This is a genomic window from Marinomonas pontica (genome assembly GCF_026191375.1).
In the GTDB taxonomy this organism is placed as follows: Bacteria; Pseudomonadota; Gammaproteobacteria; order Pseudomonadales; family Marinomonadaceae; genus Marinomonas; species Marinomonas pontica.
This window is the reverse complement of sequence record NZ_JAODTL010000009.1, coordinates 1-57671: the sequence shown is the minus strand read 5'-3', so window position 1 is coordinate 57671 and position 57671 is coordinate 1. Positions and strand designations below refer to the sequence as shown.

The window sequence follows — 57671 nt, the reverse complement described above, 5'->3', positions numbered from 1 at the left end:
CCGTCTAGTTGAATCAGGGAAAACTGATATAGCACCACTTCGTGAGGTTTCTTTATACTTACCATCAGATAAAAATCAACCTAGCAGCTCTCATTTGGTAGCTGAAGACAAAGAATGGAAAAAAGCACTAGAACGATACGAAATAATTAAACCCCTTTTATCCATTCGCCATAGAAGTGCAGAACAAGTACAGCAAGTAGCTGAAACGCACAGCAAAGGCATCGCAACAATCTATCGTTGGATTAAACAATTTGAAGAAACAGGCCTTGTTTCTTCTTTGCTTCGTCAGAAAAGGTCAGATAGTGGAGAGACAAAGCTAGACAAGGAGGTAGAAGAGTTAATCGAAGCATTCATTCAAAATGAATACCTGCAAGAAGAAAGAAAATCTATAACAAAGGTATTTAATTTAATTAAAGCCGAATGCAAAAATCTTGACCTTCCTGTGCCTCATCAAAATACCGTGTATTCAAGAATACAAAAAATAGAAGATAAAGAAGCTCTAAAAAGACGGCTAGGAGTGAAAGCATCTAAACAAAAATATACACCTACAACGGGTAGCTTTCCAGGAGCTGATTATCCGAATGCCGTTGTTCAAATTGACCATACCCCAGTCGATTTAATCATTGTTGACGAACTTCATCGATTGCCTATCGGTCGCCCATACCTAACTATAGCCATCGATGTCGCAACTAAAATGATCAGCGGTTTTAAGATGACTCTCGATCCTCCAGGATCATCTTCAGCAGGCTTATGCATAGGAAATGCGATACTTCCAAAAGACAATTGGCTTGCAAAACGAGACATTGAAGTTGAATGGCCTATCTATGGGAAAATGCAGAAAATACACGTAGATAACGCAAAAGAGTTCCGTGGAAATATGTTAAAGCGAGCCTGCCAGCAACACGGAATAATTTTAGAATTCAGACCTAAAGGACAGCCTAACTATGGCCCTCATGTTGAAAGAGCATTTCGTACATTTATGCAAGAAACGCATACCCTCCCTGGAACAACCTTTTCTAATGTAAAGGAAAAATTAAATTACAATTCTGAAGGTAAAGCGGTTATGACACTTTCAGAACTAGAACTTTGGTTTACTATATTCCTTGTTTACTGCTATCACCATAGACCACATAGGGGAATCAATAAAATCCCACCGATTAAGCTTTATATGGAGTGCATTTTTGGAGATAAGGACAAACCAGGAATTGGTTTACCGGCACCAATCGAGGATGAAGAGACATTACGGTTAGACTTTACACCTTACGTCGAAAGAACAATTCAACGGCAAGGCGTTGAAATTGATTATGTACATTACTATTCAGATGCACTAAGAAAATGGATTGGGGCTGTAGATGAAGTCAATCCTAAACAAACGCGAAAATTCATTTTTGCTAGAGACCCTAGGGATATTAGTACCATTTACTTTTTCGACCCAGATACAGAAAGATATATTCCAATTCCGTATTTAAATACTTCTCGTCCTTCTATTAGCTTATGGGAATTGAAAGCCGTTAAGAAAAGCTTAATAGAAGAAAATGATGCCTATGTTATCGATGAAGAAGTCATCTTTCGAGGCATTAACAGGATGAGAGAAATTGAAGCACAAGCCATTGAAAAAACTCGTCTGTCCAAGCAACAAAGAGCTACAGAAAAAAGAAAACGCCGCATGGCCGAAAGGCGTAATAATTGGGAAGTAGAGCATAAAGAAGTCACTCACCGAACCGAAGTCTTGCCTACTGAGGCTACATTTGAAGATGAATTTCTTGAAGATATACAGCCTTTCAATGATGTCGAGCTTTATTAACGGGAGTATGAAATGAATGAATTTCCGCACTTACATCCTAGCTGCGCTAAAAAAATGAACCTCTCAACGGATGAGCGGCTGATAGAAATTTCTACACCAAGGTGGATTGGTTACCCAAAGGCGCACCAAACCTTACAAAAATTTGAAGACCTGCTACGTCATCCTAAAGTAGCTAGGATGCCAAATTTAATGCTTGTGGGTAGAACGAATAATGGCAAGACCGATTTAATTCAAAAATTTTGCCAATCTCACTTACCTGACCCAAATGCGGATGGTGGAAAAATCATTGCTCCTGTTATGTATATTCAAGCACCGCCGTCCCCTAATGAAGCAGATCTGTATGCAACTATTTTATCCTCTCTATATGAACGAGTCCCTTCTGCCTCTACTTCAGCAAAGAGAACAAGGACAATCCAGATACTAAAAGATATTGGGGTGAAAGTACTTTGCATTGATGAATTACACAACTCTTTGGCTGGGTCGACGCTTAAGCGGCAACACTTTTTAAATGCAATAAAAAACTTAGGGAACGAATTACGAATATCTTTTATAGCATGTGGAACAGAAGATATACTAAGAGCAATAAGCATTGACCCGCAAATACAAAACCGCTTTCAACCTATACTTTTGCCAAAATGGAAATTTGATCAAGATTATAGGCAACTCTTAAGAACATTCGAGTCCATACTTCCTTTAAAAGAGCCTTCTGACTTACATTCAGGGTTACTGGGTCGTAAGATTTACGCCACTTCAGAGGGAACTATTGGTGAACTTTCTTTACTTTTAAATCAAGCTGCTACGTTTGCCTTAAAATCTGGAGAGGAAAAAATTACTAATGACATCATATCTAGTTGTGGTTATACGCCTCCAAGTGATCGATCAAGAGAGGCTAGTCGGAGCATCTAAGAATGCTTTTACCTATGCACCCTCAACCATTTGAAGATGAACTATTATCATCTTGGGTAACTCGCATAGCATTAGAAAATGGACTTTACACTCATGCGCTTTACAAAAGTTGTCTTGGGTTAGACTCTTCAATTTTCATTAGGGATATCGACAAATTTTTTGTACCAAGCTTAATTGATAGTCTAGAAGAAAAAACAGGACTAACTTCTGAAAAAATAAAAAAAATGATGCTAACAAGTTTTGAAGGTCGCATCACTGAGAGGGTAATTGTCAACAGCAATTCACGCTGGATATTACCTTTAGGTATCTACCATAGAACTAGAAGAAAAAAAGGGATCATGTACTGCCCACAATGCTTCGCAGAAAACCCTATTAATTACTATAAACGCATTTGGCGGCTGTCTTTTATTGTAATATGTGAGAAACATCACTGCTTACTAAGGGACAGTTGTCCTCACTGTAATAGTGTCATCGATTATCAACGTATGGGTATTGGAAAAGCAAAGTTCGAAACGCCTGCTAATGACCTTGGACTATGTAGCTCATGCACACTTCCACTATGGACTAATTGTAGCTTTACAACTCCTCCGGAATATACTGAATTAATTAGTGGGTATTTAGCATTTCTGAAAGCGTTTACTTTAAACCAGCCCTGTATACCACTTTTAAAACAACCAATGGAATTACAAGAGTTTAATGGGTTGTGGATTTTAATAAGCTCCATACTCAGAAAGCGTTACTTTAATAGTGGCGTTAAAGCTAACATTCTGAAATTTACTGGTATAGACATTAATTCGAGCTCCGGTTCACATGAAAGCTTTGACCAACGACCTATAGAAGAAAGGCTGAAAATTCTATTAGCTGCTTTTTGGGTTTTAGATAAGTGGCCCGATCGGCTTCTTCAGTTGGCTAGCGGTACTATCTATTCACAATCAACATTTCAAGATCTTTCAGAGCCTCCTCCATATTGGCTAAGCACGATCATCCATAGGCATCTCGATAAGTCAATATACACAGCAACAGATGATGAACTATCGAGTATCCAACATTATTTAAAGACACACTCTATCATCCCGACAACAAAGACCATTGCTCTTTTTGCTAATATGCATAAAGGGACTTGCCGGGATAGGTTGAAGTCACTCAAATAGCTAAGTTATTGCTTCAAAAGCTAAAAAAATCCAATTAAAGAAGTTCTTGTGTTGACAATTGAGCTGTATTTTCATACACATAGCTAATTGATAATAGCTTTAGTTGTGAGGAAGTTCTTTGTTTGAGTCAAAAAAGCTGAGAAATAAGGAAGGTATTTGGCGTGTCGATGGCATCAGTTCTATCAAGCTGAGTGAAAAATATATTCCACAAGTTTTTATTTCTATCTCTAAGATAAAAAGTGAAGGTGTACACTCCCCGCTGAAGCTTGGTCAACTTACTAGAGAACAAGCATGGATACTAGAGCCTCTGAATCGATTATCAGAGTTTCTAATTGGCTCTTGCTGGGAATATGGCAAAAGAATTAATCGGCCCTCCCCTTTTGAAACAAAATACACTATCGATACATCAAAAATCAGGATACTAAAACCCAATGAAGGGATAACTATTGATGGCACCTCATTTGACTCGATACTTCCTCCAATGGCTATTGATCTTAGATTCAAGAACATAAAGCGCATTGAAAACGAGTCATTTTATGCAATTGTTCCAGTCCTCGATGACCCTCTAACAGAGTTTTTAGTAGTCCCATGCAGTGAGCTATATCGCTTCTACATAGGTGTAAGTGACCGCTTTACAAATAAAGTATTAACAAATGATACTCAGAACTATTTTTCTTGGGAAGATCCATACATAAAAATAAAAAGACCGTTAAATAGACTTGAACAGTTCGTTGCATATCGCGGGAACTGGGATGAACAAGGAAAAGAGTGGTTGTCGATGCCATCCAATTATATCAAGTCTGTTCAAATCACTAATGCAACGGTGAAAGATGAAAAAAAGCTACAACCATTAGCACTGAAAGCCACCTTCCCATTTAAAGGTATATCTACCTTAACAATCGCGGGTAAGCGCTTTAAGTATGAAACAAATGATAAAGTCATATGGGCTATATTTGCTGCTAACATAATCCATTGCGATAAAAAAGTTGATTTTGAGACAAAAGTTCTTGCCGACCCGTATTCTAAAGATCCTCAAGCATGGACACCGGAAGCCGGAGATGCAAATGATTTAATTGAAAGCCCATTTGACGATGAATTTGATGTACCTGAAACAAATGAGCCGCCCAACACATTATCAGGTAATACTGTAATACTGAATTCAAGCAATCGATTTTCGGCCATGGCTAATATGAATTTTAAGCATTATCGTACTAATGAAACGAATGATCCTGTATATGTTGGAGATTCAATAACTGAATCTAATCTATACTCATACGAGGACATGGTTACTGATGATTCAGATGAACGTAAACTTCAAAAAAACGAATTTGACTCACATATAGACCATATAGATAGGAAACTATCAGATTTCATAAAAATGATTCCATATCTAAGAGCTAAAAATGTTGAAAGAAAATGGGAGATTGTAACTAGAGCAGCTGATTCTATTTTAGAACAACATGGTGAAATTGTTACTACTTTTCTTCATAACAGTAATAGAAGATATTCATGGCATTTAATGGACTATGGACGACTAAGACAAATAGCTTGGGTGGAGATTATTGTAAACCAAAATACTTTTATATATCTTGCTGAAATGGAGTTAAAAGGCTCTGAACCTGGGCGCAGCACACTCTGTATTTTTAAAAGCGATTTTCAGTACATGCCAGAACAAGACTTCAAAATATTTTTGGAAATAACAGCACGTCAAAATCGCTGGCCTAGAGCCAATCACAAATGGAAGAGCGCACAAGCCCAAAAAAAGGCTAAAAAGTATTTTGAAGATTACACACTCATAGCTATTAATCATCCCGAATACTTATCTACTTCAGATACTCTGTCAGAAACAGAGCTATCAAGATGGGCCCAGAATTTAACAAGTAATCTTAGATCAATATTGAGGCGGCACTGTGTAGGTTGAGTATAAGAATCCTTAAATCGATATAGAGTATTAGCATATCAGTCACTAACAGAAATACATATATCTTCTATTATTAACTTTCTTCACTGTAAAAGAACAAAGGGACTGGAGGCTGTTTTCGTACTAAAACTTCATCCTACCGATTTTTTTGGACTTGATCGCATGTTCCCTAATATCAGTATTCAGCCTGTACGAATACAACAGCGACAGGGTTTTGTTTGCTTACTAGCTGAGACATGTCATAATCTAGTGAACTCTGAATTCCAAAATTGACTGAAGATATTGCTACTTTTTTATCCATCTTTTGTGGAAGTTCATCTTTCAGAATTTCTTCAAGACGTTCAAACGGAATTTTACTTGCCAGATGTTCAGAGCTACTCATAAGCCAAGTTATCACTTCAACATGATCCTGATCTAACAAATGATAACTCTTATTTTTTTCATTAGGAAATTCATATAATAGCACTCTTTTCTCGACACTATTTACTGTAAATCGTTTTCTATTTGTCGAAACAGTTTCCGATTGAAGAGTAATCAAATCTACATAGAACATATTATTATGCCCAGTTTTAACTGCCGCTTCGATCCGTGACATATTATGAAACGAGCGCTCTCGAATTTGACGAACTACACTATCTCTAGCCTGAGAGATTGCAAAAAAACCTGTGGTATTAAAATGACGAATGAATTCATAAAAGGACTTTGCATGAATTTTTTTTCATCTATTGAAAGCCACCATCGATTCCCATTATCAATGTCTGTCGGTAGTGGGAGAAAGTATCCATTTCCAGTTGGTGACTTAATCAAAACAGCTTGAACAAATACCAAATTGGTGCCAGGTTCGATGATATTTCTACTTAAGTCACATTGTTGAGTACAATTAATGAGTACCTCCGCCCCTTCTATGAAACCAGATGATCCGCTCTGAATATAAGGCGGCTTCAATAGCACTAATCCGAAAGGTAGCGTGTGCACCACAACCTTGCCTATCTCACTTTTTTTATTTAGTAAAGAAGGGCTAAAATTTAATTCACCTACAGATTTACCTGTAAAATGTAATGCGGCTTCCATATCATGCATCGCAATTTCAGCTTCATTAGAGAAACCACAATACTTTTCCTGTTGAGAACTTAATTCGTTTTTAAGGTCATTTAGTGATTGACTTAACTCTTGATTACTTTCCAATTTGGAAAGCAGTATACTGTTACATACGGTTAGGAGGTGTTCAGAAAAAGAAACGTTTTCCCTATCAGCACATGCATACATTTGTTGTAGGTATGGGTAGTCAAGACTCCACAACGTGTGTAGTGCGCGATCTGCGGATTCTACAATTGCATTTTCAAAATGCAGAGTTAACTTAGCTAAAGCTTCACTTGCAGACTTACTTTTCTTCATTTGGCCAAAAGCCAGCCGAATTTTGGTTTCGGCACTTTTTGACATTAGTTCCACTGTCTTCGTCATTATACAAAAACTCAGCGAGCTTATCTTAGCTTCCTTGCGAAACATCCGCTTTCTATCTTCTAACTCATCCCTTGAGGAAATAAGAAAAATAGCTGGATTATTTCCCGCACGATGTACTTCTCCTAAATATTTAGCTAGCTTTGGAAAGTCACTATCAAGGTCATCTCCCATCATGATATCCATAATGACGACATCGTATTCAGCTAATTCACTTGGGTTTTCTGGCCTCGTAATTCTTTTTTCTAAAATAAATTCTGTTTCATCAGAAAAAACAGTAAGAAATGGATTTAATTGGACAGTTTTTTCCTTTATTTCAGCAATCAAAGCCAAGATTCCATTTCTATAATCTTCGTCAAAAAGATCTTGAAAATCTCCTCTATATAGAACTCTTTCTATAAAATCCTGAGAGTTGATAAAGGATAATAATTCATCCAAATCATCCGACTCGAAAATCCTACTTACCTTCATGAACTCTTTGGTTTTCTCAAACTCAGGTGAGGTATCATCATTTAGAACTTTTTTAATAGTGTTGTCTGATACACTCAAGGTAGGTGATTTTAGATCGTCATCTAAGATAACAACTTTTATTAGGTTGGCATCACTGCTCATTATTTACTCCACACTCACCGTGATCAATTTTTCTTGGGTAATTCAAGTACAAACGTCCTAAGCCTTCCATCGGCTTCAGGCATTGTATCCAAATAAATTGAGCATTGATGATAATCCGCAATCTCTCTACAAATAAACAAACCTAAACCTTTTCCTTTAGGCCTGCTTGTGAAATACGCCCTAAATATATCATCTTTATTTGATGGATCTATTCCTGGGCCATTATCTCTAACCGATAACGTATAGGATTGAGTGTCAATATTAATATATATTTTCCGTTTGTTCTCACCTCGAAAAAGGCCTTGCTGCAACCAATAAATAGAATTTGCCAGAAGGTTTTCCAGAACTAAAGCGGCTAAACCAAGCACCATTTCTACGTTAAAGGATCGAATAGTAAGTTGATCGTCTACTGTAAATAGTATCTCAGCATTGTGTCGAGAAAGCCTTCCTGAAAATCCGTCTATAACAGCTAGCACTGCTTTTGTTAGATCAAATAGTTCCTTTCTGTTTCTCCCTGATGGGCTAAGGGAGTCTACTGTTCTAATCCGTTTATTCGTTACCTTTATTTGCTCGCGAATAACTTTAATGAGATGTGATGAATCCTCATTCTGACCTTGCTTCTCCAATTTTAATAGACTAATCGTTGTTTGTTCTGTAAGTCTAGCAAGCTCATGTACTACTTTATCTACAACCATACCTAACCCAGCTAATTCTAGCACTTCTATCCTTTGCTCTTTAGATAACAGCATTGCATGTTCATACTTCCGGATATTCTCGTATTGAGATTTAAGTACATGTTCGATTTCTTTGACGACTAATTGCTGCTCCTTACCCACACTTTTCCTAAGACTTGTCGCACTTTCTCTAGCTCTTTTTAATCGAGCTTTGGCATCCTCTAAAGTTTCTTGCGCAGTAGCTTCAGATGATGCTTTCTTTACCTCATTATTTTTAAAGTATTCGATATGACTTTTAAGGTCTTTATTTACCAGTTCTGTCAGCATATCTTTTAGGAGATCAAGGTGATTACAGTTTATTAATTTTTCTCTATTTGCTGCATCAAGTAATAATGGGTTATTTTTTTGCGTGATAGAAAGTGCACCAACTGTCTGGTACCTATTGAAGGAAAAACCTTTAGATTTTAGAGAGCCAGTATCTACTTTTAGCCAATCATCCTCAAGACTCCCCGTCATTCCTATGCGAAAGTTATCCCGATATATAGCATACCCGCCACACCATAAATTCAATTCTTCCCTTATCTGTGAAGACGAATAGTCAATAGAAGCACCATTCAGGTCACTACGATTAAACCATAGAAGATCTAACTTGATTGAACCAAGTTCTGTAAGTGTCTTTTTAACTAAGGCTGAGTGGAAATTAGATTGATCATTATTTCCAAGCTCTCGAAGTAAGTCTTTTTCAGTCCAAAGTCTCATTTCAGGACTTGTTTTTCCTCTCCAAGTCAACTCTCTTCGCAAAGAAAGCTCCCCAGTCTTTTCCACTGTAAATTGAATCAAGGCAGAAAAGTTTGCAGCCTTTTTAAACCATGAGTAAATTCTTTCAATAGGCTGACGTGTTCCATTAAAATATACATCTATTGGAAATCTATTTCTTTCACTAAACGGATTTTGCAGTCGTCTCAGGTACTCATTGATAAAACTTGAAACTTTAGCCCTATTCCAATGAGCGTAGATACCTTTTACTAAAATACTTGTACCTTGTTCTTCAGCAATCTTACTTTGCCCCTTGGTCACTGGCACATCAACTTCATCTAGATATAAGTTAGGGTCATCAAACAAAGACCAATCAAAGTTTATTTCATGATTATATTTACTTTCTGCTTTACCTGATGACACCGATGCATATCTACCAAGCCTCATCATTGATAGTCTTCCAACTCCCTTTTCTCCTAAAAGCTCACTATCTGTGTCAGACTGTTTATCGATCCACTTACTAGGAGTACCTATAACTAGAAAAGAGTTTTGTAGCTGCTCCTCTCCCATCCCAACGCCATTATCAGAAATAGTTATGCTGCATAAGTCATTATACATTTCATCAACTAGACTACTTATTTTCTTTGGGTCAGAGAACTCTATTCGACTTACATAGTCAGATAAGAAAAGAGGAGGTGAATTTTCATCAATGCAATCTTCAATTACCTCCAAAATCTCACTTTTTGTTAATTGCTTTGTTGAAGAGATTAGCTTTGTAACTAAGTTAGTACGAGAAAGCTTAAATGGGTTATTTATATCGATCCTAACACGCTTAGAACCTGCATCTAGAGCATTTTTTATTAATTCATTCAATGCAATTTCATCGGAGGTTATCAATTCAGCCCCCAATTGCCTTAACGCCCTTGCAGCAATCCTAAACCCTCTTGGCTTAACCATTTTCACACCTTCCATTCTAAAAATCATAGTTACTATTTATGACAAATATCGCAAGCACCATTTCCTTCATCTGCAAGATAAAGCTCGTCGATATCTAACTCTAATCCTTGATGTAAAGGGTTAACAGGTCGGTTTTTCATCTCTCTCACCTTCCGAGCCTCAAAGTCCGACTTTATCTGAATGATTCTTAACGGTTGTTCAAGTTCCTCAAGCGACTCACCTTGACTCCAAAGAAATGGAGAGTCGTGCTCTATCGCATTTTTTTCATACCGCTTGGCTTCTTCAAATGCTTCAGGATGCCTTTCCTTTAAATTCACCCATTCGATTTTTTGTTGAAAAAAACAAAATGTGCAACCACTTCTTGACCGCCACTCATAATACTTAGGAATGCCTACTCCAGAGGACTCTAGCAAATCAAACACTGCTGCCTTGTTATAATTGTCATCTCGAAAAGGCATCTTTATCTTTAGATTGTCGTTATGAGAAGAATAGCCCTGCCTGTGCTCTTCATCAGCTCTTATCGCTACATAACTATACACTGTATGCCCGTCATCAAGCATTGTGTTAACCCATTTTTGAAAGGCAACAATTTGAGTTGCTTAGTACACCATCTAGTTTGTGCTGAAGGTAGGAAATTATTATATTGAGCTAGCCAAAAATCAAAGCCTCGATCCGCATTTAACCTAACAATTTTTTTCCCTAGAAAACCCTCAAGCTTTCTAAGGTAATCATATACTTCTGGTAGCTCTTTCCCTGTATCGGTGAAGAAATAATCAATATCTAGTTCTGGATAATGTAGTCTCATATAGATAGCTAGAGCTGCACTGTCCTTGCCTCCAGATATACCTAATACATGTTTCTCAGACATGATTTTTTTCCTTCTCGTAAAGCGTTTCAAGTACCCTTGCTAGAACAGCAAACTGAGAATCCTTTTCGATATTTGCTGAGCTCAATTGTTGAATAACACTCTCACAAATTGCATCAAGCTCATCTCGCTTATCTTCGCCAATATCGAATTTTTTGACGAAATCTTTTCCTGGTGCTGCATATACTATGGCAATAGCATCTCTGGACTGATCTCTGTTATTAACCGAAGCAACCACTTCTAATTCTCGGAACTTTTTCGATACTTCAGCTATATCCTTCCGGACAGACATTACATCCTGGTCACTCCACTCATTGAGCGACTTCTCTCGAAGTGAGAACAAAATATCAGAGGTAGCTTCGTTAGTTCCATCAAAGCTCTTCAATCTATTGATGAAAGCATTAACTTTAAGCTCACCTGATGTACCTGATATGTTTATTGCACGCTTATTTAACTGTTCATAATTGCCATCAGTAGCAGACAGCTGCTGAAGCAACAATTGCCTTAGCCCCTTTAGCTGTTTAGAGTGCGCTAGTTTCAGTTCCTGAATAGACTTGGCCAACTCTTCAGCAATAATACTTGAGTCTGTTGATTCAAAAATCACTTCCATATCATGGAATATAACTTTGTGTGGATCAGATGCCCTTAGTAAACAATCTCTAAGTTTTTCAGTGTTTTTAGAAAGAGTTCGAGTTTTTTTAACCCATTGAGGTAGATTGTACACAATTCTAACAAGACCACGAGCGGCACTCAGTGGTTCATCGAATACGGCATCTCCCAAGATAGTTTTTAGCACCTTGGCAATATCACTTAGTAGCTCAATACGCTCTTCTGTTAACTGAATACCTCTTAATTCGAATCTGCCAATATTTTGAAGCGACTCGTCGATGTCTAGCTCCGATGGTTCAGGGACATAGTAGGAATCTTTGTACAGTGCTAATTTACCTTTGCAAGACAGTATCAATGACCATAAAAGGATAGGCATTAAACCAGCTTTTATACCAAAGGGAGCATTTCCCCATACTCTATAAATATCAGCACAGCTCACATTATCATCGGAAGAAGACACCAAATCGTAAGCGGCCCGCCACGCTGATAGCATATTCCTATCAGCGTTGGTAGGTTCAACAAAATGCCATTCACCCGTTTCAGCATTTTCTTGGTGTAGCCCTGTCACCTTAAGACATGTCAGATATAAACCTTTTTCGGCAGGGAAGCCATCTATACCCAGCCCTTCACTTTTTTCGTGGTTTAACATCCGATAAAGCAAGTCACGTCGAGCTTTGACACTATTACTTGACAGATTTTCTCGATTGACAAGTTCACTCCAAATTTTTGGAGCTTTAGCAAATAATTCATCGGCTAAATCTGACGCAAGTTTGGATAAACTATGAGGCTGGGAACCAGAAGGTGATACTGAGCTATACCAAACCGCATTTTTCAAAGCGTTGGAGAGCTCACTATCTAATTTATGTTTAACTGCTGAGAGGCGAATAGATACTTCCTTCTTCGCTACAAGGTCACCTTCTAACTCAGGCCTATTCGCTACTTGTTTCAGAACTGTCAGTTCTTTTGCCAATTCAACAATGGAGCCCCTTCTATTTGGGACACCAATAGCAAACTTCGTACTATTGCTTTTTAAATTTTTTGAGGCAATTTTTTTCCAATCTATCTCAGCATCATCAGCAATTAAAAGAAATTGGCCAAACTCACCGCTATTTGAAGAAAACGTCTCGATATGTTTATTCAATGATTCTGCCGAAAGTACAGTGAACCCCATCCACCGCAATGTTCCAGTTAGATGCAAGTGTCGCTTAGCAACGACTGGGGAAAATTGGCGATGTCTGCAATTTTGTTGGGATCAAAGGATGTGATTTGAGCTTTAACTTCTGCCGCTGCCGCGTCAATATCAAAATCACTACCTTCAAAGACAGACCATGCATCATTAAATTTACGGAAGACCACGATCTTCCACTCAGACAGATCTTTAAGAATAGCGTTCAGTTCATTAGTGGACAGTTGAGAGTAAATTGTTCTCAAGAGTTCGTTGTCTGCAGCTAAACCGGAACCATTCTTAAACAAATCAATAATGGCAATATTTTTTACTACTGATGCATGAAGATAACTGCCTTTAGCTTCAGCACGCTCAACCGCTTCAGTTGCCACTGCCCAGCGATGACTATCGTTAGATACCGTGATTATCGGCTCTAAATTTGCCTTAAGGTAACTCCAGTAATTTTCTGGCGTGTAAAAAATATCGTGACCAAGTTCGGTCGAACGCAAGAATTCCTGAAAACCATGAGACTCCAGCGAGCCAAGAAAACCAAAAACACTGCGCTCATTCTGACCAAATTGACGTCTTGATATTGGCCCCAGTAGTAGCGCTGTAATAGGGTGAAGAGGCCAACAACTTCTAAGCTTTTCAGAAAGGTCAAGACTAACAGCAGGTCTTCTCTTGCCAAGACTGACACAAACCTGTCGATAAAGCGCGTCATCTGGAATGAACTTCTGAGGAACATAGATAGCTTTCCCTAGTAGTTCAACAACTTCATCAGTAGAGGCCACAAGAGGAATATCGGAAAAGCGCCCTTGAACTTTTGCCCACTCATTCTGAATTTGCTCAGAAAAGCGTTGAAATTTTGCGTATTGCCTAAAGGCTTGATGAAGTATGCCTATTAGCAAGAAATTGCTTGTGGTTCGTGAAGATAGCTCAGCTAATTCTTGAAAAAAATAGATATCATCACTGTCAAAAGATGACGCTTCCAGAAACTTGCCCATCTCGTCAATGACTAAGGCGACACCATCATATTTTTTTGATTGAGCCAACTCCCGCAAGTTATCCAAAACGTCCTGTGATGTCTCAGATTCCTTGCTAGTTTTTTCTTTAATAACTTTTGCAATAGCCTCAGATATAGAGAAATGACCACCAACGATTGGTAGAACCAACCACCCTTTGGACGTGACGGGAAAGGCATCTGAAAGGAATTCGACATTATTAAGTGACAACACTCGCCTAGCATCTTCTCGCAGCTTTTTATTGGTGCTGATTGCCGTAGCAAAAGCAAGCGCTAAACTAGATTTCCCGCTTCCATAAGGGCCTGTCCAAGTGAAGGCTCTCTGATTTGCCAAAGCTACCTGCTGAGCCATATTTGACAAAACCTTTCTGGCTGTCTCATGACATACATAACCATTAATAGCATCGGAGCTACCAAAGTCATCATTAAGTCTTATGGACCGCTGGTAATAAGGCGATATTTGAACAACCTCATCAAGCAAAACATGCCGTGAATTACTAGTCATATGCTTTCCTCAACATTTCAGCCATAAGATCATCAAAATCAAAATCCCCTTTGGACAACTGTTTAATACCCGCAGAATTTGACCAAGTGATACGTTGTCCGGTCAATTCGTCGATAGACATCATCCTCTCGGCAATTGAATCTTCATCTAATTTGAAGATTCGACCTGGAGAAGATTCACCAAAGGCTACTTCGTCTAGTGACAAAGTACTCGACATGGACTTTCGTGGCTTCCAATAATCCAACAAGGCATACGTAAAAGTAGCGTCATTTAACGATAGCTTAGGCCCTCTATTGAACACATAGTGTCCGTTTTCCACTGAACTCAGAAGGCCAAGTTCTCCAAATATCGGATCGGCATAATCTTCCTCGTACGCACCAATAGATTTAGGTAAATATCCACGTAGGCTAGCTTCAATATCTTTGACAAGTGAAGAGTCGGACACCTTTTTTTGCCGTCTATCACAAAGTTGCTTAAGCTGCACTTTGAGATCACTCTTAGTAAAGCTGGAATTATTTATCTTATTGAAAACCCAATAGATTGTTGTCGCTTTAGTTCCAAAAGTAGACAAAGCCCAATGGAGAAGCCACGTTGTGGAGGGGTGTTCAGAGTAGGGGTCTAGTCCATCATCAGCTAATATTTGCTTCGCGAAGTCACTAAGAGAAAAACAATTCGTTGTTTTTTCATACATTACTCCACAGGCCACAGCCCAATGCCTCATAGATAATAGCATGTTTTTACCCACGCCAAGCTCTGCAATTATTTCAGGCTCCGAGAAGCTTTTTTTAGGAATATCGCCATTAATATCTGCAATATCTACAATTTTTTTCAACCACATCTGCCTAAGAGGGAATGTTTCATGACCGCTGAAGGTGAGAGGGTAATCCTTTTCGTCTATCATAGTATTATTTCGCATCTTATTTCCCACTGGAGAAGCCCTCCAGAAAGAAATAATTCTACTGGAGAAAGTGTCCAGTTTAAAGTATATCTTACTGGATATCACCTCCAGCAAGCATTTTACTGTATAAAAACACATATAAATACTTATGCTATCTCTCAAATTAGCACTGTCAGATGCACCTATGATTATGATCTCCATAGTTATGGAGTAGAGAAAGCGTTTGGCTAGCAAGACAATAGAAGCAATCAAAACTTAATTTAGGACTTAGTGGAAACAATGGTTGAAGCCCCATCAACTAGCCAGAACTAACTTTAACATGCGTAAAACCCCGCCCAATACTTGAGCTAGGTTTCTGCTTTATCCTTTTCTTTAATAAAGAGACATGGCCATCCTAACGTTGCACCAAAATAGTTTTGACAGCATTTCTCTTAAACTGACTTAGTGCTGAAAGGCTATCTTGCAGCTGCTCTATCTGTTCAGCAACTTCGTGCTGCCTTTCTTTAGGTACTTCGGATATATCTTGAAATGAAATGCGCTCCAAATCTGAGAGCAATCGTTTGAGTTGTTCCATGTGTTCCTCCTTGAACAATTTGAAAGATCATATTAACTGTTTAAAATGCTATAGACTATAAATCCGCAACATGATTTCTATTCCCGTACCCAAACAGAGAAGATCTGAGAGCGGAGCTCAACCTCTTACTCTGAAACAGTTCATAATAGGCCATATCAACCCACTGTTATATAAACTAAAAATTTAGCACCCTATACTCTTTCTTCACATCAAACATCATGCTTAGGTTATGACCGCTTAAGCTGCTGATCTCAGAAAGAGTTACGATCCCTTTATCAAGATCATATGTTGCTAATGGCTCATTGGGGAAAATAAAAGAAATGGACTCCTTTCGTTCAGGATCATAGATAATTTTGTAGTAGTGACTAGGGACTGACACTCGATCTCGAATACGTTTGTTACCAAGAAAAATAGCACCAGTTATAATGAAGAGATTTTGTCTTTGCTCAGCCCATCCCCTAACATTGTCTTCTAGCCGCTTCCAACCAACTTGGTTTAGACCAGGATCTTGAGGGGAGGCATTGGAGTACAAAACACTTTCTGTTTCTGAGGTGCAGTTAAAGTCAATGGTTGCTCTAGGGGCCATATGCCCTCGATCATATCCAGAGTTTGTATAGTCATGATTGGTTGATTGATATTCCTCTGGAATATCTCGATCATTCCGAAAGTTTGGCTGAGAAGAACAGCTGGCTTCAACACTTTCTTTTGATACTGCATACTGAACCCACTCAGGTCCTCGATGTTCATAACTATAACCCAGAGCGTATCCTTGACGGCACAACAACTGATCAGCTGAAGACGGCACGCCAAAACTGGTATGACTTCCACACTGGAATGCCCAAGTATATGAAGGAAGTCCAATGATTACGATAAGCATAAATATCTTAAAAAGAAATTTCATCCTTTCAACTCCAATATCACGAAAGAGCTTGCTAGCCACTAGTTGTTTGTGCAAATAGCTAAAAATCATCAGAAAAAGTGACTCATCACTCTTCTAATAAACCAATTATATGCAATTATATTTTTTCTTATAATTTATATTTTTTCTTATAATTAACCACTCTCCGATAGAGGAATGACATAAAACAACACAGCCTCGCTTCTAAAAAGTCAATTTCATTCTACAACAACAGGACTCAGCGAGTTAGAAAACGCTGATAGAGTTCGTCTTCAGATGCTGCCCCCCAGACAGTTGTCTGGCTATACTGTATACCAGCAATTGATGGTACTTTAAGGTGATAGATGATGGCCTCAATAAAGTTTTCAAACATATTTGAAGTAGTGGCTTCGAGCGAGGAGGAAGTACTGAGCCTAAAGGCTCAAGCTGAATTAATTAGTGCGATTCGTGATATAGCAACTAGAAATGGTTAGTCACATATCGAGGTCTGTGCTGAGGGAAAACAGAATTATGATTAAGCAGGCGAAAACCAAGTAAATGAAAATCGACTAAGTGAAGCAGAACTACTTGAAAGGCTAGATTCCCATACTGCTCACGCAGATGAACTGTTTCTAAGTGTGGATGACGAGCTCGCTGAAGCTCTAATAGATCAACTCAATGAGTTAAAACTGCCTTTTATTGTTCGATCTAATAAAGTCTCGCACTAACATCTAAGAACTAAATATCAACTCTGCTTCAATTAATCCTAGCAACCATAGGTAAATGAAATGTTAGTTACAAACGAAATAACACAAATGGCCAAAGCTATAGTGACCCAGTTACCAATTCTGAATGGTATAGCGAGCTCTGATGAGCACCAACAAGCTCTGATACTTTTAGAAGAGTTGTTAGAGCATTATGACGAAAATCTGATCATTATCGAGGCTTTGAGCAATGTCATTGCACGATATGAGGATGAGTCAGCTGAGTTTGATGTTTTCAATAAACGACAGATAGCTATAAATTCAGAGATTGCAATGCTAAAAGTCTTGATAGATCAGAACCTAAACAATACAAATCAGATCTGAGCTCGTTACAAGCAAAAAATCCAACGTGTAATTATGTGCAGTTTATCTGATCGCAACACAGCTGATTTAAACAACAACCCCGTGGCTAATCTGCCCTAAAAGGTCTCTTACTCTATTTATTCCTTCTTTAGTAACCATAATCGACTCTGGTGACTTACCACCTAACGCAAGTGCAGATGCTTTAATCCATGATTTCCATTTGTCTTCGCCACCAAAAACTTCCAAACCCAACTGGTGAGCCCTTTCATTCAGCGCTATCATTTCAGATGCTTCAACAGCTGCTAAAATAGCGGCATAGGTGTCAGCGGGAACGCAGTAAAACACAGGGTTACCGTCCTTCATAACAGCAACTGGACTGCCTTTTGAATCACTCATCAGACGATCAAGACTGCTCTCAATATCATAAATATCAATGCATTTTTCATCATAATTTTTTCGTTTAGTACTCACATATCTCCTCCAACATGTCTGTTAAGTATCATTATGACTAACATGAAAAGCTTAATTAAGAATAAGTGATTTTTATATGAGCACCTTACTCCGGAAAAAATTTCTCACCTTGAGGAAATCATCAAGTGAAGGGTTCTCTAACATAAATTCTCTAGCTGATTTGCCATTAAATGTCGGATGATCTATTGGCCTTTTGAAAAAATCATACTTAAATCCAGTTGGTGCACTTAGGTGAATCATCTTGTATATACTCACTAGCATCGCCAGTGTATCAATAGTTTCTTGGTCTACTTGAAGGCTGTCATTAATCTGTGCGGTCTCTTTCCATTGATTCCAAGTTGAAACCGTAATACCACCTAGAAGAATACACATCTGTTCATCAGATAAGTCCCAACGCTCCTGTGGACATTGTTCATCTAGCCATAATACAACAGTTGCTATTATCTTGCCTGCTGGCACATTACTGGCATTTTCTTTAGTAGTTTTATCACTCATGGAACACCTCTCGATCAATCATTATAGGTTGAATTTTTTAACTAAAAGTCCATTTTTAATTTTTGCACTTTGAATCAAAAAACCTTTGGCAGTTCATCCCATCTGGGATGTGTAGGCTAGCGATAGGTGTTCTCGTTTCAATGACTATTAGGGTGACACGCCTTTCTTCATCAGCCGCACTCGTACTTACGAACTACGCCAGTGACCACACCGAAGATTTCCAATTCGGCCTCTTCCGTAATATGAATCGCTTTTTAGGCTTTGCTCTTCGGGCGAAGCAACACATTGAACTTCAGCTCCAACGCCTTCATCGTCATTTCTCCATGAATGCAGGCAATCACAATGTCACTATGACGCGCGGTTAACTAACAATCCACCACCAACACATCACCTAAATAAATGCCCACATCGATTATCAAATTACCCTGAGCACGCACATAAAAAGTAGCGCTCGGATGAGCCACACAGAACTCATTTAAGTATAACGACTTTTCAACAAAGTCCTGAGTTGGCGAAGGAAACCCTGCCGACTCAGACACAACAAGATAATTCACACGCATGATCAACACCAGAACACTGTATAAATACACAATATAATTTAAAGCAACTTGAATGGCCAAGCGAGTTTTTGTAAGAGGCAGGATTTCAGATTTTTCGACCAAAAATGAGGCGGGATTTCAGGACGGGACAGTGACAAAAAAGGCCAGTGATGACGAGTCAACTGGCCTTACCATTTTAGTAAATTCACTTAACTGCTCTATTTTCCTGAAGATTTACTTGGTTTTAAGTCTGGGGTATTACCAGGAGTTTTTTTATTATCCCGGCGACGCTGATCTGTTTTTCCTGTTGATTTTGCTTTGGGTTTAGGACCTGGTTTAAGAGCCATGATGATTTTTCCTTTTAAGATAATTGAGTGTTTGTAAGTAATTAGTACAAATTCACTTGCACTAATCACAGACAATACATGATCATTATGATGATGTAAATAGATCATTAAAATGCTATATTACCATCAATAAAATTATGCCAGGTGTGAATTATGAATCGATTAGATCAGTTACCTAAAAATGTATATGATCGATTGGAGTATTTAGAGTTTATGTTGAGGTTTCGAGGCTGGATCTCCAGATCTGACCTGACTGATCGTTTTGGGCTAGGTGAAGCTGCAGCTACGCGCGATATTCGTTTATATAAAGAGTTATCACCAGATAATTTAAAACTAAACCAAAGCTCGAAAAAGTATGAGATATTGGATGATAGTTTCCACCCTGTATTCGACCTTCCAATACAATCTGCGCTTTCAAAATTACGCAAACGCAATATTTGTGATGCGCTTGGCATAAGTGGTTCTAACGGCTCTTTCAGCCCTGTAAGATTAGTTCTTCCTGATGTGGATCTATTGGCGACAATTACTAGAGCCATTTCTGTGGGTGCCCAACTTAGGACTGTTTATCGCTCTGTAAAGAATGGGCAGTCAGTAAAAAACTTGGTTCCTCACGCATTATTTGATAACGGTATTCATTGGTACATGAGGGCTTTTGATCTCAATAAAAATAGTTTTAGATCCTATGCTTTAACACGAATCTGCAACGCTCATATTGATCGGCAAGTTAACGAGCACCCCGATTTAAAGCTAAAGGATTTTCAATGGAGTCGGATGGTTTCGGTAGAGTTGACACCACATCCTAATAGAAAGAATGTTCCTCACCCTGAAACTATAGAATATGATTTCGATATGAAGGATGGCGCACTCAAACTCATGGTAAGAGCTGCGGTAGTGGGCTATTGGCTACATTACTGGAATGTAGACTGCACGGAAGATCATAGCTTAAAGGGGTATAATTACCAGCTATGGTTACGTAATCATCAGACTTTGTATGATGTTGAGAGTCGCGGCATTGCACCTGGTCTATCAACTTACGATCAAGATTAGCATTTGAAATGGAATTTTTTCTAAATAAACGCCGGTGCATGCTACACATTAGGGAGGGCAACTTAATTTTAAGCAATATTGGGCTTAATATCTCATATTAAATGAATACCTCCGCCCCAAGTGGTGAGGTATCAATGCTGCATTCTATTAAAACCCATTATCAAATAATGATGTATAATTTCACTTACTGCTATTCCTTATCACTTAACAATGTTTCTTACACTCCCACCAACGCCGCAGCCGAACAAGAATGGTGCGGCGATCGAAAAGGTCGTTCAGACCAATGCCAATCCAAGCCCATTTTTCGTCCTGCGACCGATTGCACTGACGCCACCGCCAACGCTTCGGCTTCGGTCATCGCAGGCATGATACTGGGTAAACGTGACGCCAACATGGTTTTTCCCGTTCCAGCAGGCCCAATAAACAATAGATTATGCCCGCCCGCAGCGGCCACTTCTAAGGCTCGACGAGCTTGGTATTGGCCTTTCACATCGCGCATGTCTTTGTGGTCTAACGGCAAAGGTTCAATTGGCTTAGACACACACGCAGGCAGCGCGGCTTGCTTTAACAAATGCGCCGTTACTTGCGTCAAATGCTTAGCAAACACCGCATTGCCTTCCACTAATGCCGCTTCTTGTTGATTGTCTTCTGGAAGGATCAATTGCCTGTTCGCCTGTTGGCATGCAATGGCGGATGGCAGCAAACCCGGCACACCACGAATATCGCCCGACAACGCCAACTCGCCAATAAATTCAGTGTCGCGAAGGTGTAGATCACCCAGTTGTCCCGAGGCTACTAAGACACTAATGGCAATGGCCAAATCATAACGACCTCCCTCTTTGGGTAAATCGGCGGGTGCTAAATTGATAGTGACACGTCGGGTAGGAAATTCGAAATGACTGTTGATGATCGCGCTGCGCACACGATCTTTTGATTCTCGTACAGCGGCTTCTGGAAGTCCCACTATATTTAAAGAAGGCAGTCCGTTTGAAATGTGGGTTTCGACCGTCACTAACGGGGAAGACACACCCACACGGGCACGACTATAGATGGTAGCTAAACTCATGATCACTCCTTGACCTGATAATTTTTAGAGTGAAAAGCAATCCAACTCCTCACTTTTTTTCGTAACTGTATTTCATTCCATTGATAAGGTTACAAAAGACCCTAATGCATCAAATAAACCCAAACAAACTTCTGCTTTCGAAGTGGACATCCACATCTCCACAACAAAAAGAGAAGCATTTTATCGTCACCAAATTGATTCGAGACGAAGAAAACATCGTCGTCGAATGCATTCTTGAAGCCGTGATTAACAAACATCAATACCAATTGCCTTGGCAAGCACTAACATCGACCGAAAACTGGCTTCAAGGCTGGAAATAACCCCGCGTATGGCAGGCTTACATCAGTCGTTTTTTTCTAGCTCATTCAAGCGCGCTTCTAATACTGCCAACTTCTCGCGGTATTTCGCCAACATCGCCGCTTGCACTTCAAACTCTTCACGGGTGACCAAATCCATTTTACTCAGGGTGTTGCGCGCGACATCGTGCAGTTGCGCTTGGATTTCTTCTTTGGGAAGCTTTCCTAGTGTTTCTGCGGCTTGACCCAATCCGGTGCCCAGCTGCTTTATAAATTGATCAATCATGTCGTTCTCATTATTTGTGTTCACGTTGCTTAATAGTATAGAGACCTACAGAAGGGATAGACAAGTCATCTATTGACGATGCACCAAGATTCTAAGTCAGACAAAATACAAAACGCCTCTTTTTTGTGCGCCTATTTGCTCGCTTGCTCACACAATGAAAACAATTCCTCGAAATAACGCACCTTTTAGAGTCTCATGCTTCTGCTCATATTGTGATCAGAAGCAATAAGATAGGGATTTGACCCATAAGTAAGCGTTATCAATTGACCTCTTTTGCACCAAGTTAATGCAACCGTTTCGCGGGGCAGCCCAATATGCCGCACAATCCAAAGCCTTTCCCAACCCTTTTTAATTTCTAAAAGTCGACATATTCCTTACAAAGCCTTTGTTCTATGGGCATTTTCATATATGGCACGCATATTGAATAAAGCTTATTACCTGCGATACGACAATAAAACTGACTTTTAAAGGAGACAGTGGGTATGAAGCTTATTACTGCCATCATCAAGCCATTTAAACTCGATGATGTTCGAGAAGCACTTTCTGAAATCGGTGTTCAAGGTATCACCGTAACAGAAGTGAAAGGTTTCGGACGTCAAAAGGGCCACACAGAACTATACCGCGGCGCGGAATATGTCGTCGATTTTCTACCAAAAGTAAAAATCGAACTTGCCATTGCGGACGACATGACAGACCAAGTAGTGGAAGCCATTACAAGCGCAGCGAACACTGGCAAAATCGGCGACGGTAAGATCTTTATCGTTAACCTTGAACAAGCGGTTCGTATTCGTACCGGCGAGACTGGTGTAGAAGCAGTTTAATCTGCTCGAATCATACAAGCCTTTAGGGGGCGAAACATGCAAGATCAAATTTTTCACTTACAATATGCGATGGACACCTTTTACTTTTTGGTGTGTGGCGCGCTGGTTATGTGGATGGCAGCGGGATTTGCCATGTTGGAAGCAGGTCTAGTACGTGCGAAAAACACCACGGAAATTCTCACTAAGAACGTGGCCTTGTTTGCCATTTCTTGCATCATGTATTTGGTATGCGGCTACTCCATCATGTACGGTGGCGAGTGGTTCCTTACTGGTATCCAAGACGTTGATGTTGCTTCTACTCTAACCGACTTCTCTGGTCGTGACGGTGGCTTCGAAGGCGGCTCTATTTACTCTGGCGCGTCTGACTTCTTCTTCCAAGTTGTGTTCGTTGCAACAGCAATGTCTATCGTATCTGGTGCGGTTGCTGAGCGTATGAAACTTTGGTCTTTCCTTATCTTTGCGGTTGTGATGACAGCGTTCATCTACCCAATGGAAGGTAACTGGACTTGGGGCGGCGGTTCTGTATTCGGTATGTTTAGCCTTGGCGACCTTGGCTTCACTGACTTCGCAGGTTCCGGTATCGTTCACATGGCGGGTGCGTCTGCTGCACTAGCGGGTGTATTGGTACTTGGCGCTCGTAAAGGCAAATACGGTCCTAACGGCGAAGTTCGCGCTATTCCTGGTGCTAACCTACCTCTAGCAACGCTAGGTACATTCATCCTTTGGATGGGTTGGTTCGGTTTCAACGGTGGTTCTGTTCTTAAACTTGGCGATATCGCCAGCGCAAACTCTGTTGCTATGGTGTTCTTGAACACAAACGCAGCGGCAGCGGGTGGTGCAATTGGTGCGCTTATTCTAGCTCGTATCCTATTCGGTAAAGCCGATCTAACCATGCTTCTAAACGGCGCATTGGCTGGTTTGGTTGCCATCACAGCAGGTCCAGACACACCGTCTGCTCTAGGCGCGACTCTAATTGGTCTTGTTGGTGGTTTGATTGTTGTTGTGTCTATCCTGACACTAGACAAGCTTAAAATCGATGATCCAGTGGGTGCGATCTCTGTTCACGGTGTGGTGGGTCTTTGGGGCTTGCTAGCCGTGCCACTAACGAACGACGGCACTACGTTCGGCGGTCAAATCGCCGGTGCATTGACTATCTTTGTTTGGGTATTCGTAACGAGCTTGGTTGTTTGGTTAATCATCAAAGCCATCATGGGTGTACGAGTGTCTGAAGAAGAAGAATACGAAGGTGTTGACCTTTCTGAATGTGGTATGGAAGCGTACCCAGAGTTCAGCAAGAAGTAATACCTCCTCGTAATAGATCATTATTCTTACGATCAAAACCCTCGCCTCGGCGGGGGTTTTCTTTTTTAGAAACGCCACCAAATAAAGATTTAACCGTTCAATCTTCCTCCCATCACCTACTTCCTCATGGCGATACGCGTTATCATGAGCAATACATAAGACCGATTTACAGAGGCCAACATGCAGCACGAAGATTTACATTTAACCATTCGTAATCTCACCAACAATGATTACGAACAAGTCAAAATTCTGATGGATAAGGTGTATCACGATATTGGTGGTGCTTGGCCAGAACACACGATTCATCAATTAATTCGAGATTTTCCAGAAGGACAAATTTGTTTAGAAGACCACGGAAAAATCGTCGGCCTTGCCCTGTCCGTGCAAGTGAGTTACCAGCGTTTCAGTAACCCGCACACTTACGATGACTTGGTGGATCAAAAAGAAAACATTTTGAACGACGCTATGGGCGATGCAATGTACGGTTTGGATGCCTTAATTGCGCCAGAGTACCGCGGTTACCGCCTAGGCCGTCGTTTGTATGAAGCCCGCAAAGACCTATGCCGCCAGCACAACTTGCGCGCCATTTTAGCAGGGGGTCGTATTCCAAATTACCACGAACACGCCCATGAAATGAGTGCGGCTGAATACCTAGAAGCGGTTCGTGAACGCAAAATTTACGACCCTATTTTGACCTTCCAACTGTCCAACGACTTCCAAGTTACGCGTTTATTAAAACGCTACATGCCAGAAGACGAAAAGTCCCAAGGCTACGCAACGCTCTTGGAATGGAAAAACATCTTCTTCGAACCAGACACCAACGTAATCCGCTCGCGCAAGACGCAAGTACGCATTGGCGCGATCCAATGGCAAATGCGTGAAGTGGAAAGCGTCGATGAGCTATTAAAGCAAGTGGAATACTTCATTGATGCGGTATCCGACTATAAAAGTGACTTTGTCCTCTTCCCTGAGTTTTTCAATGCACCATTAATTGGACTGAGCCCAGATCAAGGCAATCAGACAGAAGCCATCCGTTTTTTGGCCAGCTTCACAGAACGCTTTATCAATGAAATGTCACAGTTCGCCGTCAGTTACAACATCAACGTGATTACTGGATCCATGCCTGTCATTGAAGACGAAATCGTTTACAACGTCAGTTACTTGTGTCGCCGCGATGGCACCGTGGAAGAACAAAAGAAAATCCACATCACGCCTCACGAACGTCGTGACTGGGTTATCCAAGGCGGCAACGACCTGCGCGTCTTCAACACGGATGCCGGTCGCGTGGGCATATTGATTTGTTACGATGTGGAATTCCCAGAGTTGGGACGTCTGCTTGCCGAGCAAGACATGGACATACTGTTTGTACCATTCTGGACAGACACCAAAAACGGTTACCTACGTGTGCGTCGTTGTGCCCAAGCCCGCGCCATTGAAAACGAATGTTATGTGGTTATTTGCGGCAGCTGTGGCAACCTGCCTCAGGTAGAAAACCTCGACATTCAATACGCGCAAAGCTCCGTTTTCTCCCCATCTGATTTTTCTTATCCACACGATGCCGTGATGGCAGAAACCACCCCAAACACCGAAATGATTATGTTCTCTGATTTGGATTTGGATAAGCTCAAACTAACGCGCAGTGAAGGCTCGGTAAACAACCTAAAAGACCGTCGTACCGACCTGTACTCAGTCAATTGGAAGAAACAGAACTAAGAGAAAGAGACCCTCATGGCCAAAGCTAAAACCGCGTTTGTATGCAATGAATGTGGCGCCGACTATGCCAAATGGCAAGGTCAATGCCAAGCCTGTAGCGCGTGGAACTCACTATCAGAAATACGCCTGACAGCAGGTAAAACGTCGGCTCGGGTGGCCGCAAGCCAAGACCCGCGTTACCAAGGTTACGCAGGTGCGGTCACAGGCATTCAGAATTTGTCTGATGTGGATTTGGGCGATGTGCCGCGTTTTAGCTCTGGCGCCAATGAGTTTGACCGGGTATTAGGCGGCGGCCTAGTACCTGGTGGTGTGGTACTCATCGGCGGACATCCGGGGGCAGGGAAAAGTACCTTGTTGCTGCAAACCATGTGTTGGTTAGCTCAGCAACAAAGCGCACTGTATGTGACGGGTGAAGAATCCCTGCAACAGGTCGCCATGCGGGCACAACGTCTTGGCCTACCAACGCAAAACCTAAAAATGCTCTCAGAGACCAACGTTGAAGCGATTCTAACCATTGCCCAACAGGTCAAACCCAAAGTGATGGTCATAGACTCCATTCAAGTTATGCATTTGGATGGCGTAGAATCCGCGCCCGGCAGCGTGTCACAAGTTCGAGAAAGTGCCGCCGTATTAACGCGCTTCGCCAAACAAACCCAAACCGCTGTTTTGCTGGTCGGCCATGTCACCAAAGACGGTTCTTTGGCAGGGCCTAAAGTACTGGAACACATGGTGGATTGTTCGGTATTGCTTGAAGGCTCGGAAGACTCGCGCTTTCGCACCCTTCGCGGCATGAAAAACCGGTTTGGTGCAGTGAATGAATTAGGCGTTTTCGCCATGCTCGAAAACGGCCTAAAGGAAGTTAAAAACCCAAGCTCTATTTTCTTGAACCGCAGCAATCACCCTGCTGCTGGCAGCCTTGTGATGGTGGTTTGGGAAGGGACGCGTCCATTGTTAGTGGAACTACAAGCACTGGTGGATGATTCCGCGTTAGGCAACCCACGACGCGTGACGGTCGGATTCGACCACAACCGACTTGCCATGTTGTTGGCCGTTTTACACAAACACGGCGGGTTGTTGACGTCTGACCAAGATGTGTATTTGAACGTGGTGGGCGGTGTTAAAGTCCTGGAAACCAGCGCTGACCTAGCGGCGATTGCAGCGGTAGTGTCGAGCTTTCGCGATAGAGTGCTTCCGCATGATCTGGTCGTACTGGGCGAAGTCGGCTTGTCTGGAGAAATTCGACCTGTGCCATCTGGACAGGAACGTATTAGCGAAGCCGCTAAACATGGCTTTACCAGAGCCGTCGTACCCAAAGCCAATTGTCCGAAAAAACCCATTGAAGGCATGAAAGTGATTGGCGTAGATCGTCTGTCGGAAGCGCTCGACGCGATTTTTGAAAACTAACCGATTCGATTAGCGACCATTAATCGATCGTTAATCATTTGTTAGCTCAAACAAGTCAGTAATCAGCTCATCTTCCATCCCGTAAGGCAACGCCTTGGCAGAATCGGCTTCCAATCTGTCTTGGCGAGCTTTTAACAAGCGCGCTCGACGCTGCTGACAAAGATCCAAAACATGATGACGCGCTTCATTGGACAGGGAAAACCAATGAAAGCGCTCCTCTCTACTGCGCAAGCAGCCTTTGCAAAACCCTTTTACGCTGTTTTCACACACACCTCGACAAGGGCTTTCTATGGCGAACAGTTCTATTTGCTCCATATTTCCCCCTTTGTCTTGGTGCTTTATTATTCTGTCGCTAGTTGGAAATCGTACACTTCTTCTGGCGATAAAAAATACACTCTGTCCGCGGGTGCTGCGTCCAATGAAAACCAGTAAAAACGTTCTGGCACGCCCATTTCGAGATAAAAATTCACATACGTAGCATGGATAGGATCCGCCACATTCAAATTGGTGGCCTTGAGTCTGGTTCCGTCTGACCAAGCATGCACACCAACACCGGCGCCAGCACCAATACTGCGCTGTACTCCACCTAAGAATAGGTCAACCCCACCAGAAAGCACGTAGCCTGTGGTCGCAATGTGCGTATTCAACCCCAAGCGACGAATCAAACGAGCGCCTTCCATGGTGGCTTGTTGATCGATCGACCCCGGAATGTCCACCAAGACTAAGTCGGTGACATTGGGATTTTTGCGTACCATATCGCTTAATTGTTGAACCAGATTGCTGTCTAAAACACCAGACAAATAAGCAGAATTGCCTTCTACATCAACAACTAATCCTTCCGTTTCTTCGGCTTCGGCTTTTTTGGTTTCTACCATTCCTGAACAAGCGGTTAAAAATAACGCTATGATTAAACATGAGAATCTTGATAATGAAGCAAGGTTATATTTTTTCTTCATAAACAGCCCGAAAAAGTAGAAAAGTGTTAAACCGTTATAAACGTAAGTCGATTGTATTTCGTAACCATAACAGTGCAATGACTTAGTGAAGTAAACCGTTTTCAAGAACACCAAATAACTGAACCAAGGATTGAAGCAACCGTGGTAAATACTAGCCAATTAAAGCATCCGCATTCTTTTACTTCAAACCACGTTTTCAATAGTCTCAGGCAAACGTCTCAGATTTTGAGTATAGCGTCGGCAATTGGCTGTATTGCTCATTTTTTGTTCCTTTTATTATTTATTTATCTCGATCAAACCACGCTTGCTTGGTTCAATGTCCTCAGCGTCGCCATATGGTTAACAACACTCTGGTTTAACCGCATTGGACGACACCCTATTTCTGTCCTCATCATGAGCACAGAAGTGTTAAGCCATGCCATGTTAGCCACCAGCCTACTTGGCGCAGATGCGGGTTTTCAATATTACCTATGGCCAATGGCGTTACTCTTGATGGCGATACCTTGTCTTAGCATCGCTTGGTCTTCATTCATCGCTTTCGTCCACATGGCAGCATTTACATTGTTGAGCGTGTTTTTCCAAACCAAACTAGACAGTATCATCACGTATTATCCGCTGCTTTTTGTGATGAACATAATCGGCGCAAGCCTTCCCTTTATTGCCACGGCCGCCATTTCACGATCCATGTATGCCAGTCAATATTTTTTGTTGGTTAACCTCGCGGAAAAAGACGAACTAACACAACTATTTAACCGTCGGTTTGGGCTTGATGCGCTCAACTATTACGTTAGCCGTAAAGCTAAAAACACTGTCCCTTTCTGTATCAGCCTCGTGGATGTCGATCATTTTAAACGGGTAAACGATCAATTAGGCCATCACAAAGGCGACGAAGTACTGATTAAGATCTCAGATTATCTGTCCAAATCCATGCGCGAAACCGACATTTCAAGCCGTTGGGGTGGCGAAGAATTCCTCTTCATTTTCCCGAATGTCGAGCTGTCTCAGATTCAACAACGCATAGAAACCATCTGTGCAGACATGCCTAAACACATTGCCATAGAGGGCTGGGATAAGACCATAACTTGCAGCTTTGGCCTGATTCAAGTGGACAAAAACGAAACCGCAGAAAGCGCACTAAAACGCGTTGATGACTCCTTTATCAAGCGAAAAAAATGGTCGCTACCAAGTGGTAAGCGACCATTAAAAAACATTCCTACTGACTGTTGTGGCCTAATAAAACAGGACGCCAAGGACAGAAAGAAACGTCTGGGACTCTTTCGTTTCCGTTGCGCTTATGAAGGGAATGAAAACTCTTTCCTTCGCGTACACCTGCAGACGGCCAGCGTTGCGTGATGGTTTTACGCTTCGTGTAAAAACGCACAGCATCTGGACCGTAAGCGTGCAGATCGCCAAACAAAGAACGCTTCCAGCCACCAAAGCTGTGATACGCCACAGGAACCGGTAATGGCACGTTAATCCCCACCATACCGACTTCAATATAATCAGAGAAATAACGCGCGGCTTCACCATCACGAGTAAAAATACACGTGCCGTTGCCGTACTCATGGTCATTGATCAAAGTCATAGCCTCTTCCATGGTATCGACTCGAACCACCTGCAAAACAGGGCCAAAAATTTCTTGCTGATAGCTGTCCATCTCTTTGGTAACACCATCAATCAATGTGGCACCAACAAAAAAGCCATTTTCGTAGCCAGAGACTTTCGGATTGCGCCCGTCCACAACCACAGTCGCCCCTTGAGCTTCAGCACTATCAATAAAACCAACGACTTTGTCTTTGTGCTCTTTGGTGATAACAGGGCCAAAATCATTGGATTTATCCGAAAACTCACCCACTTTTAAGGGTTTCATGGCGTCTGCCATCTTGCTTACCAAGGCATCACCAGCCGCTTTACCCACTGCCACAGCCACAGATAACGCCATGCAACGCTCACCAGACGAACCAAATGCCGCCCCCAATAATTGGCTGACCACGTTATCCATATCCGCGTCTGGCATCACAATCGCGTGGTTTTTCGCGCCGCCCAATGCTTGGCAACGTTTGCCATTCGCACTGGCTTTGCTGTAAATGTATTCTGCGATAGGCGTAGACCCGACAAAACTCACCGCTTTAACGCGCTTATCTTCTAACAAGGTATCCACAGCGACTTTGTCACCATTCACCACGTTAAAGACACCGGCAGGCAAACCGGCTTCATGCAGCAATTCAGCAATAAACAACGACGTACTAGGGTCGCGCTCTGACGGCTTCAACACAAAGGTGTTGCCGCATACGATCGCCATTGGGAACATCCATAAAGGCACCATCGCAGGGAAGTTAAACGGTGTAATACCAGCAACAACACCCAATGGCTGGAACTCGCTCCAAGAATCAATATTTGGGCCGACGTTTTTGCTGTATTCGCCCTTTAATAATTCTGGTGCACCACAGGCGTATTCCACGTTTTCAATACCGCGCTGCAATTCACCCGCGGCGTCATGGCAAATTTTACCGTGTTCAGCACCGATCAATTCGCAAATTTTGTCCGCGTGCTTTTCCAATAACGCCTTGTAATTAAACATTATCCGAGCACGTTTTAGTGGCGGCGTGTCACGCCATGCGGGGTAAGCCGCTTGCGCAGCCGCAATGGCCTCTTCAACCGTAGCACGAGAAGCAATCGCCACTTTTTTAGCCACCTCGCCTGTCGCCGGATTAAACACGTCCTGCGTGCGTTCTGCGTCTAGCGAATGATTGCCGTTGATCAAATGTCCAATGATGTCCATGTGCGCTCCGTAAAGGGATTAGTCAGTCTGTCAATTAACGGCTGCCTCTTAAGTGTTAAGGAGCAACAGCCTTGTATTGACACTACTATGCCAAGCAGAATAGATTATGAAAACTATAATCTATTAACGCTTAGTTAAACTTTTACTTAACTAAGTAAAACGATGAATCACCCGCTTTTGTATTGACTACAAACGGCTTTTTTGATCAGGAAGACACATGAAACAATTTCAGAGTCAGGTAAGCGATGCCGATTTACGCATCTTGCGAATCTATCGCACCGTGGTCGAGTGCGGAGGATTCTCCGCAGCCGAAGTGGAACTAAACATCAGTCGCGCCGCCATCAGCATTGCGATATCCGACCTTGAAACACGGCTCGGCTTTCGTTTGTGTCAGCGTGGTCGCTCTGGATTCGCCTTAACCAATGAAGGCAGCCAAGTGTACGACTTCACCTTGCAACTGTTGTCGTCTATTGAAGACTTTAGAACCAACATTAATGCGCTCCACCAGCATTTAAAAGGCGAACTCAACATTGGCATTACAGACAATTTGGTCACCCTGCCACACACGCGTATTACGCAAGCTTTGGGCGGCCTAAAAGACAAAGGCCCTCACGTAGCCATTAACATTCGGATGATCCCCCCCACGGACGTGGAACGCGGCGTACTGGATGGACGATTGCACGTCGGCATTGTGCCGGACTTAAAAATCCTCAACGGTCTGGATTATCACCACCTGTACGAAGAAGAATCCAAGCTGTACTGCAGCAACACGCACCCTTTGTTCACCCTATCTGACGACGCTTTGTCCAAAGCCAAGTTAAAAGAGTACGATGCGGTGCTGCCCGCCTACGCGCAAACACCGGACATCAAAGCGCAACATCAGCCACTGACGCCCAGCGCCACGGCGACCGACCGCGAAGGCATTGCCTTTTTGATTCTCACAGGACGTTATATAGGCTTCTTACCCGACCACGTTGCAGAACACTGGATTCGAGACGGTCGCATGCGCGCCATTTTGCCAAACGACTGCCACTACATTACCCAATTTTCCGCCATAACGCGCAAAGGGGCTCGGGCCAATTTGATTCTAGAGACTTTTATAGCGGAGTTGGAAAAAACGCAGTAGTGCGAATATACCCCGTTTCAGCAAGATATTCACAACTAGGCATATCTTTCATATATATTTAAATGTTCATATCCTCACACGAGAGATATAAAATACATTCATCTAACTATTTCCTAAATATTTACGGAGCAATGAATGAATTCCCAAAAACGTTTAAATACGCTTGTTGGTATGACGCTGGCCGCTTCTCTGCTGCTGGTTGGTTGTTCATCAAGCGAAGAAGAAACCGTGGTCGAAAAAGAGATTATCCGTCCAGTCAAACTGATCTCTATTGCCGCAACCGACGCGGTGAACATTCGACGTTTTCCTGCTGAACTTAAGGCCAGTGAAGAAGCCGACATTGCGTTTCGCGTTGGCGGTCAGTTAATGGCGCTGAACGTGGTTGCAGGTCAACGTGTTAAAAAAGGCGAATTGCTTGCTGTATTAGACCCAACCGATTTTAAACTGCAGGTGGAACTGGCTCAAGCCAACCAACGCCTTGCAGAAGCTCAGTTCAAACGTATTCAGAACTTGTTGCGCCAAGACGCCACAACCCAATCGCAATACGATTCAACCAAAGCGACATTAGATCAAGCCAATAACGCCCTTCAAACGGCAAAAAATCAGCTGCAATACACCAAAGTGTACGCACCTTTCAGTGGCGTCATTGCTTCTATCGCAACGGAAAACTTCCAATACATCAGCGCCACAGCGCCATTGATGCACATTCAAAACATCGATGCGTTGGATGTGGAGTTCCAAGTGCCTGAAAGTCTGGTCGTCAGCATCAAATCCACCAATTCAAACTACCAGCCAAAAGTCGTAGTTGATGTGGCTCCCGATGAACCACTTGCAGGTGAGTACAAAGAGCACAACACCACTCCCGATCAAACCACTATGGCGTACGATGTGACCTTACGTCTGATCCGTAACGATTCAGCACAACATACGCTATTGCCGGGTATGACCGCGAACGTCGACATCGATTTAAGCCGCCTACTGGGTAAGAAGAAACACTTCACCATTCCCGTTGAAGCCGTGCTTCGTCATGAAGACACCAGCACAGGCCAGTCCAACAGCACGGTGTGGGTATTCAACAAAAACACCAACCAAGTGAGCGCGCGCGTGGTGACTTTGGGTGCTTTGCAAAATGACCAAATCGAGATTTTGTCTGGCCTAGAAGCAGGCGATCAAGTGGTTGCCGCTGGGGTAAATAGCCTAACCGACAGCATGCACGTTCGTCCTTGGACACGTGAGCGAGGTCTATAATGGATATCGCAGCGTATTTTATAAACCGCAAAGTCACGAGCTGGATGATCACACTGATCTTATTGGTCGGTGGTGTGATCGCGTTTTCGAACTTAGGACAACTGGAAGACCCTGAATTTACCATCAAGGATTCCTTGGTGATCACCTACTACCCTGGCGCGTCACCAGAACAAGTAGAAGAAGAAGTGACCTACCCGATTGAACGCGAACTGCAAAACTTGCCGTATGTGGACAAAATCACGTCGACGTCTAAAGCAGGCTATTCGAAAGTTCAATTAACCATCAAAGACACCTATCGTGCCAAAGAGCTGAAACAGATCTGGGACGAAGTTCGCAAGAAAATTCGCGACATTACAGGGTCCTTTCCAAGCGGCGTTGCCACGCCTATTGTGTTGGATGACTTTGGTGATGTGTACGGCGTTATGCTGGCGATCAATGGGGAAGGCTACCCATACAAAGACCTGAAAAATTACGTGGATTACGTAAAACGGGAATTGGTATTGGTCGATGGCGTTGCGAAAGTGACGGTGGCCGGTGAGCAAGACGAACAAGTCACAATCGAGATTTCTCGTTCCAAACTGACCAATATGGGCATTGCGCCAAGCCAGCTAGAAACTCTGCTGTCCAATCAAAACAGTGTGTCTAATGCGGGCCGCGTCAAGGTCGGCAGCGAATACATTCGCATCAGCCCAACGGGCGAATTTAACGACATTTCCGAATTAGAAAACCTGATAGTGGGCACGCCAACCGACGGTAAGTTGATTCGTCTGCGCGACATCGCGACCATTAAACGCGAGTACGTCGAGCCGAAAACACACCTAGTGGATTTCAATGGCGCCAAATCGTTATTACTTGGCATCTCGTTTTCCTCTGGTGTAAACGTCGTAAAAATCGGTGAGGCTCTTGAGAACCGCATTGAAGAATTGCAATACCAACAGCCCGTTGGCCTAAACATGGACCCAATCTACTTCCAATCCAAAGAAGTGGAACGCTCTGTGTCTAACTTCTTACTTAACCTAGTGGAAGCGGTTGGCATCGTTATTTTAGTGCTCTTGGTATTCATGGGCATTCGCTCTGGTATTTTGATCGGCATCATCTTGTTGTTGACCATTTTGGGCACCTTCATCGTGATGGATTATTTCCACATCAACTTACAGCGTATTTCCTTGGGCGGTCTGATCATTGCGCTCGGTATGCTGGTGGACAACGCCATCGTCGTTACCGAAGGCGTGCTCATCGGTATGCAACGGGGCATGACCAAACTGCAAGCCGCCAGTTCGGTGGTAAAACAAACCAAATGGCCGCTGTTAGGCGCGACCGTTATTGCTGTGACGGCCTTCGCTCCTATCGGCTTATCCCCTGATGCCGTTGGTGAATTTGTTGGCTCACTGTTTTACGTGTTACTAATCTCGCTGTTATTAAGCTGGATTACCGCCATCACCTTGACACCATTTTTCTGTGACTTGTTCTTCAAAGACAGCATTGCGAAAGCAAACAGCGAAGAAGGTGACGCACCAGAAGCGGTTGACCCATACAATGGTTTTATCTTTTCTGGGTACAAATGGCTCTTGGATAAAGCCATGCATTATCGCTGGGTGACGGTGATTCTGTTGGTCGGCAGCTTGTTTACTGCGGGCTGGGCGTTCCAGTTTGTGAAGCAGTCTTTCTTTCCGCCCTCCACGACACCTATGTTCTATATGGACATTCAGATGCCAGAAGGGACGCACATTGAAGACACGCACAATACCGTTAAGAAGATCGAAGCCGACCTGCTAAAAGACGAACGTATTAACTACGTTACGTCTACAACGGGTCAAGGCGCGTTGCGATTCATGCTGACGTACACGGCAGAGCAAGCGAATTCAAGCTACGCTCAGTTCATCATTCGTACACATGACACAGAAGTGATTCCTGGTTTGCTAAAAGACCTGTATTACAAAATGCAGGAAGAATACCCGGAACTGGAAGTGAAATTGCAACGTCTACAGTTAGGCCCCTCCTCTGGTGCCAAATTGGAAGCACGCATCAGCGGGCCAGATCCTAAACTGTTGCGTCAGTTCAGTGCGCAAATTCAGGAAATTTACCGCGCCGATGGCGGTCTGGAAAACATCAAAGACAATTGGCGTCAGCCGGTTAAAGTACTACGCCCTATTTTCAATGACGCCCAAGCACGACGCTTAGGCATCAGCAAAACCGAATTGGACGACGTACTGCTAACCAACTTTACTGGCTCACAAATTGGTTTGTACCGTGAAGGGACGGACTTATTACCGATTGTTCGTACCGCACCAGAAAGCGAACGCGTTTCCATCGATCAGATTCGAGATCTACAGATTTACAGCCCTGCAACAGGGTCGTATGTCACCTTATCGACCTTAGTGTCTGGATTCGAAACCGTATGGGAAGACCCCATCATTGAACGTCGTGACCGTAAACGCACGATTACCGTGATGGCAGACCCTAAAATATTGGGCGATGAAACCGCCATGGCCATCTTTGGTCGTACTCGTGGTGCCATTGAAGCCATTCAATTGCCACCAGGCTACGTTCTAGATTGGGGCGGTGAATACGAAAGCAGTACCGATGCGCAAGCCAATATCTTCAAGGCATTGCCAATGGGTTATTTGTTCATGTTCATCATTACTATTTTGCTGTTCAACTCAATCCGCGTGCCACTGACCATCTGGTTCTGTGTGCCGCTGGCATTGATTGGGGTATCGACAGGCTTGCTTGCGATGAACTCTGCGTTCAGCTTCATGGCACTGCTTGGTTTCTTGAGTTTGTCTGGTATGACGGTTAAAAATGGTATCGTATTGGCAGATCAAATAAACTACGAACTCGAACAAGGCACGGAAAAGTATGAAGCCATCTTCATGTCTGCTGTTAGCCGTGTTCGCCCAGTTTGTATGGCCGCCATCACCACTATTTTGGGTATGGTGCCATTATTGTATGACGCGTTCTTTGAAGGCATGGCCGTGGTAATTTCGTTCGGTCTTGGTTTTGCCACGATTCTGACGCTGATCGCTGTACCGGTGTTTTACACCATATTGTTCCGTGTTAAATATCGTCATCACGACGAATTTGAATCCTAACGGTTCAGCCTGTTTCAAAACTAAGCCTTATTGCCAAGTGCAATAAGGCTTTGCTTTTCGAGCAGCCGTTTTATCGAGAAAATGTATGCATTTAGACGACATCTTAAAATTAGACATTAAGTTACTCGTCGCCTTCGTTACCATTATGGAAGAAGGCAGCGTTTCGCGCGCCGCAGAAAGATTAGGGGTTACTCAACCCGCGTTAAGTAAAAGCCTGCAAAGGTTAAGGGAATTATTTAAAGACTCGCTTTTCACTCGCCAAGCGTATGGACTGAGTCCAACCGCACGAGCGTCTGAGCTTCACGACCTTATTCAACCGATCTTAAGCTCACTGTCCGAGTTAATGAGCCCGAACTCATTGGATCTAAAAAACCTAGACAGACGCTTCAAATTACGTGCAGATGAAGGCGACTTAGAAAACTTCATTGAACCATTATTGGCATCCTTACAATACCAAGCGCCTAAGCTCAGATTGTCTATCAGCTCTTGGGGTGACACGCAATTGGATGAGCTGATTTCTGGCAATGTTGACCTTGGGGTTATGCGGATTAATGACACCCCCGGAAACATTCGTAGCAAGCTGATAGGCTACATGGAAGCCTGCATTATTTTAAGTGAAGCCCATCCGCTTTTTCATCAAGATACAGTGTCCGTGACAGATTTGCTTGCGCACAAAGTGGTGACACATCATTTGCGTAATAATCGCAACAATTCATTTGCGAAAACTGAACAGAAGCTCAAACAAAGAGGTCACATAATACAACCAGACCTAGAAACCGACAGCCTAATGGTCGCCATGCAAGCCGTAAAACGCGGCATGGCATTGGTGACATCGCGATCCATCGGTGACCTTTTTCTGCAAGTCATGTGCGAAAAAACCAATTTTTATCCCGTAAAATTATTGCCAATTCCGCAAGAAGTGTTGGATCTTGATGAATACAATGGCCGGCATCCCATCCATATTTTTTGGCATGAACGCTTTAATAATGACCTTGCTCACCGCTGGCTGAGAGAGCAAATCATTTCCTTTATGCGTGAATCACCTTGGATGCACCCGCCAATTTAGTCCAAATCTAACGGATATCCAGACAACAGCATACCGGACTTATCCCGCGTCACGTTCTGCTCGTATCCAATCAAAACGCGGGATACTTTCTCCATTAATCTCCACCGTCTCAATAAACATGGACAAGGGTCTGGCCCACCAACCAAAGTCACCATACAACGCCTGATAAATCACCAAGTCTTCTTCCGTTTCGCTGTGTTTGGCCACACGTTCAACCCAATACAACGCCCCTTTATAATGCTGATACACACCCTTTTTCATTCAGAACCCTCTCATACTTATTAAAAATCGACCAATTTTAGCCAACATCCACAAAAAAACGTCGCCAATACGAAAGTTGGACTCTTACCAGCCGAACACAACTTGGTGATAATAACCAACATATTATCGTCCATGACTCATTTTCAGGAATCTTCTATGTATCTAGTACGCCCAGTAGATTTTGCCGATCTTCCTGCGCTGGAACGACTTGCCCAGCAAGCTGGCATTGGTATCACCAATTTCCCAGCCAATAGAGAACGCCTAAATGACAAAATAGCCTCGTCTCGTCGTTCTTTTCAAACCGACGTCGTACAGCCGGGCGATGAATCCTACTTGTTTGTTTTAGTGGATACCAGCAACGATCAAATCATTGGTTGTTGTGGCATTGACGCCATGGTCGGTGTAGACACGCCTTTTTACAGTTACCGCATTGACGAAGTGGTTCACGCGTCGCCCCAGCTGCAAATTCATAACCGTGTGCCGGCTTTGTTCCTGTGCCACGACTACAGTGGCACCAGCCGATTGATTGCCTTGGTTGTCGACAAAGCGCATCAAAATACCGTCGCGATGTCGTTACTATCCAGAGCCAGATTGCTGTTTATTGCACGTTACCCAGAGCGCTTCACCGCACGACTTTTTGCCGAATTGCGTGGCGAAAGTGACAAACACGGCTACTCTTCTTTTTGGGACGCGTTGGGCAAGCACTTTTTTCCATGGACTTTAAAAAAGCCGACTACCTTTCCGGTGTCAGCAACAAAAACTTCATCGCGGAATTAATGCCGCGTTACCCGATTATGTGCCGACCTTACCAGAAGCCGCACAAGATGCGATTGGCGTGATCCACGAAGATTCTGACCAAAGTGCCGACATTTTGCTGAATGAAGGGTTTGAATTTCGAGGTTATGTCGACATTTTTGATGCTGGCCCCAGCATCGAAGCCAGAACCGAAAGTCTACGCACCATCGCACAACAAAAAATGGACAAAGCCCTTAGCCTAACCGACAAAGCCAAAGGGCCAATGCACCTAATATCCGCCGGACATTTAGAACATTTTCGCGTTACTGCAGCGCATGCCGAGCCTCAAGTGGCTGGGCTAGCGATAGAAAAAGCAACCCAAGAACGACTCGGCATCTCTTCGGGACACCGCATCCAATGGGTCGCACTGTAAATTACATAATAAGAGGAAAATCATCATGATGGTCATACGCCCTATTTGTCAAAATGACCTGAAGTCACTGTACCGACTTGCAGAAAAAACAGGGGTTGGTTTTACCTCCTTGGTGTCTGACGAGGCCATTCTTCAGAAAAAAATCGATGGTGCGGTACGTTCTTTTAACAAAGAAAATGTCACCGCGCCTCACAATGAAGACTATTTGATGGTGCTAGAAGACACGACAACAGGTGACATTGTTGGCACCTGCGGCATCTTGGCCACCGTTGGTTTAGACGAGCCATTCTACAGCTACCACCTAGGCACCATTACTCACGCTTCCCGTGAGCTTGGCGTACACAATGCGGTTCCAACGCTGATTCTAAACAACGACTTCACTGGATTCAGCGAGATTTGTACCCTGTTTTTAGAAGAAGACTACCGTCATTCCAAAAATGGTCAGCTGCTGTCCAAAGCCCGCTTTATGTTCATGGCACAATTTCCAGAACGCTTCACCGAAAAAGTCTTTGCTGAAATGCGTGGTGTCAGTAACGAAGACGGTGTTTCGCCACTTTGGGAAAGTCTTGGTCGCCATTTTTTTCTCTATCGACTTCAAAGAAGCCGACGAACTGACTTCCCAAGGCAACAAGCAGTTTATTGCGGAACTCATGCCGAACAACCCGGTGTACGTAAACTTGCTACCAAAAGAAGCAAGAGACGTACTGGGGCAAGTGCATAAAAACACCGTGCCAGCGCGCCGTCTTTTAGAACAAGAAGGCTTTCGCTACGAAAACTACGTCGATATTTTTGACGGTGGCCCAAGCCTAGAAGCGCGCGTACAAGACATTCGCGCAGTTCGCGACAGCCGTTTGTGCTTAGCCAATATTGGCCAGCCAAAAGGCATGAGCGCAAACCTGAACGAAGGCAATTACTACCTCGTATCCAATGCGAAAGTGGCTGACTTCCGTTGCATACTGATCCAGCGTTCTATTCCGCCGGGCAGCGCCATGACATTAACTCAAGAAGAAGCCGACAGTCTTTGCATCACCAATAAAGAACCGGTGCGCATTGTCGAACTGTCACCTTACTCAAGACATTAATTTAGGCGTCACAAAAGAGGAACCAGCATGAAACAAGCACATTACATCAATGGACAATGGTTACAAGGTGAAGGCTCAGGCGTTCAGCTCGATCGATCCTGCGGACGCCACGTTGGTTTGGCAGGCCAATGCCGCCAGTGCTGCGCAAGTTGACCTTGCGATTGATTCGGCTCGAAGCGCATTCCCAAGCTGGGCCAATCGCCCGTTGGAAGAGCGCATCGCCATCATTGAACAATTTGCCGCTTTACTAAAAGAGCGCAGTGAAGACATTGCAACAACCATCAGCCGTGAAACGGGCAAACCGATTTGGGAGACACGAACCGAAGCCGCGGCCATGATTGGCAAAGTCACTATTTCACAGCAGGCTTACCACGAAAGAACCGGTGGAAAAAACCACCCCTATGCCGGGCGCAACAGCGCGTTTGCGTCATCGTCCACATGGTGTCGTTGCGGTATTTGGGCCATACAACTTCCCGGGGCATTTACCCAATGGCCACATTGTGCCAGCCCTAATTGCAGGCAATACTGTGGTGTTCAAACCCAGTGAACAAGCTCCTGCTACCTCCGATATTATTCTTCAACTGTGGGAAAAAGCAGGCTTGCCAGCGGGCGTACTCAACATGATTCAGGGCGAGCGCGACACCGGCGTTGCATTGGCAAATCATCCAGGTATTGATGGCTTGTTCTTCACTGGCAGCCCTCAAGTCGGTCACATATTACACAAAGACTTCGCCGGTCATCCGGGCAAAATTTTGGCCTTAGAAATGGGCGGCAACAACCCATTGCTGGTATCAGAAAAGGTGGCTGATCAACGCGCTGCGGTTCACGAAATCATCCAGTCAGCGTTTATCTCAGCAGGACAACGTTGCACTTGCGCACGTCGCTTATTAGTGCCAAAAGGCGCGCTGGGCGATGCGATATTGCACACACTGATTACCGCAACAAAAGCCCTTAAAATCGACCGTTACGACGCCAGCGAACAGCCGTTTATGGGGCCAATCGTTTCAGCACAGGCGGCAGACGGTTTAATGCAAGCGTACCAAAAACTCATCGCCCTAGGCGCAGAGCCGTTATTGGAAATGACGCGCGGTGACAGCCAAACAGGCTTTGTCACGCCAGGCATTATCGACGCCACCAGCATGCTAGATACGCTACCAGACCAAGAGTATTTTGGTCCTTTGTTGACCGTGATTCGCTACGACTCACTCGAACAAGCCATGGTCATCGCGAACCACACCCAATTTGGTTTATCTGCAGGCATATTGTCCGACGATGCCGCCGAGTACGAATGGTTTTTGCAGCATAGCCGAGCAGGCATTATTAACTGGAACCGCCAAACAACCGGCGCCTCCAGCAACGCGCCGTTTGGTGGCACTGGCGCCAGTGGCAACCACAGAGCGAGCGCTTACTACGCCGCCGACTATTGCGCGTACCCAGTGGCCAGCATCGAGGCAGACAGCCTGACCATGCCAGAAAAATTAGGACCAGGATTGACGCTGTAACGCAGCGTCTTCTCCATCATTCCCACAGACAATGATTGAACAGACATCGAGGACATCATGAACAAAGCGACAGAAGCCAATTTTGATGGCTTAGTGGGCCCAACCCACAACTACAGCGGCCTATCTTTTGGTAACGTCGCGTCATTGAATAACTCAGCCCGTCCATCCAACCCAAAAGCCGCCGCAAAACAGGGCTTGGTAAAAATGAAGGCCTTGGCCGACATGGGATTCGTACAAGGCGTTCTTGCGCCCCATGAACGTCCACATATCCCGACATTACGAAAACTGGGCTTTACAGGCAGCGATGCAGACATCCTAGCAAGCGCAGCGAAACACGCACCAAAGTTATTGGCGGCAGTAAGCTCTGCGTCTTGCATGTGGACGGCCAACGCCGCCACCGTCTCACCCAGCGGAGATACGCATGACCAACGCGTGCATTTTTCACCCGCCAACTTGGTCAACAAATTTCATCGCTCCATCGAACACGAAACCACAGGGGCGATCTTACAAGCGACCTTCAACGACGAAAAACATTTCGCTCATCACCCTGCGCTCCCTAGCGTTGAGCATTTTGGCGATGAAGGCGCCGCCAACCATACCCGCTTCTGCGACCAATATGGCGAGCAAGGCATCGAATTTTTCGTATATGGAATGGAAGCTTTCAACAGCAACGCTCCTCGCCCTGCAAAATTTCCGGCTCGTCACACACTAGAAGCCTCGCAAGCGGTTGCTCGTCGTCATGGCTTGTCTGTAGACCAAGTGGTTTACGCCCAACAAAATCCTGACGTGATCGACGCAGGCGTTTTCCATAACGACGTCATCGCCGTAGGGAATCGCAACGCACACTTTTATCACCAAGAAGCCTTCTTAGACACCGCAAAAATGAAGCAAGATCTGCTGACCGCATGGGGAGACAGAGCGTCTCAATTCCATCTAATTGAAGTGCCAAGCAATGCGGTATCCGTACAAGACTGCATTCAGTCTTACCTGTTTAACAGCCAATTGCTCAGCCGTGGTGATAACGACATGGTGCTTGTTGTGCCGGGTGAATGTGAAAACAACCCAGCCGTGTGGGCGTACTTGAACAGCCTAGTGTCGGGACAATCACCGATAAACGAAGTCAAAGTCTTCGACCTAAAACAAAGCATGAGCAACGGCGGCGGCCCTGCTTGCCTTCGTCTTCGCGTCGCCTTAACCGAAGCAGAACAACACGCAATCAACCCATCAACACTCATGAATGACGTACTGTTCGAACGTTTAAACCACTGGGTAGACAAACACTACCGCGACGAACTGCATGAAAAAGACCTTGCCGACCCACAGTTACTCATCGAAAGCCGCAACGCATTAGATGAACTAACCCACATACTGAACCTAGGCAACGTCTACGAATTTCAGCGTTAAAACGACAACCCCTCCCTAGCCCTCCCCTTGAAGATAAGGGGAGGGAACAGTAACTCGGTGTCCTAGCCCCTCCCACTTGTGTCTTGAAGAAGAGACAACAACCCCTCCCTAACCCTCCCCTTGAAGATAAGGGGAGGGAACAGTAACTCGGTATCCTAGCCCCTCCCTTGTGTCTTGAAGAAGAGAAACAACCCCTCCCTAACCCTCCCCTTGAAGATAAGGGAGGGAACTGTAACTCGGTATCCTAGCCCCTCCCACTTGTGTCTTGAAGAAGAGATAACAACCCCTCCCTAACCCTCCCCTTGAAGATAAGGGGTGGGAACAGTAACTCGGTGTACTAACCCTTATCTTGTGTCTTGAAGAGGTGGGAATGGTAACTCGGTGTACTAGCCCCTCCCCCTTGTGTCTTGAAGGGGGAGGCTGGGAGGGGGTTATTTTGTTGGTTGGGTACTCTGAAGAACCCTATCTAATACAGAGTCTAGATTTTCAAGGATGTCTTGATTGGTGAAACGCATTACTTGAAGTCCCAAAGATTTCATAAAATCATCACGCTTTCGGTCGTAAATCTGAGTGTCGGGGTTGTAATGACTATCACCATCAATCTCAATGACTAGACGCTTTTCAGGACAATAAAAATCTACTATGTAAGGACCAATTCCATGCTGTCTTCGAAATTTCATTCCAAGTTGACGCCCCCTGATATGGCGCCATAATCGCCGTTCGGGTTCTGGCATAGCTTCTCGTAAGTTCACTCTAAAATAATGGTTCTTTTTCAGATTAAATATTCGTTCGCTCATTCCGTAAGCCTTTGACAGTAAAGTAATAACCCCTCCCTAGCCCTCCCCTTGAAGATAAGGGGAGGGAACAGTAACTCGGTATCCTAGCCCCTCCCCCTTGTGTCTTGAAGAAGAGACAACAACCCTCCCTAACCCTCCCCTTGAAGATAAGGGGTGGGAACAGTAGCTCGGTATCCTAGCCCCTCCCACTTGCGTCTTGAAGAAGAGACAACAACCCCTCCCTAGCCCTCCCCTTGAAGATAAGGGGAGGGAACAGTAACTCGGTACCCTAGCCCCTCCCCCTTGTATCTTGAAGAAGAGACAACACCCCCTCACTAACCCTCCCCTTGAAGATAAGGGGAGGGAACTGTAACTCGGTGCCCTCGTCTTACCCTTCCCTTAAAAGTATGAGGTTTAAAGGCTTTCGATTAAAAATGCTCGCCATTCTCGTAATAATCCTTGCCTTGCAAGTCTCTAAACAACACGGTGATGTCTTGTCCGCTGTCGACTAAAGGTCTAACCAGTTCTTCGATCAATAACGCGACTTTGCGTTTGACGTCGTCGCCTCGGTCAAACCATAAAATTTCAATGAAGGGATACGCAGGAGAAGCCCCACCCACGGCAAGGTAGGTGGTGGCTTGGAATTCCAAGGTGAAATGTGAGTTTGGCGTGTCCGTAATTTCCGCCAAGTTTTCAATGAGAATATCGGCAATCGACTCTAGTTCGTCAAAAGCCAACCCTCGTACACGTAAATGAGGCATAAAAAGTCCTTACTCAAGTCAGAAAAATAAACCACGAGAGCATGCCTGATTTTCTAGCCTTCATCTACATAATCAAATGAATAAGTGGCAACAACATTGCCATCTTGCACCACGTCAACGCTCCATTTGCCGTCAAAGCCCGGCATAAGTCGCTTGCTAGACCATACGCGCCATCGGTCGCCGCCGATATCAAAATCCACATCCGCTTGTTCTTCGCCATCCAGTTTCCAGCGGTGAACCACTTGGCTACCAGACATATCGCGCAAATCGGTGAAGAAATATACGCGCTGAATTTCCCCGTACTCCACTTTCACCATGCTACCAATGTTGTCGATGGGTTCACGGTCAATGACGTCGGTGGTGAATTGCGCGCGTGCTACAGTGCCTTCAGCAAAAGCCGGCAGTATGGTCGCGAACGACAAAAAACCAGCCAATGCAACTCGGGTTAGCGTTTGCCACATATTGAAATCCTATTGTGATGATTGAGTCTTTTGCTCACAACTCAGAGCAAATCGGTAAAAGCATAAGGTTAAAAAAAGGTCTAGCCATAACGTTAGCTGATAAAGGTGTAAAAGAAACGAGAGTTTTGTGAAATTTTGCAATATCTCTCGTTTCTTTTGTTTAGAACCATAGTGTTAATGTTGAGCGTAGAAAAGACGAGAACGGGGATTACTTACCTTGACGATCCGCCAATGGCGTGGAAAAGGTGTATTCCATGTCCCAAGGAAAACGAATCCATGTGTCTTGGCTGACTTCGGTTATAAACGTATCCACCAATGGCTTTCCTGCGGGTTTCGCATAAATCGTCGCGAAGTGAGCTTTGGGCAACATTTCACGAACTTTAGCCGCTGTTCGCCCCGTATCCACTAGGTCGTCTACCAAAATAAAGCCTTCACCGTCGCCTTCCACGCCTTTTAATACGTTTAAGTCGCCTTGTTTCATGGCTCCCTCACCGTTTTCACCTTCGCTGTAACTGACGATACAAATGGTATCGATCAAACGAATGTCCATTTCACGGCACAAAATAGCGGCGGGCACCAAACCACCTCGAGTAATGGCAATAATGCCTTTCCAAGGGCCTTGTTCCAACAAGCGCCAAGACAAAGCGCGGGCATTTCGGTGCAGCTCTTCCCAAGAAACTGGGAAATCTTTTGAATAAGGGGTCATCAACGCTCCTACGCTTTTCGCGAATAGAAATACAATATTAGGATTTTAGCGGTAGAGGCAGCCCTGCCGCAACAAAAGTTACCCGATCGGTCAATTTAGCTAACGCCTGATTCATCATACCCAATTCATCGCCGAATCGGCGCGCCAACGCATTCATCGGCATTATCCCTAACCCCACCTCACTCGACACCAGAACCAAGTCACCCTGGAAGCTCGCGACAGCATCAAGCAGAGCCTGCTTTTCTTGCGCTAATCGCTCTTCGTCTTCCAGACACAGTAGGTTCGTCATCCACAAGCTAAAACATTCAACAATCACCGCTTGCTGAGGATCATTCAGCAAATCCAATACGTCAGCGAGCGCCAAGGGCTCCTCGATCAATCGCCACGACGAAGGTCGGCGCGTTTGATGCAGTTGTACTCGCGAGGCCATTTCGTCATCCCATACCTGAGACGTAGCCACGTAGCACACCGATTTATGACTGTCTGCGATTTGCGCTTCCGCAAAGGCACTTTTGCCGCTACGGACGCCCCCTAAAACCAGATGCTTCATGCTAGCTGCCCTCTTGAAAAGCCCTGCGTTTGGCTTCCTGCTGTTTTTAACAGACGAATCAACGCACTGTTTAAGGCGTCCATTTCAGCCAACGCGGGTAAAGCAACGCGAATCCAACCGTCACCTAACCGTGTGTGAATGCCGACGTGGTGTAGCATTTCAAATACTTTCGCAGCGTATTCCTCACTGTCGAGATACCAGGTAATAAACAAGGGATTCAACACGCTGTCTTGGGAATCAAAAATGGTATTGAACTTGGGCATAATGCGTTCAACAAACGCCGTTTGGCGCACCTGTAACGCCTGTAATGCTTGTGCCTGCCAGGATACATCGGCCAATGCCAAGCACACCAAATGCAAGCTCGCAGTCGACACCGGCCACGGCCCCATTAGGTTTTTTAAAGCAAGCTGCCAACGTGGCGCACAGAACGCAAAACCCACACGCGCACCGGCTAAACCAAAAAACTTTCCGACGGAACGCAACACAAATACCGCTTCGCTCAAGGGCGCATCTTGGTACAACCGCAACACGCTGCGTTCTGGGCAAGGGTCGATAAACGCTTCATCCACCACCAAACAGCCGCCGGTTTTTTCCGCATGAGCAATCAGTGTAGACAACATCTCGGATGTAGCCCATTCGCCGGTTGGGTTATTGGGATGTATCACCACCGCCACCGCCCAATCTAACGTGACAAGCTCGGCCAAATCATCGTAATAGACAACATCATAGCCCCACTTCTTCCAAGCAAAAGCGTGTTCCTGATAACCGATTCTTGGCACACAAACGGTGCTATTATCTGTCTCTTGGTACTCGCGCAACAACGGCGGCAAGGACTCGATAATATGCTGTGACCCAGCGCCAACGGCACTTGGGCGGCGCGAAAAATAACGCTCGCCTTCATCCAACAACGCCGTTTGGTCTGGCAAATTCATCCACAATTCCGGCGCAATGCTGGGAACAGGCCAAGGCTCTCGATTGCAAGCAGACGACAAATCCAACCAATTCAATGCTTCATTGCCCACCTTACGCTGCCAATAGGCCAAATCACCACCATGCTTCGGCGGTGTAAGCGCTAAGTTCACCGCTGTTTTAGCTGAATGCATCACACCAGCAGACATATCACCGCTCCCCATAAATACACACTTTTATCCACCAGCAAAATCGCTTCCTTTAAATGCTTTACCTGCGGCTTGTCGCCTTCGCCCAAAATCGGGCGGCTTTCTGTCTTACCGAAGTACACCGCCTCGCCGCCTAACTGAACGCCTAACGCGCCAGCACCGGAGGCCATGACTGGCCCCGCATTCGGGCTTTTCAACGCGCCGAAGGTTGGCGAGCGCTGCGCAAGGCACGGTGCCACTGACCGCACGCAGCGTAGCTATACACCACCAATCGTGCAGGAATATAATTCAATACATCATCAAAGCGCGCCGCAAACCAACCAAAGTACAACAGCGATGAGGTTTTGTAGCCCCACATGGCGTCTAACGTATTGGCAAGTCGGTACAAAAGTACACCCGGCGCCCCCAAGAGCAAGAACCAAAAAATCGGCGCAAATATCGCATCACTGCCATTTTCCAACACCGACTCTATACCCGCTTTTGCCACCGCCGATTCATCTAAGTTCTGCGGGTCTCGGCTGACGATATAACTCACCGCAAGACGGGCTTCATCCAGCTTTTCATTCGTCAACGGCATGGAAGACAAAGGCTGATAAATCGCCAAGGCATGCTCTCGCAAACTTTGCCAACCAATCGAAAAATACAGCACCAACACCGTCAGTATGTTGTCCAAAAACGTGGGCAATACCCAAAGCAGCACGAATAAAATCAGCACCCAAGGCATCACAGCCAGACACCATGCGAGAACACCCGCCAAGCGTTGTCGACTCGCACTCGCGTCTAAAGGCAGCTGACCGTATTGACGACACAAATCCACCCAACGGCCAAACCAAACCAAAGGGTGCCAACTTTTGGGCTCGCCCAGCAACCGATCCAGTACCAGTGCCGCCACCAGCATCCAGCCCGTTGCCGATATCCAACTCACAAGGCCAACAAGAAAGCCGCCAAAAATACTGTCTAAATTAGAAGGGATCATAAATATAGGTCGTTTTTTCACTTAACACGGTGAACAGGTAAGGTAGAATTCTACCATCGAATTGATTTAAAGCGTGATGAACCTGAATGACAGCGTTTAGTTTAATGATACAAGGCACCACTTCCGATGCGGGAAAAAGCACGTTGGTTACCGCACTTTGCCGCCTACTCGCTCGACGTGGGATTCAAGTGGCTCCTTTTAAGCCACAAAACATGGCACTAAACAGTGCCGTCACCCAAGATGGCAACGAGATTGGCCGCGCGCAAGCCGTACAAGCCTACGCGGCAGGACTTGCCCCCCATGTGGACATGAACCCCATACTGCTCAAACCCAACACAGACACGGGCGCGCAAGTCATCATTCAAGGAAAAGCCGTTGGCAACATGAACGCCGTTGGCTATCACGAATACAAAAACATCGCCAAAGTCGCCGCATTGGATTCTTACCATCGCTTGGCCGAACAATATCAAGCCGTCATCATTGAAGGCGCAGGCAGCCCAGCCGAGATCAACCTACGCGCGCGTGACATCGCTAACATGGGCTTTGCAGAAAGCATCGACTGTCCGGTGATTATCATCGCCGACATCGACAAAGGCGGCGTCTTTGCCCATCTTGTTGGTACATTAGATTTGCTCAGCCAAAGCGAGCAAGACCGTGTGATTGGCTTTGTCATCAACCGCTTTCGTGGCGACATCAGCCTATTGCAATCGGGACTGGATTGGCTGGAAGAGCGCACTGGCAAACCGGTGCTCGGAGTATTGCCTTACCTCATGGGCTTTCATCTGGAATCGGAAGACGCCGTAACCAAAAGCCCAATAAAAACCGACACCAACGCCAAGCTAAACATCGTCATCCCCATCATGCCACGCACCAGCAATCACACTGACTGGGACGCGTTACGCCTTCACCCCGATGTACAAGTCACGCTAATCGGCGCCAATGAACCAATTCCACCCGCCGACCTAGTGATCTTACCGGGCAGCAAAAGCGTGCAAAGCGACCTCGCCTTCTTACGCCAAGAAGGCTGGCAAGACTATCTGAAAAAACACCTAAGATACGGCGGAAAAGTCATCGGGATTTGTGGCGGCTACCAAATGCTCGGCGAACAACTGCGAGACCCATTAGGACTGGAAAACCCACACCCCGACACCCAATCGGCTGGCTTCGGCTTGATTCCGATGGAAACCGTACTTGAAAAAGACAAACAGCTAAAACAACGCCAAGGAACCCTCTCCTTCACCACCACATCAACCGACGTAACAGGCTATGAGATTCACTCTGGCGTATCGCGATTTTCCCAAAACGTGATGCACTTCTGCGTACTAGAAAATGGTGAAAAAGAAGGCTATGTTTCCAACGACAACCAAATCATCGGCACCTATCTACACGGCGTCTTTGACCACCCAGACGCCCTACACGCCCTACTCAACTGGGCCGGCGTAAAGAATGCAGCCACCTTCGACTACGACCAATACCGAGACAGCGAAATCAACCGCCTCGCCGACAGCGCCGAACAACACATCAACATCGATGCGTTAATCAAAACATGCCGAGCATTTCAGAAGAGTAACTAGCTCCTCCCCCTACTAAGGAGGAGGTTGGGAGGGGTCAAAATCCCTTAGCCCCTCCCCCTGCTAAGGGGGAGGCTGGGAGGGGTCAAAATCCCTTAGCCCCTCCCCCTGCTAAGGGGGAGGTTGGGAGGGGGTCAAAATCCCTTAGCCCCTCCCCCTGCTAAGGGGGAGGTTGGGAGAGGGTCAAAATCCCTTAGCCCCTCCCCCTGCTAAGGGGGAGGTTGGGAGGGGTCAAAATCCCTTAGCCCCTGCTAAGGGTTACTCAGCATAACCCTGCGGATTGTTACTCTGCCAATTCCAAGCATCACGACACATGGTTTCCAGAGAAAGCTCAACTTGCCAGCCTAGCGCTTTCGCGGCTTTTTGTGGATCAGCATAAAACTCAGCAATATCGCCTGCACGTCTTGGCATTATTTCATAAGGGACTTTTTGATTTGATGCCTTTTCAAAAGCATGAACAACATCTAACACACTAAAGCCTTTGCCAGCACCTAGATTATAAGCTTCTATGCTTTTTACTTCTTGGCTCGCCAGTTTTTCAAGCGCTTTAATATGACCTAAAGCCAAATCCACCACATGAATATAATCTCTTACACCTGTTCCATCATGCGTTGGGTAATCACCGCCAAATACGCTGAGTTTGTCACGCTTGCCAACCGCAACTTGCGTAATAAAAGGCATCAGATTATTTGGGATACCATTCGGATCTTCGCCTATTAAGCCACTTGGGTGAGCACCAACCGGATTAAAATAGCGTAATAAAGACACATTCCATCGAGGATCAGCCATAAAAGCATCTTGTAAAAACTGCTCTATCATCACCTTGGTTCGCCCATATGGGCTTGTAGAACTCAGCGGAAAGTGCTCTACATAGGGAATGGGGTTGTTCTCGCCATAAACCGTTGCAGAAGAGCTAAACACCAGGTCAAACACACCCTGCTGAGCCATGGTATCTAACAAGATCAAGGTGCCAGTTAAATTGTTATGGTAGTAAGACAAAGGTATTTTTGTGGACTCGCCCACCGCTTTTAGACCTGCAAAATGAATAACCGCATGAATAGAATGCTTTTGGAAAACGGCATTTAAAGCAGTAGCGTCAAGTAAATCGACTTCATAAAAAGTCACTGTTTTGCCTGTGATTTGCTTAACTCGATTCAACACTTCAGGATTAGAGTTACACAAATTATCTACTACAACGACATCATAGCCCTGATTTAATAATTCCACGCATGTATGACTTCCAATAAAGCCAGTACCGCCCGTTACTAAAATTGTTTTCATACTATTTCGTACCTCAATCCTGCTACAAATGATACTAAAGGTGAATTATGCCTTTTTTAGTGAATTAAAAATGTACTGCCTTCTTTCGCGATACAGATCAGTTTCTTGATAATCTTTCTTATAGGTTTGTTTTGACACATAGCTAGCCATAAAAATAGCCATATCATCCATATTTACAGCATGGTAATTTGGCTGCTGCATCAGAATCTCATCTACATTTCCAGCTTGCTCATGACGAAGGGCTTCATTAAAAAATATCCAACACTAAAGTACGGCATGAAATGGTGTTGCTCGGCTGCATAAACAGCGTCTGCAAACAACCTTTCTCCATCCTTATCGGAATGACCAAGAGACTTCATATTATGGACAATGTACAAGCTCTGTTTACGAGCCTTAAAAAGATGCTCTAAAAATAAGGCTAATACATGTCTTATTACAAAATGCCCCTGTTGAGAGGCAATAAACCAAGCTTCAATAGGACGGGTTTTATTGCTCTTATGACGAAAAGTAAAAAATCCAGTTTGACGTGTACAATTTTGTAGCCATTCGTCTAACGGGCGCACACAAAACGTGGTGGTATCTACCCAGACACCACCATACATGCTTAATAGATACATTCTTAAAATATCAGCCTTCATTGCAAAGCCAAGATTAACTGTCGCAATGCAAAAAAGTGCATTAAAGTCAAAGCCTAAAAATTCATTCAAATTATGATCATTTAGTAAGACAAGATCGTAGTCTGGGTTTTTCTCTTTCCAACTTTGGACACTGACTTTAACGACATCTGGCGCGGCTTCCAAAGGGCTATTCCAATACAACCATAACTTCTTCGGAATCTCAGACGTTGACTCCCCTATATTCAAAGTTGCAGGAATCAGATGTTGTTCTAACACAATCCTTGCTTTCTGAGCTTTTTGGCTTGCTTCTGGATATTTTTCAGTCGGTAAACTTTGAAAATTAATTCCGTGATTAAAATTATAAATGTGATTTAAAAAGAGAGCTTAACTCGCAGAAATCTTAAGTCACGCTCAAAAAATTTACTCTTAACTATTTTCATATAAACATACCGATAAATTCAGACATTTCATCACGCCACTTCTCTTGGTGAGGCAATACGTTTGCCTTCATAACGCGCCACCACAATCCGAAAGCGCAGTATCAGTATTGTCGCTAATAACGTTAGACCTGCGCCTAGCCCGATATAAAAGCCTCGCAGTGACAAGGTTTCTGCCCAAGGGCTGTAGTGAGACAGCCAAAAGCCAAACGGAATACTCAAACCAAATAACGACACCGCAAAGGCGATCATACTAGAACGCGTATCACGAAAGCCCCGCAACGCTCCTGTAAAAACAGTTTGCAGCATATCAGGAAATTGATAACAGGAAGAGATCAATAAGATGCTCGCCGCCAATGCAACCACTTCCGCATTATTGCTGTAAATGTACGGAATGTGGTTATGGAAAACCTGCGTGATAATAAAGCACACACTGACATAAGAAAGCCCCAACAACACAATCACGCGGATACGTTTTCTCACGCCATCCACACCTTCTTTAGACATGGCTTTCGCAACAACAATGGCCGTGACCGCACTCATCGCCATCATAGGAGTAAACAAGAAAGACGTGTAGGACATGACAATCTGACCACCGCCCAACGCGAGATCACCAAAAGACGAAATCAGCCAAGTCATTGAAGAGAACAAGCCCACTTCAAAGGCAAAAGCAAAACCGGCTGGCGCACCGACATTCAGCAAGATGGAAAATTTACGGGTATAACGCCACACCAAACGTGTGAATAAAGGCGATTTATTGAAAAATCGGTCATACACAAAAAACAACGACACAGCCAAATACAAAGACAACGCCGACGCCAAAGCCGCGCCTTTTGCACCCAATTCCGGAAAGCCAAACTTGCCGAAAATCAGCACATAATTGAATAAAATATTCAGCACCAAGCCAAAGCTCGCCACAAACAAGGGAAAACCAGGACGACCAGCGGCTTCAAACAAATTTTTGTACGCCGTCATTAACGCCAACATCGGCAGCGCCGGCGCGAAGATATACAAATAAGAAACAGACACCTGTCTGGTTTCTTCTTCCGTGGCCATCAATGCCGCGAAGTGAGGCAATAAAAGAACAACAATCAAACTGGCTAACACACCAAGTCCAACCGACAACCCAACAGCCTGCGACATATACAAGTTCACCAGCTTTGGTTGTCTACCGTGTAAATGACGCGTCACCAACGGCGTAATACCAAACGTCACCCCAATCAAGAAACACCCCACAGGCAACCACAGACTAGACGCCAAGCCAACGGCCGCCAAATGCAACGCACTGTAATGCCCCAACATAATAGTATCGACCACGCTGATCGACAGCTCCAAGGTCATCGTCAACACCATAGGAAACAACAAATGCAGAATCTCTTTTAACACAGGAAAACGCTTAACCACACTTCACCGCCAACTATCCATAGAAAACACCAAAAACGACCGAGCAATCTAACACCGATCACCCAACATTGCACCGTTAACCAGCCTTATTTTGCTTCCCTATACGGCAGCACCAAAGCTCTCCCAACCTCCCCCTGCTAAGGGGAGGTTGGGAGGGGGTCAAAATCCCTTAGCCCCTCCTCCTGCTAAGGGGGAGGTTGGGAGGGGGTCAAAATCCCTTAGCCCCTCCCCCTGCCAAGGGGGAGGTCGGGAGGGGGTCAAAATCCCTTAGCCCCTCCCACTGCTAAGGGGGAGGTTGGGAGGGGGTCAAAATCCCTTAGCCCCTCCCCTGCCAAGGGGGAGGCTGGGAGGGGTCAAAATCCCTCAGCCCCTCCCCTGCTAAGGGGGAGGTTGGGAGGGGGTCAAAATCCCTTAGCCCCTCCCCCTACTAAGGGGGAGGCTGGGAGGGGGTCAAAAGCCACTTCTCTTGGGACCGTGATCCGACATTTACCTGAAACACAAAAACCAAACTTGTATTTACAACCCAATACCGAGAAAATGCCGCTCCACTATTTATTAGACTAAACAGGGAAGAAAGCACTTACATGACTATCCTCACCACACTTGGCCCACTATTAATCGCCCTACTTTTCGGCTATTGGGTGAATATACGCGTCTTTACCCCCACTCGCGTCGCAAAAGGCTTAGAGCAACTGGTATACCTGATATTAGGCTTAATCGGCTTTAGCCTTGGTGCACTGGACAATCTTGCCGAAAAATTGTTTATCGCAGGTTACCAAGCCATTGTGTTTTTTGTACTCATCAGTATTTTGAGTTTAGCGGGATTGTATTTTAGTGGTCTACGCTTTGGTGGCACCCACGCCGACAGCTTAGCGCAAGGCCCATCGGACAGTAAAAGCCATGCATTAATAGACGCCGCCAAAACCCTTGCTTGGGTGATTGGTGGTGTCATCGTCGGCATACTTGCCAAAGACTGGCTAACCGGTGTCGACGAATTGGTCACTGGCTTGCTGTACGTTTTGCTGTTTTTAATTGGTTGCCAGCTTCGTCAGGGCAATCACCGCCTGCGCAAACTGTTTTTGAACGCACAAGGCGTTATTATCGCTGTGGTGACAATCATCATGACCCTGTTAGCAGGTTGGATAGGCAGCCTAATATTAGGCCTAAATTGGAATCAAGGGCTTGCCGTTGTATCTGGCTTTGGTTGGTACAGTTTATCAGGCATTCTTATCACTGGCCTTGGTGATCCGGTACTGGGCACCACCGCCTTCTTGCTTGACCTTGGGCGTGAAATCTTGGCGCTCATGCTGATTCCGTTCTTAGCTCGCCTAAACAGCCATATGTCCGTCGGCTATTCCGGTGCCACCGCCATGGACTTCACCTTACCCATGTTAGGCAAGTTCCACGGCGCGCAAATCATCCCAGTGTGCATCGCCAGCGGCTTCATCATGAGCATTTTAGTGCCGATCCTGATTCCATTATTCCTAAGAGTCTAAAGTATTCACCTGTTTTCAATCACCCCCTCCCAGCCTCCCCCTTAGCAGGGGGAGGAGCCAAGTTCGCTTTTGTCCCTTCCCCTTATCTTCAAGGGGAAGGTTAGGATGGGGTTGTTAGCTTTATTAACCCCCTCCCAGCCTCCCCCTTAGCAGGGGGAGGAGCCAAGTTCACTTTTGTCCCTTCCCCTTATCTTCAAGGGGAAGGTTAGGATGGGGTTAAACAGTCAACAAACCGTAAAGACCGCCAAACAAAAAAAGCGGCTTTCGCAAACACCGTCATGCTTTTGTAAAATCGATTGTCAGGCAAAAGAACAGCGGATTAATCTCGCAGTACGTCTTGTGCTTTGTGGAACCGTTCTCTAAATAAGAGAGATCTTTTGAAACTCAAACAAAGTGTGCAGGTGAAGGGGTCGCTTTGGTAACGTACCAACATAAAATTGGCATAAACCGCCATGCTTATGTTAAAACTTTATGTTACAAAGGAACGACGGATCTGATTTTGCAAAGCACAAGGCGTATATCATGGTTCCTGCCTTGTTTCCGCCCCATCAAAGGCTTTCTATACGCTATGCAAATCGAACTCCGTCTTAATGCTTTACATCACTCAGTGATACACCCACAAATAATGGAACATCTTTCCTTATGAAAAAAATAGTTATGAAAAAAACACTTATTGCGGCGCTGGTTATGTCCTCTGTTTCTTTTGCGTACGCAGACGACAGTGCTATTAAACTCGACACTAAAGAACAGCGCCTAGGTTACAGCATTGGCACCATGTTTGGTTCACGCATGTCACAAGACTTTTCCGAACTAGACATGAAAACCTTCATGGCCGGTTTCCAAGATTCTTTTGCTGGAAAAGAAGGCAAAATGACCATGGATGAAGTCACCAAAACCATCCAAGCTTACCAGCAAGAACAAATGGAAAAAGCCCAAGTGGAGCAAGAAAAAGCCTCTGCTGAAGCCAAAGCCGAATCAGCGGCTTGGCTAAAAGAGAAAGAAGCCGAAGATGGCGTGATGAAGACCGATTCAGGCTTGCTGTATAAAGTCATCACTGAAGGCAAAGGCGACAAGCCAAGCGCCACAGACACAGTAAAAGTCGACTACGAAGGCAGCCTAACCGATGGCACCGTATTCGACAGCTCCTACAAACGTGGCGAAGCCATCACCTTCCCGCTAAACGGCGTTATTCCTGGTTGGACAGAAGGTCTGCAGCTTATGCCTGTTGGCTCTAAATACGAACTGTACATCCCTTCAGACCTCGCCTACGGCCCAGGTGGCACAGGCCCAATTCCACCGCATGCCGCACTGAAATTTGTGGTGGAATTGCATGATATCGAGAAGCCAGAAGCGACTAACTAAGCTTTCAAGCCCTCCCCCCAAAAAAGCCGCTTCATCTTTGGAGCGGCTTTTTTGTTCAAGTATTTTTACCCAATATATAAACCTATTGATGTAAGATATCCCTTGATAGACAATACAGCCTCAAAAATACACCAAGAACATGAGTCGAAAAGGAAATAGCGTTGAAGCTGAAAGAGTATATTCCCGCGATGAAAGCCGCTTACAAGCTGAAAAGAATTTCTCTGCAAACGCTTAAAGCGAAGACAGACAAATGCTTACCTATCATCGTGACACTGACTTCGATTCCATCTCGACTCGGTATTATTGACCTAACCATTCGCAGCTTATTAAACCAAACCAACAAACCTCAGAAAATATTACTGTGGTTAAACGAAGATTTACGTCATCAAATACCCAAAAAACTCACCGAACTGGAAGGCGACATTTTCGAAATTCGTTATCAAAAAGAACTCACCTGCTCACACAGAAAACTCATTTATTCACTGCTCGAATTTCCAGAAACCACTTTAGTAACCTGTGATGACGACCTCATTTATTCACAGTCCTGGTTAGAATCATTGCACAAAGAACACCAGCAGCACCCTAACAGTGTCATCGCGAACGAATGCCGCATGATTTCTTATGATACCGATGGCGAATTGCTTCCTTATAAGCAGTGGAAAATGCAAAAAGACACCAACATAGCCGATCAAAAACTACTACCAATAGGCTATGGCGGAGTATTGTACCCTGCCCATTCCCTGCACACGGATGCAACCAATCAGGAGCTATTTCTAACACTCACGCCAAAAGCAGACGATCTGTGGTTTAAAATGATGTCTTTTTTACAAGGAACCGAAGTTAGAAGAGCATCGACACCTG

The 57671-nt window shown here is 44.5% G+C and carries 51 protein-coding genes and 5 pseudogenes (1 of these 56 running past the window's edge); 25 read left to right on the top strand and 31 right to left on the bottom strand.

All coding sequences use genetic code 11. The features are described 5' to 3' along the window. The 4 genes from N5P32_RS01270 to N5P32_RS01255 all read left to right on the top strand — a co-directional run. Window positions 1–1804 carry the 3' portion of a Mu transposase C-terminal domain-containing protein gene (locus N5P32_RS01270; protein ID WP_265727397.1) on the top strand. Its footprint begins 89 nt before the window's first position, so only the last 1804 of its 1893 coding nucleotides appear in the window; the start codon falls outside the window, past its left edge; its stop codon occupies window positions 1802–1804. Between the two features lie 12 nt (window positions 1805–1816). Next, window positions 1817–2710 (top strand): TniB family NTP-binding protein, encoded by an 894-nt coding sequence (locus N5P32_RS01265; protein WP_265727396.1) that lies wholly within the window; start codon window positions 1817–1819, stop codon window positions 2708–2710. Window positions 2711–2712: 2 nt separating this feature from the next. Next, window positions 2713–3861, top strand: coding sequence for a TniQ family protein (locus N5P32_RS01260; RefSeq protein WP_265727395.1), 1149 nt, complete (start codon window positions 2713–2715; stop codon window positions 3859–3861). A gap of 118 nt (window positions 3862–3979) precedes the next feature. Beyond that, window positions 3980–5782, top strand: a complete 1803-nt coding sequence (locus tag N5P32_RS01255; RefSeq protein WP_265727394.1) for a hypothetical protein — start codon at window positions 3980–3982, stop codon at window positions 5780–5782. Between the two features lie 175 nt (window positions 5783–5957). On the opposite strand, the gene N5P32_RS01250 is transcribed toward N5P32_RS01255, so the two are convergent. The 10 genes from N5P32_RS01250 to N5P32_RS01205 form a co-directional block, all read right to left on the bottom strand. Further along, window positions 5958–6377: a hypothetical protein gene (locus N5P32_RS01250; RefSeq protein WP_265727393.1), complete on the bottom strand. Its 420-nt coding sequence runs from the start codon at window positions 6375–6377 to the stop codon at window positions 5958–5960. A gap of 32 nt (window positions 6378–6409) precedes the next feature. Further along, a complete protein-coding gene (locus tag N5P32_RS01245; RefSeq protein ID WP_265727392.1) occupies window positions 6410–7852 on the bottom strand; it encodes a response regulator in 1443 nt (480 codons plus the stop codon). A 23-nt stretch (window positions 7853–7875) separates the two neighbouring features. Next, window positions 7876–10254 carry a sensor histidine kinase gene (locus N5P32_RS01240; protein WP_265727391.1) on the bottom strand — a complete coding sequence of 793 codons (2379 nt, stop codon included), beginning with the start codon at window positions 10252–10254 and terminating at the stop codon, window positions 7876–7878. Window positions 10255–10271: 17 nt separating this feature from the next. Continuing rightward, window positions 10272–10799, bottom strand: coding sequence for a hypothetical protein (locus N5P32_RS01235; RefSeq protein WP_265727390.1), 528 nt, complete (start codon window positions 10797–10799; stop codon window positions 10272–10274). Then, entirely contained in the window at window positions 10763–11107 is a 345-nt protein-coding gene (locus N5P32_RS01230) for a phosphoadenosine phosphosulfate reductase family protein (protein ID WP_265727389.1), read from the bottom strand. The genes N5P32_RS01235 and N5P32_RS01230 overlap by 37 nt, the downstream gene beginning before the upstream one ends. After that, on the bottom strand, window positions 11100–12854 hold the full coding sequence (locus tag N5P32_RS01225) for a hypothetical protein (protein ID WP_265727388.1): 1755 nt from the start codon (window positions 12852–12854) through the stop codon (window positions 11100–11102). The genes N5P32_RS01230 and N5P32_RS01225 overlap by 8 nt, the downstream gene beginning before the upstream one ends. Window positions 12855–12901: 47 nt before the next feature. After that, window positions 12902–14404 (bottom strand): hypothetical protein, encoded by a 1503-nt coding sequence (locus N5P32_RS01220; RefSeq protein WP_265727387.1) that lies wholly within the window; start codon window positions 14402–14404, stop codon window positions 12902–12904. Further along, entirely contained in the window at window positions 14397–15320 is a 924-nt protein-coding gene (locus N5P32_RS01215) for a DUF4007 family protein (RefSeq protein WP_265727386.1), read from the bottom strand. Before N5P32_RS01215 ends, N5P32_RS01220 begins: the two co-directional genes overlap by 8 nt. Window positions 15321–15696: 376 nt before the next feature. Next, window positions 15697–15876, bottom strand: a complete 180-nt coding sequence (locus N5P32_RS01210; RefSeq protein ID WP_265727385.1) for a hypothetical protein — start codon at window positions 15874–15876, stop codon at window positions 15697–15699. Between the two features lie 175 nt (window positions 15877–16051). After that, on the bottom strand, window positions 16052–16777 hold the full coding sequence (locus N5P32_RS01205; RefSeq protein ID WP_265727384.1) for a DNA/RNA non-specific endonuclease: 726 nt from the start codon (window positions 16775–16777) through the stop codon (window positions 16052–16054). A gap of 764 nt (window positions 16778–17541) precedes the next feature. On the opposite strand from N5P32_RS01205, the gene N5P32_RS01200 reads away from it, so the two are divergent. After that, window positions 17542–17841, top strand: coding sequence for a hypothetical protein (locus N5P32_RS01200; protein WP_265727383.1), 300 nt, complete (start codon window positions 17542–17544; stop codon window positions 17839–17841). A gap of 66 nt (window positions 17842–17907) precedes the next feature. Here the strand turns inward: N5P32_RS01200 and N5P32_RS01195 are convergent, their stop codons facing one another. Together N5P32_RS01195 and N5P32_RS01190 are read right to left on the bottom strand one after the other, a co-directional pair. Then, entirely contained in the window at window positions 17908–18291 is a 384-nt protein-coding gene (locus N5P32_RS01195; protein ID WP_265727382.1) for an MbcA/ParS/Xre antitoxin family protein, read from the bottom strand. Window positions 18292–18363: 72 nt separating this feature from the next. After that, window positions 18364–18786, bottom strand: coding sequence for a hypothetical protein (locus N5P32_RS01190; RefSeq protein ID WP_265727381.1), 423 nt, complete (start codon window positions 18784–18786; stop codon window positions 18364–18366). A gap of 140 nt (window positions 18787–18926) precedes the next feature. Between N5P32_RS01190 and N5P32_RS18320 the strand changes: the two genes are divergently transcribed. Then, window positions 18927–19151 (top strand): hypothetical protein, encoded by a 225-nt coding sequence (locus N5P32_RS18320; protein WP_265727380.1) that lies wholly within the window; start codon window positions 18927–18929, stop codon window positions 19149–19151. On the opposite strand, the gene N5P32_RS18315 is transcribed toward N5P32_RS18320, so the two are convergent. Together N5P32_RS18315 and N5P32_RS01175 are read right to left on the bottom strand one after the other, a co-directional pair. Then, complete coding sequence (locus N5P32_RS18315; RefSeq protein ID WP_265727379.1) at window positions 19152–19346, bottom strand: S24 family peptidase; 195 nt, start codon at window positions 19344–19346, stop codon at window positions 19152–19154. A gap of 197 nt (window positions 19347–19543) precedes the next feature. Further along, window positions 19544–19747, bottom strand: coding sequence for a hypothetical protein (locus N5P32_RS01175; RefSeq protein ID WP_265727378.1), 204 nt, complete (start codon window positions 19745–19747; stop codon window positions 19544–19546). Between the two features lie 78 nt (window positions 19748–19825). Here N5P32_RS01175 and N5P32_RS01170 point away from each other — a divergent pair, with 78 nt between their 5' ends. Then, the gene (locus N5P32_RS01170) at window positions 19826–20719 is read left to right on the top strand and encodes a WYL domain-containing protein (protein ID WP_265727377.1); all 894 of its coding nucleotides are present in this window, start codon (window positions 19826–19828) and stop codon (window positions 20717–20719) included. 217 nt (window positions 20720–20936) lie between these two features. Here N5P32_RS01170 and N5P32_RS01165 read toward each other — a convergent pair whose 3' ends face one another. Beyond that, window positions 20937–21785, bottom strand: a complete 849-nt coding sequence (locus N5P32_RS01165; protein WP_265727376.1) for a YifB family Mg chelatase-like AAA ATPase — start codon at window positions 21783–21785, stop codon at window positions 20937–20939. A 104-nt stretch (window positions 21786–21889) separates the two neighbouring features. Between N5P32_RS01165 and N5P32_RS01160 the strand changes: the two genes are divergently transcribed. Continuing rightward, on the top strand, window positions 21890–22105 hold the full coding sequence (locus N5P32_RS01160) for a TIGR02450 family Trp-rich protein (protein WP_265727375.1): 216 nt from the start codon (window positions 21890–21892) through the stop codon (window positions 22103–22105). 22 nt (window positions 22106–22127) lie between these two features. Here the strand turns inward: N5P32_RS01160 and N5P32_RS01155 are convergent, their stop codons facing one another. Then, on the bottom strand, window positions 22128–22367 hold the full coding sequence (locus N5P32_RS01155; protein WP_265727374.1) for an accessory factor UbiK family protein: 240 nt from the start codon (window positions 22365–22367) through the stop codon (window positions 22128–22130). Between the two features lie 482 nt (window positions 22368–22849). Between N5P32_RS01155 and glnK the strand changes: the two genes are divergently transcribed. The 4 genes from glnK to radA all read left to right on the top strand — a co-directional run bounded on the left by glnK (window position 22850) and on the right by radA (window position 27607). Then, the gene (glnK, locus tag N5P32_RS01150; RefSeq protein ID WP_110576897.1) at window positions 22850–23188 is read left to right on the top strand and encodes a P-II family nitrogen regulator; all 339 of its coding nucleotides are present in this window, start codon (window positions 22850–22852) and stop codon (window positions 23186–23188) included. A 36-nt stretch (window positions 23189–23224) separates the two neighbouring features. Further along, window positions 23225–24490, top strand: coding sequence for an ammonium transporter (locus N5P32_RS01145; protein ID WP_265727373.1), 1266 nt, complete (start codon window positions 23225–23227; stop codon window positions 24488–24490). Window positions 24491–24670: 180 nt separating this feature from the next. After that, a complete protein-coding gene (locus N5P32_RS01140; RefSeq protein WP_265727372.1) occupies window positions 24671–26203 on the top strand; it encodes a carbon-nitrogen hydrolase family protein in 1533 nt (510 codons plus the stop codon). A gap of 15 nt (window positions 26204–26218) precedes the next feature. Continuing rightward, entirely contained in the window at window positions 26219–27607 is a 1389-nt protein-coding gene (gene radA, locus N5P32_RS01135; RefSeq protein ID WP_265727371.1) for a DNA repair protein RadA, read from the top strand. Between the two features lie 30 nt (window positions 27608–27637). Here radA and N5P32_RS01130 read toward each other — a convergent pair whose 3' ends face one another. Next, the gene (locus N5P32_RS01130) at window positions 27638–27922 is read right to left on the bottom strand and encodes a DUF1289 domain-containing protein (RefSeq protein ID WP_265727370.1); all 285 of its coding nucleotides are present in this window, start codon (window positions 27920–27922) and stop codon (window positions 27638–27640) included. A 26-nt stretch (window positions 27923–27948) separates the two neighbouring features. Then, on the bottom strand, window positions 27949–28482 hold the full coding sequence (locus N5P32_RS01125) for a COG3904 family protein (protein ID WP_265727369.1): 534 nt from the start codon (window positions 28480–28482) through the stop codon (window positions 27949–27951). Window positions 28483–28956: 474 nt separating this feature from the next. Here N5P32_RS01125 and N5P32_RS17880 point away from each other — a divergent pair. Then, window positions 28957–29724, top strand: a pseudogene (locus N5P32_RS17880) (diguanylate cyclase domain-containing protein); the annotation flags it as partial. Window positions 29725–29776: 52 nt separating this feature from the next. On the opposite strand, the gene N5P32_RS01115 reads toward N5P32_RS17880, so the two are convergent. Continuing rightward, window positions 29777–31345, bottom strand: a complete 1569-nt coding sequence (locus N5P32_RS01115; protein ID WP_322783799.1) for a CoA-acylating methylmalonate-semialdehyde dehydrogenase — start codon at window positions 31343–31345, stop codon at window positions 29777–29779. Window positions 31346–31562: 217 nt separating this feature from the next. Between N5P32_RS01115 and N5P32_RS01110 the strand changes: the two genes are divergently transcribed. The 4 genes from N5P32_RS01110 (at window position 31563) to N5P32_RS01095 (ending at window position 37877) form a co-directional block, all read left to right on the top strand. After that, complete coding sequence (locus N5P32_RS01110) at window positions 31563–32471, top strand: LysR family transcriptional regulator (RefSeq protein ID WP_265727368.1); 909 nt, start codon at window positions 31563–31565, stop codon at window positions 32469–32471. Window positions 32472–32606: 135 nt separating this feature from the next. Beyond that, window positions 32607–33719 (top strand): efflux RND transporter periplasmic adaptor subunit, encoded by a 1113-nt coding sequence (locus N5P32_RS01105; RefSeq protein WP_265727367.1) that lies wholly within the window; start codon window positions 32607–32609, stop codon window positions 33717–33719. Next, on the top strand, window positions 33719–36811 hold the full coding sequence (locus tag N5P32_RS01100) for an efflux RND transporter permease subunit (protein ID WP_265727366.1): 3093 nt from the start codon (window positions 33719–33721) through the stop codon (window positions 36809–36811). The genes N5P32_RS01105 and N5P32_RS01100 overlap by 1 nt, the downstream gene beginning before the upstream one ends. Window positions 36812–36896: 85 nt before the next feature. Beyond that, window positions 36897–37877: a LysR family transcriptional regulator gene (locus N5P32_RS01095; RefSeq protein ID WP_265727365.1), complete on the top strand. Its 981-nt coding sequence runs from the start codon at window positions 36897–36899 to the stop codon at window positions 37875–37877. A gap of 39 nt (window positions 37878–37916) precedes the next feature. Here the strand turns inward: N5P32_RS01095 and N5P32_RS01090 are convergent, their stop codons facing one another. Beyond that, a complete protein-coding gene (locus tag N5P32_RS01090; RefSeq protein ID WP_265727364.1) occupies window positions 37917–38138 on the bottom strand; it encodes a DUF1653 domain-containing protein in 222 nt (73 codons plus the stop codon). Window positions 38139–38270: 132 nt separating this feature from the next. Between N5P32_RS01090 and N5P32_RS18120 the strand changes: the two are divergent. The 4 genes and pseudogenes from N5P32_RS18120 (at window position 38271) to astB (ending at window position 43294) form a co-directional block, all read left to right on the top strand. Continuing rightward, window positions 38271–39306, top strand: a pseudogene (locus N5P32_RS18120) (arginine N-succinyltransferase). A 25-nt stretch (window positions 39307–39331) separates the two neighbouring features. Next, window positions 39332–40388, top strand: a pseudogene (astA, locus tag N5P32_RS01075) (arginine N-succinyltransferase). A gap of 27 nt (window positions 40389–40415) precedes the next feature. Beyond that, window positions 40416–41890 (top strand): annotated as a pseudogene (astD, locus tag N5P32_RS01070) (succinylglutamate-semialdehyde dehydrogenase). A gap of 57 nt (window positions 41891–41947) precedes the next feature. After that, window positions 41948–43294, top strand: a complete 1347-nt coding sequence (gene astB, locus N5P32_RS01065; protein ID WP_265727361.1) for an N-succinylarginine dihydrolase — start codon at window positions 41948–41950, stop codon at window positions 43292–43294. A gap of 431 nt (window positions 43295–43725) precedes the next feature. On the opposite strand, the gene N5P32_RS01060 is transcribed toward astB, so the two are convergent. The 8 genes from N5P32_RS01060 to cbiB all read right to left on the bottom strand — a co-directional run bounded on the left by N5P32_RS01060 (window position 43726) and on the right by cbiB (window position 48642). Continuing rightward, complete coding sequence (locus tag N5P32_RS01060; RefSeq protein ID WP_265727360.1) at window positions 43726–44091, bottom strand: endonuclease domain-containing protein; 366 nt, start codon at window positions 44089–44091, stop codon at window positions 43726–43728. 407 nt (window positions 44092–44498) lie between these two features. After that, on the bottom strand, window positions 44499–44831 hold the full coding sequence (locus tag N5P32_RS01055; RefSeq protein ID WP_265727359.1) for a DUF1904 family protein: 333 nt from the start codon (window positions 44829–44831) through the stop codon (window positions 44499–44501). A 53-nt stretch (window positions 44832–44884) separates the two neighbouring features. Next, on the bottom strand, window positions 44885–45292 hold the full coding sequence (locus N5P32_RS01050; protein ID WP_265727358.1) for a DUF2914 domain-containing protein: 408 nt from the start codon (window positions 45290–45292) through the stop codon (window positions 44885–44887). Window positions 45293–45500: 208 nt separating this feature from the next. Further along, window positions 45501–45998 carry a xanthine phosphoribosyltransferase gene (gene gpt / locus N5P32_RS01045; RefSeq protein WP_265727357.1) on the bottom strand — a complete coding sequence of 166 codons (498 nt, stop codon included), beginning with the start codon at window positions 45996–45998 and terminating at the stop codon, window positions 45501–45503. Window positions 45999–46035: 37 nt separating this feature from the next. Further along, window positions 46036–46548 (bottom strand): bifunctional adenosylcobinamide kinase/adenosylcobinamide-phosphate guanylyltransferase, encoded by a 513-nt coding sequence (cobU, locus tag N5P32_RS01040; RefSeq protein WP_265727356.1) that lies wholly within the window; start codon window positions 46546–46548, stop codon window positions 46036–46038. After that, a complete protein-coding gene (locus N5P32_RS01035; RefSeq protein WP_265727355.1) occupies window positions 46545–47666 on the bottom strand; it encodes an aminotransferase class I/II-fold pyridoxal phosphate-dependent enzyme in 1122 nt (373 codons plus the stop codon). Before N5P32_RS01035 ends, cobU begins: the two co-directional genes overlap by 4 nt. Beyond that, window positions 47651–47836 carry a hypothetical protein gene (locus N5P32_RS17870; RefSeq protein WP_322783797.1) on the bottom strand — a complete coding sequence of 62 codons (186 nt, stop codon included), beginning with the start codon at window positions 47834–47836 and terminating at the stop codon, window positions 47651–47653. Before N5P32_RS17870 ends, N5P32_RS01035 begins: the two co-directional genes overlap by 16 nt. 23 nt (window positions 47837–47859) lie before the next feature. Next, entirely contained in the window at window positions 47860–48642 is a 783-nt protein-coding gene (cbiB, locus tag N5P32_RS01030) for an adenosylcobinamide-phosphate synthase CbiB (RefSeq protein ID WP_322783796.1), read from the bottom strand. A gap of 86 nt (window positions 48643–48728) precedes the next feature. Between cbiB and N5P32_RS01025 the strand changes: the two genes are divergently transcribed. After that, window positions 48729–50216 (top strand): cobyric acid synthase, encoded by a 1488-nt coding sequence (locus N5P32_RS01025; RefSeq protein ID WP_265727354.1) that lies wholly within the window; start codon window positions 48729–48731, stop codon window positions 50214–50216. Window positions 50217–50471: 255 nt separating this feature from the next. On the opposite strand, the gene galE is transcribed toward N5P32_RS01025, so the two are convergent. The 3 genes from galE to N5P32_RS01010 form a co-directional block, all read right to left on the bottom strand. After that, the gene (galE, locus tag N5P32_RS01020) at window positions 50472–51494 is read right to left on the bottom strand and encodes a UDP-glucose 4-epimerase GalE (protein ID WP_265727353.1); all 1023 of its coding nucleotides are present in this window, start codon (window positions 51492–51494) and stop codon (window positions 50472–50474) included. 212 nt (window positions 51495–51706) lie between these two features. Further along, window positions 51707–52387, bottom strand: coding sequence for a glycosyltransferase family 32 protein (locus N5P32_RS01015; RefSeq protein ID WP_265727352.1), 681 nt, complete (start codon window positions 52385–52387; stop codon window positions 51707–51709). Window positions 52388–52581: 194 nt separating this feature from the next. Beyond that, window positions 52582–53952 carry an MATE family efflux transporter gene (locus N5P32_RS01010; protein ID WP_265727351.1) on the bottom strand — a complete coding sequence of 457 codons (1371 nt, stop codon included), beginning with the start codon at window positions 53950–53952 and terminating at the stop codon, window positions 52582–52584. 584 nt (window positions 53953–54536) lie between these two features. On the opposite strand from N5P32_RS01010, the gene N5P32_RS01005 reads away from it, so the two are divergent. From N5P32_RS01005 to N5P32_RS00995, 3 genes and pseudogenes are all read left to right on the top strand, one after another. Continuing rightward, window positions 54537–55448 carry a LysO family transporter gene (locus N5P32_RS01005; RefSeq protein ID WP_265727350.1) on the top strand — a complete coding sequence of 304 codons (912 nt, stop codon included), beginning with the start codon at window positions 54537–54539 and terminating at the stop codon, window positions 55446–55448. Between the two features lie 642 nt (window positions 55449–56090). Then, window positions 56091–56810 carry an FKBP-type peptidyl-prolyl cis-trans isomerase gene (locus tag N5P32_RS01000; protein ID WP_265727349.1) on the top strand — a complete coding sequence of 240 codons (720 nt, stop codon included), beginning with the start codon at window positions 56091–56093 and terminating at the stop codon, window positions 56808–56810. 161 nt (window positions 56811–56971) lie between these two features. Then, window positions 56972–57671, top strand: a pseudogene (locus N5P32_RS00995) (hypothetical protein); the annotation flags it as partial.

Coding starts and splice junctions, on each gene's coding strand:
- N5P32_RS01265 (WP_265727396.1), top strand. CDS start 1,817: ATGAATGAATTTCCGCACTTACATCCTAGCTGCGCTAAAAAAATGAAC.
- N5P32_RS01260 (WP_265727395.1), top strand. CDS start 2,713: ATGCTTTTACCTATGCACCCTCAACCATTTGAAGATGAACTATTATCA.
- N5P32_RS01250 (WP_265727393.1), bottom strand. CDS start 6,377: ATGTCACGGATCGAAGCGGCAGTTAAAACTGGGCATAATAATATGTTC.
- N5P32_RS01245 (WP_265727392.1), bottom strand. CDS start 7,852: ATGAGCAGTGATGCCAACCTAATAAAAGTTGTTATCTTAGATGACGAT.
- N5P32_RS01240 (WP_265727391.1), bottom strand. CDS start 10,254: ATGGAAGGTGTGAAAATGGTTAAGCCAAGAGGGTTTAGGATTGCTGCA.
- N5P32_RS01235 (WP_265727390.1), bottom strand. CDS start 10,799: ATGCTTGATGACGGGCATACAGTGTATAGTTATGTAGCGATAAGAGCT.
- N5P32_RS01230 (WP_265727389.1), bottom strand. CDS start 11,107: ATGTCTGAGAAACATGTATTAGGTATATCTGGAGGCAAGGACAGTGCA.
- N5P32_RS01220 (WP_265727387.1), bottom strand. CDS start 14,404: ATGACTAGTAATTCACGGCATGTTTTGCTTGATGAGGTTGTTCAAATA.
- N5P32_RS01215 (WP_265727386.1), bottom strand. CDS start 15,320: ATGCGAAATAATACTATGATAGACGAAAAGGATTACCCTCTCACCTTC.
- N5P32_RS01210 (WP_265727385.1), bottom strand. CDS start 15,876: ATGGAACAACTCAAACGATTGCTCTCAGATTTGGAGCGCATTTCATTT.
- N5P32_RS01205 (WP_265727384.1), bottom strand. CDS start 16,777: ATGAAATTTCTTTTTAAGATATTTATGCTTATCGTAATCATTGGACTT.
- N5P32_RS01200 (WP_265727383.1), top strand. CDS start 17,542: ATGTTAGTTACAAACGAAATAACACAAATGGCCAAAGCTATAGTGACC.
- N5P32_RS01190 (WP_265727381.1), bottom strand. CDS start 18,786: ATGAGTGATAAAACTACTAAAGAAAATGCCAGTAATGTGCCAGCAGGC.
- N5P32_RS18320 (WP_265727380.1), top strand. CDS start 18,927: ATGACTATTAGGGTGACACGCCTTTCTTCATCAGCCGCACTCGTACTT.
- N5P32_RS18315 (WP_265727379.1), bottom strand. CDS start 19,346: ATGCGTGTGAATTATCTTGTTGTGTCTGAGTCGGCAGGGTTTCCTTCG.
- N5P32_RS01170 (WP_265727377.1), top strand. CDS start 19,826: ATGAATCGATTAGATCAGTTACCTAAAAATGTATATGATCGATTGGAG.
- N5P32_RS01165 (WP_265727376.1), bottom strand. CDS start 21,785: ATGAGTTTAGCTACCATCTATAGTCGTGCCCGTGTGGGTGTGTCTTCC.
- N5P32_RS01160 (WP_265727375.1), top strand. CDS start 21,890: ATGCATCAAATAAACCCAAACAAACTTCTGCTTTCGAAGTGGACATCC.
- N5P32_RS01155 (WP_265727374.1), bottom strand. CDS start 22,367: ATGATTGATCAATTTATAAAGCAGCTGGGCACCGGATTGGGTCAAGCC.
- glnK (WP_110576897.1), top strand. CDS start 22,850: ATGAAGCTTATTACTGCCATCATCAAGCCATTTAAACTCGATGATGTT.
- N5P32_RS01145 (WP_265727373.1), top strand. CDS start 23,225: ATGCAAGATCAAATTTTTCACTTACAATATGCGATGGACACCTTTTAC.
- N5P32_RS01140 (WP_265727372.1), top strand. CDS start 24,671: ATGCAGCACGAAGATTTACATTTAACCATTCGTAATCTCACCAACAAT.
- radA (WP_265727371.1), top strand. CDS start 26,219: ATGGCCAAAGCTAAAACCGCGTTTGTATGCAATGAATGTGGCGCCGAC.
- N5P32_RS01130 (WP_265727370.1), bottom strand. CDS start 27,922: ATGGAGCAAATAGAACTGTTCGCCATAGAAAGCCCTTGTCGAGGTGTG.
- N5P32_RS01125 (WP_265727369.1), bottom strand. CDS start 28,482: ATGGTAGAAACCAAAAAAGCCGAAGCCGAAGAAACGGAAGGATTAGTT.
- N5P32_RS01115 (WP_322783799.1), bottom strand. CDS start 31,345: ATGGACATCATTGGACATTTGATCAACGGCAATCATTCGCTAGACGCA.
- N5P32_RS01110 (WP_265727368.1), top strand. CDS start 31,563: ATGAAACAATTTCAGAGTCAGGTAAGCGATGCCGATTTACGCATCTTG.
- N5P32_RS01105 (WP_265727367.1), top strand. CDS start 32,607: ATGAATTCCCAAAAACGTTTAAATACGCTTGTTGGTATGACGCTGGCC.
- N5P32_RS01100 (WP_265727366.1), top strand. CDS start 33,719: ATGGATATCGCAGCGTATTTTATAAACCGCAAAGTCACGAGCTGGATG.
- N5P32_RS01095 (WP_265727365.1), top strand. CDS start 36,897: ATGCATTTAGACGACATCTTAAAATTAGACATTAAGTTACTCGTCGCC.
- N5P32_RS01090 (WP_265727364.1), bottom strand. CDS start 38,138: ATGAAAAAGGGTGTGTATCAGCATTATAAAGGGGCGTTGTATTGGGTT.
- astB (WP_265727361.1), top strand. CDS start 41,948: ATGAACAAAGCGACAGAAGCCAATTTTGATGGCTTAGTGGGCCCAACC.
- N5P32_RS01060 (WP_265727360.1), bottom strand. CDS start 44,091: ATGAGCGAACGAATATTTAATCTGAAAAAGAACCATTATTTTAGAGTG.
- N5P32_RS01055 (WP_265727359.1), bottom strand. CDS start 44,831: ATGCCTCATTTACGTGTACGAGGGTTGGCTTTTGACGAACTAGAGTCG.
- N5P32_RS01050 (WP_265727358.1), bottom strand. CDS start 45,292: ATGTGGCAAACGCTAACCCGAGTTGCATTGGCTGGTTTTTTGTCGTTC.
- gpt (WP_265727357.1), bottom strand. CDS start 45,998: ATGACCCCTTATTCAAAAGATTTCCCAGTTTCTTGGGAAGAGCTGCAC.
- cobU (WP_265727356.1), bottom strand. CDS start 46,548: ATGAAGCATCTGGTTTTAGGGGGCGTCCGTAGCGGCAAAAGTGCCTTT.
- N5P32_RS01035 (WP_265727355.1), bottom strand. CDS start 47,666: ATGTCTGCTGGTGTGATGCATTCAGCTAAAACAGCGGTGAACTTAGCG.
- N5P32_RS17870 (WP_322783797.1), bottom strand. CDS start 47,836: ATGGCCTCCGGTGCTGGCGCGTTAGGCGTTCAGTTAGGCGGCGAGGCG.
- cbiB (WP_322783796.1), bottom strand. CDS start 48,642: ATGATCCCTTCTAATTTAGACAGTATTTTTGGCGGCTTTCTTGTTGGC.
- N5P32_RS01025 (WP_265727354.1), top strand. CDS start 48,729: ATGACAGCGTTTAGTTTAATGATACAAGGCACCACTTCCGATGCGGGA.
- galE (WP_265727353.1), bottom strand. CDS start 51,494: ATGAAAACAATTTTAGTAACGGGCGGTACTGGCTTTATTGGAAGTCAT.
- N5P32_RS01005 (WP_265727350.1), top strand. CDS start 54,537: ATGACTATCCTCACCACACTTGGCCCACTATTAATCGCCCTACTTTTC.
- N5P32_RS01000 (WP_265727349.1), top strand. CDS start 56,091: ATGAAAAAAATAGTTATGAAAAAAACACTTATTGCGGCGCTGGTTATG.